This window comes from Streptomyces termitum (assembly GCF_014650175.1).
GTDB classification, from domain to species: Bacteria; Actinomycetota; Actinomycetes; order Streptomycetales; family Streptomycetaceae; genus Streptomyces; species Streptomyces termitum.
Genome location: NZ_BMUL01000017.1, coordinates 57672 through 114700, shown reverse-complemented (window position 1 = coordinate 114700; position 57029 = coordinate 57672). Strand labels below are relative to the sequence as shown.

Annotated in this window: 47 protein-coding genes and 2 pseudogenes (2 of these 49 cut by a window edge); 23 read left to right on the top strand and 26 right to left on the bottom strand. The window is 72.3% G+C overall.

Going from position 1 to position 57029, the window contains the following annotated elements; all coding sequences use genetic code 11:
- From IE219_RS26385 to IE219_RS26365, 5 genes are all read right to left on the bottom strand, one after another.
- A protein-coding gene (locus IE219_RS26385; RefSeq protein WP_189981897.1) for an RsmA family anti-sigma factor crosses the window boundary here: on the bottom strand, nt 1-506 show its 5' portion. It extends 487 nt beyond the left edge of the window; 506 of the gene's 993 nt are visible here — the first part of the coding sequence; its start codon is at nt 504-506; its stop codon lies beyond the left edge, outside the window.
- Nucleotides 503-1204 carry an RNA polymerase sigma factor SigM gene (gene sigM, locus IE219_RS26380; RefSeq protein WP_189981895.1) on the bottom strand — a complete coding sequence of 234 codons (702 nt, stop codon included), beginning with the start codon at nt 1202-1204 and terminating at the stop codon, nt 503-505. The genes IE219_RS26385 and sigM overlap by 4 nt, the downstream gene beginning before the upstream one ends.
- A 26-nt stretch (nt 1205-1230) precedes the next feature.
- On the bottom strand, nt 1231-2922 hold the full coding sequence (locus IE219_RS26375) for a protein kinase family protein (RefSeq protein ID WP_189981893.1): 1692 nt from the start codon (nt 2920-2922) through the stop codon (nt 1231-1233).
- A 117-nt stretch (nt 2923-3039) separates the two neighbouring features.
- Nucleotides 3040-5511, bottom strand: a complete 2472-nt coding sequence (gene murJ, locus IE219_RS26370; protein WP_189981891.1) for a murein biosynthesis integral membrane protein MurJ — start codon at nt 5509-5511, stop codon at nt 3040-3042.
- Between the two features lie 45 nt (nt 5512-5556).
- Complete coding sequence (locus IE219_RS26365) at nt 5557-8118, bottom strand: DUF6049 family protein (protein ID WP_189981889.1); 2562 nt, start codon at nt 8116-8118, stop codon at nt 5557-5559.
- A gap of 236 nt (nt 8119-8354) precedes the next feature.
- On the opposite strand from IE219_RS26365, the gene IE219_RS26360 reads away from it, so the two are divergent.
- Nucleotides 8355-9797, top strand: coding sequence for a CCA tRNA nucleotidyltransferase (locus tag IE219_RS26360; RefSeq protein ID WP_189981888.1), 1443 nt, complete (start codon nt 8355-8357; stop codon nt 9795-9797).
- A gap of 83 nt (nt 9798-9880) precedes the next feature.
- Here IE219_RS26360 and IE219_RS26355 read toward each other — a convergent pair whose 3' ends face one another.
- From IE219_RS26355 to IE219_RS26345, 3 genes are all read right to left on the bottom strand, one after another.
- On the bottom strand, nt 9881-11149 hold the full coding sequence (locus IE219_RS26355; RefSeq protein ID WP_189981886.1) for an MFS transporter: 1269 nt from the start codon (nt 11147-11149) through the stop codon (nt 9881-9883).
- Between the two features lie 75 nt (nt 11150-11224).
- The gene (locus tag IE219_RS26350) at nt 11225-12307 is read right to left on the bottom strand and encodes an inositol-3-phosphate synthase (RefSeq protein WP_189981885.1); all 1083 of its coding nucleotides are present in this window, start codon (nt 12305-12307) and stop codon (nt 11225-11227) included.
- 48 nt (nt 12308-12355) lie between these two features.
- A complete protein-coding gene (locus IE219_RS26345; protein ID WP_189981883.1) occupies nt 12356-13036 on the bottom strand; it encodes a PadR family transcriptional regulator in 681 nt (226 codons plus the stop codon).
- Between the two features lie 382 nt (nt 13037-13418).
- On the opposite strand from IE219_RS26345, the gene IE219_RS26340 reads away from it, so the two are divergent.
- Entirely contained in the window at nt 13419-16217 is a 2799-nt protein-coding gene (locus IE219_RS26340; RefSeq protein ID WP_189981881.1) for a transglycosylase domain-containing protein, read from the top strand.
- A 172-nt stretch (nt 16218-16389) separates the two neighbouring features.
- On the top strand, nt 16390-17961 hold the full coding sequence (locus tag IE219_RS26335; RefSeq protein WP_189981880.1) for a glycosyltransferase family 87 protein: 1572 nt from the start codon (nt 16390-16392) through the stop codon (nt 17959-17961).
- A 72-nt stretch (nt 17962-18033) separates the two neighbouring features.
- Here IE219_RS26335 and IE219_RS26330 read toward each other — a convergent pair whose 3' ends face one another.
- From IE219_RS26330 to IE219_RS26320, 3 genes are all read right to left on the bottom strand, one after another.
- Nucleotides 18034-19065: an alanine racemase gene (locus IE219_RS26330; RefSeq protein ID WP_189981878.1), complete on the bottom strand. Its 1032-nt coding sequence runs from the start codon at nt 19063-19065 to the stop codon at nt 18034-18036.
- A gap of 99 nt (nt 19066-19164) precedes the next feature.
- Nucleotides 19165-20283 (bottom strand): lipid II:glycine glycyltransferase FemX, encoded by a 1119-nt coding sequence (locus IE219_RS26325; RefSeq protein ID WP_189981877.1) that lies wholly within the window; start codon nt 20281-20283, stop codon nt 19165-19167.
- 183 nt (nt 20284-20466) lie between these two features.
- Entirely contained in the window at nt 20467-20781 is a 315-nt protein-coding gene (locus tag IE219_RS26320) for a hypothetical protein (protein WP_189981875.1), read from the bottom strand.
- A 285-nt stretch (nt 20782-21066) separates the two neighbouring features.
- Here IE219_RS26320 and rpsF point away from each other — a divergent pair, with 285 nt between their 5' ends.
- The 4 genes from rpsF to rplI all read left to right on the top strand — a co-directional run bounded on the left by rpsF (nt 21067) and on the right by rplI (nt 22797).
- A complete protein-coding gene (gene rpsF, locus IE219_RS26315; protein ID WP_005482942.1) occupies nt 21067-21357 on the top strand; it encodes a 30S ribosomal protein S6 in 291 nt (96 codons plus the stop codon).
- 66 nt (nt 21358-21423) lie between these two features.
- A complete protein-coding gene (locus IE219_RS26310; RefSeq protein ID WP_189981873.1) occupies nt 21424-22017 on the top strand; it encodes a single-stranded DNA-binding protein in 594 nt (197 codons plus the stop codon).
- Between the two features lie 78 nt (nt 22018-22095).
- A complete protein-coding gene (rpsR, locus tag IE219_RS26305; RefSeq protein ID WP_005315025.1) occupies nt 22096-22332 on the top strand; it encodes a 30S ribosomal protein S18 in 237 nt (78 codons plus the stop codon).
- Between the two features lie 18 nt (nt 22333-22350).
- Complete coding sequence (gene rplI / locus IE219_RS26300; protein WP_189981871.1) at nt 22351-22797, top strand: 50S ribosomal protein L9; 447 nt, start codon at nt 22351-22353, stop codon at nt 22795-22797.
- A 163-nt stretch (nt 22798-22960) separates the two neighbouring features.
- On the opposite strand, the gene IE219_RS26295 is transcribed toward rplI, so the two are convergent.
- Nucleotides 22961-24298 (bottom strand): MATE family efflux transporter, encoded by a 1338-nt coding sequence (locus IE219_RS26295; RefSeq protein ID WP_189981869.1) that lies wholly within the window; start codon nt 24296-24298, stop codon nt 22961-22963.
- Between the two features lie 424 nt (nt 24299-24722).
- On the opposite strand from IE219_RS26295, the gene dnaB reads away from it, so the two are divergent.
- Nucleotides 24723-26225 (top strand): replicative DNA helicase, encoded by a 1503-nt coding sequence (dnaB, locus tag IE219_RS26290; protein WP_189981867.1) that lies wholly within the window; start codon nt 24723-24725, stop codon nt 26223-26225.
- A gap of 21 nt (nt 26226-26246) precedes the next feature.
- Here dnaB and IE219_RS26285 read toward each other — a convergent pair whose 3' ends face one another.
- Nucleotides 26247-26708, bottom strand: a complete 462-nt coding sequence (locus tag IE219_RS26285) for a winged helix-turn-helix transcriptional regulator (RefSeq protein ID WP_189981864.1) — start codon at nt 26706-26708, stop codon at nt 26247-26249.
- Between the two features lie 86 nt (nt 26709-26794).
- Here IE219_RS26285 and IE219_RS26280 point away from each other — a divergent pair, with 86 nt between their 5' ends.
- Together IE219_RS26280 and IE219_RS26275 are read left to right on the top strand one after the other, a co-directional pair.
- Nucleotides 26795-28030, top strand: coding sequence for an MFS transporter (locus tag IE219_RS26280; RefSeq protein WP_189981862.1), 1236 nt, complete (start codon nt 26795-26797; stop codon nt 28028-28030).
- Nucleotides 28027-29409: a serine hydrolase domain-containing protein gene (locus IE219_RS26275; protein WP_189981859.1), complete on the top strand. Its 1383-nt coding sequence runs from the start codon at nt 28027-28029 to the stop codon at nt 29407-29409. The genes IE219_RS26280 and IE219_RS26275 overlap by 4 nt, the downstream gene beginning before the upstream one ends.
- 99 nt (nt 29410-29508) lie before the next feature.
- On the opposite strand, the gene IE219_RS26270 is transcribed toward IE219_RS26275, so the two are convergent.
- From IE219_RS26270 to IE219_RS26260, 3 genes are all read right to left on the bottom strand, one after another.
- Complete coding sequence (locus IE219_RS26270) at nt 29509-29961, bottom strand: GNAT family N-acetyltransferase (RefSeq protein ID WP_189981857.1); 453 nt, start codon at nt 29959-29961, stop codon at nt 29509-29511.
- 29 nt (nt 29962-29990) lie between these two features.
- Nucleotides 29991-30449 carry a MarR family winged helix-turn-helix transcriptional regulator gene (locus tag IE219_RS26265; protein WP_189981856.1) on the bottom strand — a complete coding sequence of 153 codons (459 nt, stop codon included), beginning with the start codon at nt 30447-30449 and terminating at the stop codon, nt 29991-29993.
- Nucleotides 30450-30572: 123 nt separating this feature from the next.
- Entirely contained in the window at nt 30573-31436 is an 864-nt protein-coding gene (locus IE219_RS26260; protein WP_189981854.1) for a GNAT family N-acetyltransferase, read from the bottom strand.
- A gap of 227 nt (nt 31437-31663) precedes the next feature.
- Between IE219_RS26260 and IE219_RS26255 the strand changes: the two genes are divergently transcribed.
- Nucleotides 31664-32893 (top strand): globin domain-containing protein, encoded by a 1230-nt coding sequence (locus IE219_RS26255; protein ID WP_189981852.1) that lies wholly within the window; start codon nt 31664-31666, stop codon nt 32891-32893.
- Here IE219_RS26255 and IE219_RS26250 read toward each other — a convergent pair.
- The 5 genes and pseudogenes from IE219_RS26250 to IE219_RS26230 form a co-directional block, all read right to left on the bottom strand.
- Nucleotides 32825-33304, bottom strand: a complete 480-nt coding sequence (locus IE219_RS26250; RefSeq protein ID WP_189981851.1) for an NUDIX domain-containing protein — start codon at nt 33302-33304, stop codon at nt 32825-32827. The two genes, IE219_RS26255 and IE219_RS26250, sit on opposite strands and share 69 nt — an antisense overlap.
- 35 nt (nt 33305-33339) lie before the next feature.
- Nucleotides 33340-34242 carry a LysR family transcriptional regulator gene (locus IE219_RS26245; RefSeq protein ID WP_189981849.1) on the bottom strand — a complete coding sequence of 301 codons (903 nt, stop codon included), beginning with the start codon at nt 34240-34242 and terminating at the stop codon, nt 33340-33342.
- 194 nt (nt 34243-34436) lie between these two features.
- Entirely contained in the window at nt 34437-35585 is a 1149-nt protein-coding gene (locus IE219_RS26240) for a cystathionine gamma-lyase (RefSeq protein WP_189981847.1), read from the bottom strand.
- 57 nt (nt 35586-35642) lie between these two features.
- Nucleotides 35643-35846, bottom strand: a pseudogene (locus IE219_RS26235) (arsenate reductase/protein-tyrosine-phosphatase family protein); the annotation flags it as partial.
- An 11-nt stretch (nt 35847-35857) separates the two neighbouring features.
- Entirely contained in the window at nt 35858-36235 is a 378-nt protein-coding gene (locus IE219_RS26230) for a phage holin family protein (RefSeq protein WP_189981845.1), read from the bottom strand.
- Between the two features lie 50 nt (nt 36236-36285).
- Here IE219_RS26230 and IE219_RS26225 point away from each other — a divergent pair, with 50 nt between their 5' ends.
- The 4 genes from IE219_RS26225 (at nt 36286) to IE219_RS26210 (ending at nt 38744) form a co-directional block, all read left to right on the top strand.
- Nucleotides 36286-36603, top strand: coding sequence for a cupin domain-containing protein (locus IE219_RS26225; RefSeq protein ID WP_189981843.1), 318 nt, complete (start codon nt 36286-36288; stop codon nt 36601-36603).
- Nucleotides 36604-36889: 286 nt separating this feature from the next.
- Nucleotides 36890-37108 carry a DUF5326 family protein gene (locus tag IE219_RS26220; RefSeq protein ID WP_189981841.1) on the top strand — a complete coding sequence of 73 codons (219 nt, stop codon included), beginning with the start codon at nt 36890-36892 and terminating at the stop codon, nt 37106-37108.
- A 281-nt stretch (nt 37109-37389) separates the two neighbouring features.
- Nucleotides 37390-38163 (top strand): IclR family transcriptional regulator, encoded by a 774-nt coding sequence (locus IE219_RS26215; protein ID WP_308434046.1) that lies wholly within the window; start codon nt 37390-37392, stop codon nt 38161-38163.
- Between the two features lie 140 nt (nt 38164-38303).
- Nucleotides 38304-38744, top strand: coding sequence for an SsgA family sporulation/cell division regulator (locus IE219_RS26210; protein WP_189981839.1), 441 nt, complete (start codon nt 38304-38306; stop codon nt 38742-38744).
- Between the two features lie 248 nt (nt 38745-38992).
- On the opposite strand, the gene IE219_RS26205 is transcribed toward IE219_RS26210, so the two are convergent.
- A complete protein-coding gene (locus IE219_RS26205; RefSeq protein ID WP_189981836.1) occupies nt 38993-40477 on the bottom strand; it encodes a YibE/F family protein in 1485 nt (494 codons plus the stop codon).
- Between the two features lie 215 nt (nt 40478-40692).
- Here IE219_RS26205 and thiC point away from each other — a divergent pair, with 215 nt between their 5' ends.
- The gene (gene thiC / locus IE219_RS26200; protein ID WP_189981834.1) at nt 40693-42525 is read left to right on the top strand and encodes a phosphomethylpyrimidine synthase ThiC; all 1833 of its coding nucleotides are present in this window, start codon (nt 40693-40695) and stop codon (nt 42523-42525) included.
- Between the two features lie 10 nt (nt 42526-42535).
- Here the strand turns inward: thiC and IE219_RS26195 are convergent, their stop codons facing one another.
- Entirely contained in the window at nt 42536-43648 is a 1113-nt protein-coding gene (locus tag IE219_RS26195) for a hypothetical protein (protein ID WP_189981832.1), read from the bottom strand.
- 54 nt (nt 43649-43702) lie between these two features.
- Between IE219_RS26195 and IE219_RS32340 the strand changes: the two are divergent.
- A pseudogene (locus IE219_RS32340) lies at nt 43703-43906 on the top strand (phosphomethylpyrimidine synthase ThiC); the annotation flags it as partial.
- Between the two features lie 89 nt (nt 43907-43995).
- Nucleotides 43996-44496, top strand: a complete 501-nt coding sequence (locus tag IE219_RS26190; RefSeq protein WP_189981831.1) for a hypothetical protein — start codon at nt 43996-43998, stop codon at nt 44494-44496.
- Between the two features lie 35 nt (nt 44497-44531).
- Here IE219_RS26190 and IE219_RS26185 read toward each other — a convergent pair whose 3' ends face one another.
- The 3 genes from IE219_RS26185 to IE219_RS26175 form a co-directional block, all read right to left on the bottom strand.
- Nucleotides 44532-45185 (bottom strand): hypothetical protein, encoded by a 654-nt coding sequence (locus IE219_RS26185; protein WP_189981828.1) that lies wholly within the window; start codon nt 45183-45185, stop codon nt 44532-44534.
- Between the two features lie 160 nt (nt 45186-45345).
- Nucleotides 45346-46818 carry a metallophosphoesterase gene (locus tag IE219_RS26180; RefSeq protein WP_189981826.1) on the bottom strand — a complete coding sequence of 491 codons (1473 nt, stop codon included), beginning with the start codon at nt 46816-46818 and terminating at the stop codon, nt 45346-45348.
- A 338-nt stretch (nt 46819-47156) separates the two neighbouring features.
- Entirely contained in the window at nt 47157-48263 is a 1107-nt protein-coding gene (locus tag IE219_RS26175) for a LacI family DNA-binding transcriptional regulator (protein WP_189981823.1), read from the bottom strand.
- A 406-nt stretch (nt 48264-48669) separates the two neighbouring features.
- Between IE219_RS26175 and hisC the strand changes: the two genes are divergently transcribed.
- The 5 genes from hisC to IE219_RS26145 form a co-directional block, all read left to right on the top strand.
- Nucleotides 48670-49767, top strand: coding sequence for a histidinol-phosphate transaminase (hisC, locus tag IE219_RS26170; RefSeq protein WP_189981821.1), 1098 nt, complete (start codon nt 48670-48672; stop codon nt 49765-49767).
- A 442-nt stretch (nt 49768-50209) separates the two neighbouring features.
- Nucleotides 50210-51727 (top strand): cytochrome ubiquinol oxidase subunit I, encoded by a 1518-nt coding sequence (locus tag IE219_RS26160; protein WP_189981819.1) that lies wholly within the window; start codon nt 50210-50212, stop codon nt 51725-51727.
- Between the two features lie 18 nt (nt 51728-51745).
- Nucleotides 51746-52747, top strand: coding sequence for a cytochrome d ubiquinol oxidase subunit II (gene cydB, locus IE219_RS26155; RefSeq protein WP_189981817.1), 1002 nt, complete (start codon nt 51746-51748; stop codon nt 52745-52747).
- A gap of 48 nt (nt 52748-52795) precedes the next feature.
- Complete coding sequence (cydD, locus tag IE219_RS26150) at nt 52796-56461, top strand: thiol reductant ABC exporter subunit CydD (RefSeq protein ID WP_229850015.1); 3666 nt, start codon at nt 52796-52798, stop codon at nt 56459-56461.
- A gap of 20 nt (nt 56462-56481) precedes the next feature.
- Nucleotides 56482-57029 carry the start of a sensor histidine kinase gene (locus IE219_RS26145; protein WP_189981813.1) on the top strand. Its footprint extends 1162 nt past the window's final position, so only the first 548 of its 1710 coding nucleotides appear in the window; it begins with the start codon at nt 56482-56484; its stop codon lies off the right edge, out of view.

The following is a 57029-nucleotide window of genomic DNA, read 5'->3' as shown; positions in this document are numbered from 1 at the left end:
GAGAGCAGGGCGATCCGGTTCCGGCGGCGGGCGCGGTCCCGTCCGGGGCCGGCCGTGGCGGCCGGACGGCCCGCCGGGCGGTCGGTGGCGGGGCGGGCGGAGGAGCGCGGTGTTTCACGTGAAACGGTGCGGCTCGGAGTCGTACCGCTGGGAGGGGTGTCGGCGGGGGACGCGGCGCGGGGGACGGCGGGTGCGGGTCCGGCGGTGGTTTCACGTGGAACGGGGCGGGCGGCGTCCGGGGCGGTGGCGTCGAGGAGGGCCTCGGCGGCGAGGGCGGCGTCGATCCGGCCCGCGATGTCGGAGGGCATGCGCGGGGGGCCGGGGAGGGTGCCCAGGAGCCCCCGGATCTCCTCCAGGGAGGTGCGTACGTCGGCACAGAGGAGGCAGCCGTCGAGGTGGCGGCGCACGGTGACGGAGCGGCTCGGGGGGAGCAGTCCCTCGGTCAGGTCGGAGATCTCCGAGACGTCCGGGTGCTGTACGGCGTCGGTCTTGCCGGTCGTGGTCACGCGCGCCCACCTCCGCCCTTCACAGCAGTTGGATCGGTCGGTCCGGGGTCCGCCGGTTCCGACACCGGTGGGACGGATGCCCCCGGCGTCCGGTTCCTTCCCCCGTCGGAGGGGTCGCTACCCACGGTGTCGGCGCGCAGATGAGTGAGGAGCGGGAGCAGTCGGGCCCGGCCGCGTGCGCAGCGGCTCTTGACGGTGCCTGCGGGGACGCCGAGGACGAGGGCGGCCTCCGCGACCGGGTAGCCCTGCATGTCGACGAGGACGAGGGCGGCGCGCTGTTCGGGGGCGAGGGTGGCGAGGGCGGCGAGCAGTTGCCGGTGGAGGTCCTGGCGTTCGGCGGGGGCCTCGGCGGACTCGTGCGGTTCGAGGAGCTGTTCGAAGCGGTCGGTGTCGTCGACGGGCGAGGAGCGCCGGACGGCGCTCTTGCGGAGGCGGTCCAGGCAGGCGTTCACGGTGATGCGGTGGAGCCACGTCGTGACGGCCGAGCGGCCCTGGAAGGTGTGGGCGGCCCGGAAGGCCGACAGGAGGGCGTCCTGGACGGCGTCCGCGGCCTCCTCGCGGTCGCCCAGGGTGCGCAGCGCCACCGCCCACAATCGGTCGCGGTGGCGCCGCACGAGCTCACCGAAGGCGTCCGGGTCCCCGGCGACGTGACGGGCCAGGAGGTCCTGGTCGCTCGCGGTTGCTGTCGGACGGTCCAACGGTGAAAGCCCCTCCCCTGCGGCCGTCAGCCCATGATCTTGACTTCGGCCAGTTGGCCGCGGAACTGGCCCTGGTTCATGGGCAGCTTCGTCATCCAGACCAGAACGTAGCGGGTGGTGACCGGCTTGGGCAGGGCCAGTTTCAGGTCGGTGCCGCCGCCGGACGCCTGGGTGGTGAACCCGGAGGCCGTGGAGGGCGCCGACGAGGCGTCCGCCGGGGCGGTCCGCACCTGGACGTCGGTGCTCCCGTTGAACAGCAGGTCGACCGAGCGGATCTCCTGGGCCGTGCCCAGGTCCAGGACGATGCCCACGCCGGACTTCAGGTTGCCGAACTTCGCGGTGGTGTAGTTCAGGGTGTGCCAGAAGGTGCTCGGGTCGCCGTCGTAGGCGTTCTTTATGGCCGCTCCGTTCTCCTCGCCGTTCCCGTCGGGGAAGGGGTCGAAGTCCGAGGCGGACGCGATCGCGAGCGGCTTCGGCGGTTCGGGCTTCTCGTCGGCCGTCGGCTGGACCACCGGCGTCTCGGGCGGGGGGTCCTTGGGGAGGAGCCGGTCCGCGATCTGCCAGCTGGCGAGGCCGAGGGCGGCGATGAGGAGGGCCGAGACGGCCCACTTCAGCGCGCGGCCGGTGCGGCTCTCCAGCGGGGCCGGCGGCACCGGGACGGGCGGGGCGACCGGAGGCCGCGGCTGCGGACGCCCGTACGTGCCCTGCTGGTACGTGGTGCGCTGGTACTCGGCGGGGGCGGGGAACTCCGGCTCCGGCGGCTTGACGCGGGGCATCGCGGCCACGGCCTTGGCGAGTTCGTCCGGGGTGGTGCAGGGCGGCTCCTGGCGCGAGGCGGTGGCCCCGTCGTTGGCGAGGGCGCGCATGGCGATCTCGGAGAGACCCCGGTGGACGCCGGCGCGGACCTGGTCGGGCGGGAGCAGGCCGACGCCCTTGGGGAGCCCGGTGAGGCCGTAGGCGTCGCTCTCGTACGGCCAGCGCTGGGTGAGCGCCGCGTAGAGGAGGGCGCCGATCGCCTCGGTGTCGGCGCGCTGCGGGCGGTCGGCGGTGATGCCGCGCAGGGCGGCGTTCACGGCGAGGCCGCGGATCCGGTACTGGCCGGTGGAGCTGCGCAGGACGGCGCTCGGGGTGAGCCGCAGGTGGGCCAGTCCCTCGCGGTGGGCGGCGGTCATCGCCTGGGAGACCTGGGAGACGAGCTGGTAGGCGTCGTGGGCGGCCAGCGGGCCGTCCGCGAGGAGCACGGTCAGCTCGGTGGCGTCGGGCAGCCACTCGTGGACGACGTAGACGAGGTCGTTCTCCTCGACCGCGTCGAGGACCTGGACGAACCGGGGGTCGCCGAGCAGGGCCGCCGAGCGGGCGGCGGCCAGGACGGAGCGGGCGCGCGGGTGGTCGGCCGGCAGGAGGTGCACGCCGACGGCTCTGCGGAGCTTCTCGTCGACGGCCCGCCAGCTGCTGAAGCCGTCCAGGCGGGTGACGCACTCCTCCAGCCGGTAGCGCCGTGCCAGTTTGTGGCCGCTGTGCAGCTCGGGTGCCGTGATGGAGGGCTGTTCGCCGTTCTTGCGCTCGACCGCCTTCTGCTCGGGGGCCCCGGTGGGCTCCTCTGCCGTCTTCCGTTCTTCCGCCACCCCGTCGGTCGCGGCCGTGTCCGCCTGCGCGGTCAGCGGGTCGTCACCGCTGTTGTCGGCCACGTCGACGGCGGCCGTGCTACGTTCCGCCACCGTCGTTCCTGCCTCCCCATCCGTTGCGCCACATCCAACAGCCAAGCCAATTGTGCCCACAGTCGGACGCTATGCACGACACACGGTGTCCCCCGATGGTTGTCCGGAACCCCCGGTTCAGCGTCCGAGACGGCCCCGGACCATGCCGACGAGGGTGTTCAGCTCCGCGATCCGCATGCGCCGGGCGGCGACGAAGAAGACTCCGAGGAGCACCGCTCCGCCGACGACGATCGCGGCCAGCGAGCCGAGGGCGCTCTCCCCGAGCAGCTTCAGCAGGCCGAAGCCGACCGCGCCGGCCAGGACGGCGGCGGGCAGGGAGGCCATGCAGAGGCGGGCGTAGGTGCGGAGCACCTGGGAGCCGTCCAGGTCGCCGCCGAGGCGGTTGCGCAGCCGGCGCCAGGCGACGCCGACGCCGACGGCGTACGCGAGGCCGTAGGAGGCGGCCATGCCGACCACGGCCCACTGGGCGGGCAGGATCACGTAGCAGAGCGCGGAGGCCGCCGCGTTGACGGCGGCGACGATGACCGTGTTGTAGAAGGGCGTCCGGGTGTCCTCGTAGGCGTAGAAGCCGCGGAGGACGACGTACTGCACGGAGTAGGGGATCAGGCCGAGGCCGAAGGCCATCAGGATGAAGCCCATGCCCTGGGCGGCCTCGACGCCGCTGGAGGCGTACAGCAGGGTGCACATCGGGACGCCGAGGGCCAGGAAGGCGAAGGCGACCGGGACGATGGCGACGGCGGAGTTCCGCAGGCCCTGGGAGATGTCGTCGCGGACGGCGCCCGGGTCGTCGTCGCTGGCGGCGCGGGAGATGCGGGGCAGCAGGGCGGCCATGACGGAGACGGTGATGATGGCCTGCGGCATGCCCCAGATCAGCTGGGCGTTGGAGTAGGCCAGGAAGCCGGCGCCGTTCTTGCCGGACTCCTCGCCGGCGGCGGTGGCGAGCTGGGTGACGACCAGGACGCCCGCCTGGTTGGCGAGGACGAAGAGGACGGTCCACTTGGCGAGCTTGACCGTCTTGCCGAGGCCGTGGCCCTTCCAGTCGAAGCGGGGCCGGAAGCGGAAGCCCGTCTCGCGCAGGTACGGGATCATCGCCAGCGCCTGGACGACGAGGCCGAGCAGGGTGCCCATGCCGAGGAGGCGGATGCCCTCGTCGGGGATGGTCGTCACGCCCATGTGGGACTCGGCGGAGGTGCCGTAGACCCAGATGAAGAGGCCGAAGGTGACGATCATGACGATGTTGTTGAGGACCGGGGTCCACATCATCGCGCCGAACTTGCCGCGGGCGTTGAGGATCTGGCCCATCACCACGTGCACGCCCATGAAGAAGATCGTGGGCAGGCAGTAGCGGGCGAAGGTGACGGCGACGCTGTTGGCCGCGGCGTCGTCGGCGATGGTGTTCGACATCAGCCGGATCAGGATCGGCGCGGCGAAGACGGCGGCGATCACGATCAGGCCGAGCGCCACCATGACGAGGGTGAGCAGGCGGTTGGCGTACGCCTCGCCGCCGTCCTCGTCGTTCTTCATCGAGCGGACCAGCTGCGGCACGAAGACCGAGTTGAGGCCGCCGCCGACGGTGAGGATGTAGATCATCGTCGGCAGGGTGTACGCGACGGTGAAGGTGTCGCCGAGCAGTGCGGCGCCGAGGGCGCCGGTGATGACGAGGGACCGGACGAAGCCGGTGAGCCGGGAGACCAGGGTGCCGGCGGCCATCACGGCGCTCGACTTGAGCAGCCCGGAGGCGCGGCCGCCCTTCTTCTGCGCGGGGGCGGGCAGCGGGTCGGGCTCGGCGGTCGGGGCGGGCACCTGGCCCTGGCCCTGCTGGTCCCGGTAGAGGTGGGCGAAGGCGTCCGGCTCGGGCTGCTCCTCCTCGCTCGCCCGGGTCACCAGGTCGTCGACGCCGGTGAACTGGACGGTGCGGGCGTCGTCGCCGTACGGGAGGTGGCGGGACGGGCCGTCGGGCTCGGGCGCCGGGGTCTGGGCCCACACCCGGGGGTCCGGGGCGTGCGCGGGCGCGGACGGCTGCTGGTAGAGCGGCTGCGGCTCCTGGTAGGTGCCCGGCGGGGGCGGAGGGTGCGCGGCGCGGTCGTAGAGCGCCTCGCCGACCGGGTCCTGCGCGGACAGGTCCTGGGCCCGGTAGGGGTCCTGGGCGAAGGCGTCCTGCACGTAGGGGTCCTGGCCGTACGGGTGCTCGGCGGCGGGCGCGGGGGCCTGCGGCGGCTGCGGGGCGTACGGGCGGGGCGCGTACGGCTGCTGCTGTCCGCCGTACCCGTACGGGGGGAACGGGGCCTGCTGCGGGTTCCCGGGCTGCGGCGGGTACGGAGCCTGCGGGCTTCCGGGCTGCTGCGGGTTCCCGGCCTGCGGGAAGTGCTGTCCCGTCTGCGGGAAGTGCTGTCCGGGCCGCCCCTGCGGATGGGCGGGCCGCCCCTGCGGATGGGCGGGCCGCCCCTGCGGGTCCTGGCCGCCCTGCGGGGGCTGCGCGACCGGCGGGACCGGCGGGCCGTCGGGGCCGGAGGCTCCCGGGGGCGTGCCGCCGGACGGTGCGGCGCCGCCCGCACCCTGGCCGCGCTCAGCGTCGTATGGCGCGTTCATGGTTACCCCACCTCATCGTCCCCGGCCGACCGGCCACGACATCGCTCAACGGTCCACTTTCTCACCCGTGCCCGACGGGTCGCCGCTTTCGGAGCCGGTGTCCGCGTCGGGGTCACTCGGCTGCCCGGCGTCGTCCGCCGTGTCGCCCCCGGCCTCGCGGCCCGTGGCGGGGGTCCCGTCACCGGCCGGGGAACGGTCCTCCGGGGCGTCGCCCGTCTGCTCGTCCGGCTCCGGGAGGGATTCCGCTTCCGGCCCCGTCTTCTCGGCGAGGGGCTCGGTCCCGGCCTCGGCCACGGTCTCCGAGTCCGGATCCGAGTCCGACTCGGATCCGGACTCGGCCGTGGGGACGTTCTCGGGCTCGTCGTCGGTCCCGGGCTCCGTCTCGGCCTCGGTCTCGGCGTCCGTCTCCGTCTCCGCCTCCGCGGCGGCGCGGGCGGCGAGGCGCTTGCGCTGGGTGTACATGCGGACCCCGGCGAGGACGAGGAGCAGGACGCCGCCCGCGATGACCAGCATCACCGTCGGGGTCATCTCCGAGACCTTCACCGTGAAGGACATCGGGAGGCCGTAGGGGGTGCCGTCCGCCGTGTAGAGCTGGGCCGTCATCGAGACCTGGCCGTTGGCGTTCGCCGAGGCGGGGAACTTGACCGACTGGCTGTGCCCGGCGCGGACCTTGAGGGGCAGTTCGGCCATGGCCTCGCCGTCCACCTTCAGACGCGTCTTGTTCGCCGAGGTCAGCCGCAGGACGAGGCCGTCCACGTCCTGGAGCAGCTTGTTCTGCACCGTGACGGGGATGGTCGCGCTGCGGCCCGAGAGGGTCAGGTCGGACTTGTCGACGAGCTGGATGCTCTTGGTGAGCCGCTGGAGGACCTCTTCGACGTCGACGCGGTAGATCGCCGCCTCGCTGGTCCGGCCGCGCCAGGAGGTCGACATCTCGCGGTTGATCGCGCTGCCGACCGGCGGCACGACCCGGTCCGGCATGGTGAGGACGACCTTGAAGTCGTCCAGCTCGTCGCGGGTGGTCTTCATGTCCCGGAACGCCTGCACCGGGAGTTCGCCGTCCCGCAGCCGCTTCGGGTACTGCGCGGTGCGCGGCACCGAGGTCGACGCCTCCGGGTCGGGCTTGGCCGCCGCCGCGGTGACCAGGTCGGTCGGCTCGCTCCAGCGCTTGGCGCCGAGACCGCGTACGGCCGCCGCCATCGCCTGGGCCTGGGCCACGCTCGGCTGCCGCTGCGGGGCGACGACGATGCTGCGCTGCTCCTGGGGCTGCTCCAGGGTGACCGCGAGGGTCTGGGAGAGGAACTCCTGGACCGCGAGGGTCGTGTTCTCCGCCCGGACCATCTCGCCCTGGAAGGCGGTCGACAGCTCCGCGTCGCTCACCACCGCCGTGGTGCCGCCGCCGAGCGGCCGGGCCGCCGTCGGGGTGTAGGCCAGCTCGTCGTCGCGGATGCTGTCGCTGCGGGCGATCACCTTGCGGGCGCCGGCCGAGGTCGCGACCGCCATCACCGACGGGTCGACGGCGCCCTCGACGGGCCAGGCGAAGTCGGTGGCCGACTGGACGTGGAGGATCGTCTCGATGGTCGGCCCGGCCAGCTCGGTCGCCGACTGGAGGTTCTCCAGCGCGCCGGGCACGGCCTTGCCCCGGTGGGCGAGGGAGGCGAGGTCGGGGTCGGCGAAGGGCAGCGCCACCACCTTGTGGCCCTGCACCGCCTTCTCCAGCAGGCCGAGCCAGCGGGCGGCCAGTTTGCTGTGGGCGTCGGTGCCGGCGGTGTGCCCGGTGCCGTCCTTGATCCGGTACCCGTTGGCCATGGCGTCGACGGAGGCCAGCAGGTCGGGGTCGATCACCCAGGTGACGGGGAGGTCCTTGCCCAGGGTGACCAGCTCGTCGAGCCGGCCGCCGGGGCGCAGTTCCTCGGCCAGGTCGTCGTCCTGGAAGACGGGGCTCTGCTGGTCGTCGGAGGCGGTGTCGGCCGAGATGTGCGACGAGGAGATCAGCGGCCAGAGGTAGGTGACCTGGGTGCGCTTGGAGGTGGGCTCGGGCTGGTACGGCAGGAAGGTCCGCTCGATGCCGAGCACGTGGTCGTACCGCTGGTCGGAGGTCTGGCCGGTGAGCGAGACGCCCAGCTGGTAGACGCCGCCCTCGTCGTCGAGGCCCAGCTTGGAGACCGGTACGGAGAACTGGAAGTCCCGGCTGACGCCGGCCTCCAGGCGCGGGATCTCGATCTCGGGGCCGGATTCCAGCGGCTGCGGGTCGCTCTCCGCGCGGAAGCCCTTGCGCCGGGCGACCTCGCCGATCTCGCTGCGGCTGTCCATCCGGGGGCCGACCCGCAGGTTCACGGTCGCGTCGGTGATCGGCCGCTTGCCCCGGTTGGTGAGCGTTCCGGTGACGGTGACGGTGTCGCCCTCGACGGGGGCGCTCGGGGCGAGCGTGTCGATCGACACATCGACGGTCCGGCTCCCCGAGCCCTCGGCGGCCTCGGCGGGCGGCGCGGAGGGGCTCTGGAGCAGACCGGCGAGGAGTGGTGCCCCGACGGCGACGGTGAGCGTGCGCCGCAGCCATCGGCGGGCAGGTGAGGGGCCGGTTCCCTGGAAAGCTGCCGCCTCAGCCACGCGTTCGCCCGTCCTCGTCGTTGTCGGTGGTGCCCGTGATGCCAGTGGTTCCCGGTTGCTGTGTCCAGGCATGGTAACGAGGCTCGGAGGGGCCGAGTGCCGGGGAGTCCTCCAGCCGAGGGCGCCCTTGACGCCCCTCTTCACAGGAAGCCCACAGGCGCCTCACGTCCGGCCCCCGTGGGCGGGCGGGAAATGGGGGACGCCGGGGCGGGGCGGGGCACGTACCCTTTTCTGTTGTGCCGAACGCCAACGAAGACACCTCGACCGAACTGAGCCAGGTGCAGCGCCGCGCCGTCAGCGAACTGCTGCGCGTGTCCCCTGTCGCCGACGATCTCGCCCGCCGCTTCCAGGAGGCCGGGTTCCGCCTCGCGCTGGTCGGCGGATCGGTACGGGACGCCCTCCTCGGCCGGCTCGGCAACGACCTGGACTTCACCACGGACGCCCGCCCCGAGGACGTCCTGAAGATCGTCCGTCCGTGGGCCGACGCGGTCTGGGAGGTCGGGATCGCCTTCGGGACCGTCGGGTCGCAGAAGGACGGCTACCAGGTCGAGGTCACGACGTACCGCTCCGAGGCGTACGACCGCACCTCCCGCAAGCCCGAGGTCTCCTACGGAGACTCCATCGAGCAGGACCTCGTCCGGCGCGACTTCACGGTCAACGCGATGGCTGTGGCCCTCCCCGAGAAGACCTTCGTCGACCCGTACGGCGGCCTGGAGGACCTCGCCGCCCAGGTGCTGCGCACTCCGGGCACGCCCGAGGAGTCCTTCTCCGACGACCCGCTGCGCATGATGCGGGCGGCCCGCTTCGCGGCCCAGCTCGACTTCGAGGTCGCCCCCGAGGTCGTCACGGCGATGAAGGAGATGGCCGGCCGCATCGAGATCGTCTCCGCCGAGCGGGTCCGGGAGGAGCTGAACAAGCTCCTGCTCTCCGCCCACCCGCGCAAGGGCCTCGGCCTGCTCGTGGAGACCGGTCTCGCCGCGTACGTCCTGCCCGAGCTGCCCGCGCTGCGGCTGGAGAGCGACGAGCACCACCGGCACAAGGACGTGTACGAGCACTCCCTGACCGTGCTCGACCAGGCGATCGCGCTGGAGGAGGACGGCCCGGACCTGGTGCTGCGGCTGGCCGCGCTGCTCCACGACATCGGCAAGCCGCGCACCCGCCGCTTCGAGAAGGACGGCCGGGTCTCCTTCCACCACCACGAGATGGTGGGCGCGAAGATGACGAAGAAGCGCATGACGGCGCTGAAGTACTCGAACGAGATGGTCAAGGACGTCTCGCGGCTGGTGGAGCTGCACCTGCGCTTCCACGGCTACGGGACGGGCGAGTGGACCGACTCGGCGGTGCGCCGGTACGTGCGCGACGCCGGTCCGCTCCTCTCCCGGCTGCACAAGCTGACCCGCTCGGACTGCACCACACGGAACAAGCGCAAGGCGTCCGCGCTCTCCCGTGCCTACGACGGCCTGGAGGACCGCATCGCGCAGCTCCAGGACCAGGAGGAGCTGGACTCGATCCGTCCGGACCTCGACGGCAACCAGATCCAGCAGCTTCTGGAGATCGGGCCCGGTCCCGCCGTGGGGCAGGCGTACAAGTTCCTGCTGGAGCTGCGGCTGGAGAACGGTCCGATGGAGTACGAGCAGGCCGTGGCCGCGCTCAAGGAGTGGTGGGCCGCGCGGGACTGAGCCGGTCCCGCCGGTGTTTCACGTGAAACACCGGCGGCCGTTCGGCGGAGTGAGGGGCGAGGGGTGGTGTTTCACGTGAAACATCACCCCTTCTTCGTGCTCACCCGCCCTCTGCGGGCGAGGAGGGCGGTCACCGCGTAGAGCGCGGCGACCAGCCCCACCAGGAGCGGGGAGCGGCCGTCGGGCGGCAGCATCAGGGCGGCGAGGCCGGCCGCGCCGACGAAGGCGACGTTGAAGAGGACGTCGTAGAGGGAGAAGACCCGGCCGCGGTAGGCGTCGTCCACATGGGTCTGCACCACGGTGTCGGTGGCGATCTTCGCGCCCTGGGTGATGAGCCCGAGGAGGAAGGCGGCGACGAGGAAGGGCGTCGGGGCGAAGGGCAGGGCCAGGGCCGGGAGGAGGACGGCGGCCGCGGCCGAGCAGAGGGTGATCCAGCCGAAGGGGCCGAACCGGCCGACCGCCCAGGGCGAGAGGACGGCGGCGGCGAAGAACCCGGCGCCGGAGATCGCGACGGCGATCCCCAGGAGGGCCAGCCCCTCGGACTCGGTGGCGGTCCAGGTGTACCGGCAGAGCATGAGCACGGTGACGAGCAGGGCGCCGTAGCAGAAGCGCATCAGCCCGACCGCCGTCAGGGCGCGGGCGGCGGGCCTGCGGGCGGCGAGGTGCCGGAGTCCGGCGGCGAGTCCCCGGGCGGTGGAGACGAGCGCGTCGGCGAGCCGGGGCGGCACCTGGTCCGGGTCGGGGCCGAGCAGCGGGCGGGCGATCCGGAGCGAGGCGAGCGCGCCGCAGAGGTAGAGGAGGGCGCCGAAGGCGACGACGGCCGCGTCGGAGCCGTCGGTGAGGAGCCGGACGCCGAAGGCGAGACCGCCACCGACGGTGGCGGCGAGGGTGCCGGCGGTGGGCGAGAGGGAGTTCGCCACGACGAGCCGCTCCTCGTCGACGACCCGGGGCAGGGCGGCGGAGAGCCCCGCGAGGACGAAGCGGTTGACGGCCGTGACGGAGAGGGCGGAGGCGTAGAACAGCCAGTCCGGGACGGGGGAGAGGAGCAGGACGGCGGTTCCGCCGGCGAGGACGGTGCGGAGCAGGTTGCCGTAGAGGAAGACCTGACGGCGCTGCCAGCGGTCCAGGAGGACGCCGGCGAAGGGGCCGACGAGGGAGTACGGGAGGAGGAGCACGGCCATGGCGGAGGCGATGGCGGCGGGGGAGGTCTGTTTCTCGGGGGAGAAGACGACGTACGTGGCCAGGGCCACCTGGTAGACGCCGTCGGCGCACTGGGAGAGCAGCCGGACGGCGAGGAGGCGGCGGAAGTCGCGCAGGCGCAGCAGTACGCGCAGATCACGTACGACGGACATGGCAGCAAGACTCACATACGAGGAGGGTCCCCGGGCGCGATGCCCGGGGACCCTCCTCGTGAAGCGGGCGCGTTCTTAGCGCTCGACCTCGCCCTTGATGAACTTCTCGACGTTGGCCAGGGCCTCGTCGTCGAAGTACTGCACCGGCGGGGACTTCATGAAGTAGCTCGACGCGGAGAGGATCGGGCCACCGATGCCGCGGTCCTTGGCGATCTTCGCGGCGCGCAGGGCGTCGATGATGACACCGGCGGAGTTCGGGGAGTCCCAGACCTCCAGCTTGTACTCCAGGTTCAGCGGGACATCGCCGAAGGCGCGGCCTTCGAGGCGGACGTAGGCCCACTTGCGGTCGTCGAGCCACGCGACGTAGTCGGACGGGCCGATGTGGACGTTCTTGTCGCCCAGCTCGCGGTCGGGGATCTGCGAGGTGACGGCCTGCGTCTTGGAGATCTTCTTGGACTCCAGGCGCTCGCGCTCGAGCATGTTCTTGAAGTCCATGTTGCCGCCGACGTTGAGCTGCATGGTGCGCTCAAGGCGGACGCCGCGGTCCTCGAAGAGCTTCGCCATCACGCGGTGCGTGATGGTGGCGCCCACCTGGGACTTGATGTCGTCGCCGACGATCGGGACACCGGCCTCGGTGAACTTGTCCGCCCACTCCTTGGTGCCGGCGATGAAGACCGGGAGGGCGTTGACGAAGGCGACCTTGGCGTCGATGGCGCACTGGGCGTAGAACTTCGCCGCGGCCTCGGAACCGACGGGGAGGTAGCAGACGAGTACGTCGACCTGCTTGTCCTTGAGGACCTGGACGATGTCCACGGGGGCCTCGGCGGACTCCTCGATGGTCTGGCGGTAGTACTTGCCGAGACCGTCGAGGGTGTGGCCGCGCTGGACGGTGACGCCGGAGGCGGGCACGTCGCAGATCTTGATGGTGTTGTTCTCGCTGGCGCCGATGGCGTCCGCGAGGTCCAGGCCGACCTTCTTGGCGTCCACGTCGAAGGCGGCGACGAACTCGACGTCACCGACGTGGTACTCGCCGAACTGGACGTGCATCAGGCCGGGCACCTTGGTCGCCGGGTCGGCGTCCTTGTAGTACTCGACGCCCTGCACCAGCGAGGCGGCGCAGTTGCCCACGCCGACGATGGCTACGCGAACCGAACCCATTCCGGTTGCTCCCTGTGTGATCGTGGAAGCCCTGCGGTGCGCAGGGTTTCACTTGGCGGTGTCGTCGGACGGATCCGGCCGGGTACTGCCCCCGTGCCGGGGCAGGCCGCCCGTTTCTCCAGAATCGTGGTCGAGCGGAGCGGGGGTGTCGGGACCGGATCGCTGATCCCGCCCCGCCCGCTCGCTCTCGATGAGCTCGTTCAGCCAGCGCACTTCGCGCTCCACGGATTCCATCCCGTGGCGCTGGAGCTCAAGCGTGTAGTCGTCGAGACGCTCGCGCGTCCGGGCCAGCGAGGCGCGCATCTTCTCCAGGCGCTCCTCCAGCCGGCTGCGGCGGCCTTCGAGGACCCGCATCCGCACGTCGCGTTCGGTCTGGCCGAAGAACGCGAAGCGGGCGGCGAAGTGCTCGTCCTCCCAGGCGTCGGGGCCGGCGTGGGAGAGGAGTACCTCGAAGTGCTCCTTGCCCGCCGTCGTCAGCCGGTAGACGATCTTGGCCCGGCGTCCCGCGAGGGACGAGGCGAGGGCCTCCTCGGAGGCGCTGCCCGGCTCCTCGATCAACCAGCCGTTGGCGACCAGCGTCTTGAGGCAGGGGTACAGCGTCCCGTAGCTGAAGGCCCGGAAGATCCCGAGCGAGGTGTTGAGGCGCTTGCGCAGCTCGTAGCCGTGCATCGGGGACTCGCGGAGCAGGCCGAGAACGGCGAATTCGAGGATGCCGGAGCGTCTGCTCATGTGTCGCCTCCTCCGTCTTCCGGTACGTCCTCGGAAAGCCTTATGCCGTGCTGATGTATCGACTCGATACATCTCGACGATAGAACGGCCCGAGAGGTCCGGCAAGAAGGAGAGCCGTGACCGGCATCACATCGTCAATTCACAGCGTTCGACTTGCCTGATTTGGGGTGAACTTCGGTCCTAGGAGGGTTTTGGCCGTGCGTAGTCTGTGCGGCATGCACACCACCGGGAACCAGGAGCCGCGCTGGGGCGTCAGTGCAGCGGGTGACCGGCTGCGGTACGAAGGGGGCCTCCTATGGGCTCCGGTCGTACGCATTTCGGGGGGACCGGAACTCAACTGCCGCTTCCAGGCGTACGCGCCTGCCCGAGGAGTAGTCGTTCGATGAGCGAGCATCGCCGCAGGATGCCGTCGCAGGAGCCGCCGATGGGCGGCCGGGCGGCGGCGCGACGTGCGGCCCAGCAGCCTGTGGGCCGCCGGCCGGCCCCGTCCCATGACGCCGGTACGGGGGCATCTTCGTACGGATCATCCGGTTCGTACGGATCGTCCGGCGATTATGGCCCCCCCTCCTCCCACGGGGAGGAGGCCCGTCCGTACGGCGGCCGTGCCGAGGCCCGGCGCGCCGCCCAGCGCGGCGGACGCCGGCGCGCGCCCGGCTCCGGAGGCCCGAGCGGTCCCGGCGGCGGCGGAGGCCGTCGCGGCGGGGGCGGGGGCGGCCGGGGCGGGGGTCCGGGCGGCGGTCGTCCGCCGCGCAAGAAGCGGATGATCGACTACCCGCGCCACGACAAGGACGGCTGGCGCCGCTGGATGCCGTCCTGGAAGCTCGTCACGGGCACGTTCCTGCTCGGCGTCGGGCTTCTCCTGGCCGGTTCCGTCGCCGTGTACCTGAAGGTGGGCATCCCCACCGTGGACGCGACCGCGACCTCGCAGAACAACATCTACTACTGGGCCGACGGCAGCCGCATGGTCGCCACCGGCGCGGGCCAGAACCGGCAGATCATCGGCATCTCCGACATCCCGAAGTCGATGCAGGAAGCCGTGATCTCGGCCGAGAACAAGACGTTCTGGGACGACTCGGGCATCGACCCGATGGGCATCGGCCGTGCCGTGTGGAACATGGCGAAGGGCGGCCAGACCCAGGGCGGCTCGACCATCACCCAGCAGTACGTGAAGAACGGCCTGCTCAACGACCAGTCGCAGACGATCTCCCGGAAGGTGAAGGAACTCTTCATCTCCATCAAGGTCGGCAACGAGGTCGACAAGCCGGTCATCATGGCCGGCTACCTCAACACCGCGTACTACGGGCGCGGCGCCTACGGCATCCAGGCCGCCGCCCGCGCCTACTTCAACAAGGACGCCAAGGATCTCGACCCCTCCCAGTCGGCGGTGCTCGCCTCCGTCCTGAAGGGCCCCACCTACTTCGACCCGGCGGGCTACCCCGAGATCGGCCCCGACGCCACGGCCGAGAAGAACCAGGCGCGCCTCACCAAGCGCTGGACGTGGATCCTCAACGAGATGGTCAAGGACGGGAAGCTTCCGGCGGCGGAGCGGGCGAAGTACACCGCGATGCCCCCGATCCAGAAGCGCAAGACGGACGCGCAGCTGACCGGCCAGATCGGTTACCTGGTCGCCACCGCGAAGGCGAACTTCCGCAGCAAGTACGACATCAGCGCCGAGGCCCTCGAACTGGGCGGCTACGAGATCCACACCACCTTCGAGAAGAAGAAGGTGAACGAGATGGAGTCGGCGGTCAAGAAGGTCTACGACGAGTACATCGACGAGAAGAAGCGCCCGAAGACGGACACCTTCGTCCAGTTCGGCGGCGCCTCCGTCGACGTCAAGACCGGTGCCATCGTGGCGCTCTACGGCGGCCAGGACGCGACCAAGCACTACACCAACAACGCCGACACCACCGGCGCCCAGGTCGGTTCGACGTTCAAGCCCTTCGTGCTCGCGGCCGCGATGAAGGACGGCGTCCGCGACCCCAAGGGTCCCGCGACGCAGGACGCCTCGACGCGCACCATCGTCGACCCCGACAAGAGCCGCTACTCCGGCCAGGACGACCTCAAGGTCCGCAAGTACGACGGCAAGATCTGGCACAACGAAGAGGGCAAGGAGTGGCTGCAGAGCAACGAGGGCGACACCAACTACGGCCAGATCAGCCTGCGCCAGGCCATGATCGTCTCCGCGAACTCGCCCTTCGTGCAGCTCGGCATGGACGTCGGCATCGACAAGGTGCGTGAGGCGGCCGTCGACGCCGGTCTGCGCGCCGACTCCCTGGTCAAGGGCGAGGTCCCGTCCTTCTCCCTCGGCATCTCCAGCCCGAGCGCGATCCGGATGGCCGGCTCCTACGCGACCTTCGCCAACAACGGCATGCGCACCGAGCCGTTCTCGGTGCGCAAGGTCATCAGGAACGGCCAGGTCATCTACGAGAACAAGGCCGCGACCGAGCAGGCCTTCTCCACGGCCATCGCCTCCAACGTCACCGACGTGCTCCGCAGCGTCGTCGAGGACCCCAAGGGCACCGGCCGCAAGGCCGCCATCCCGGGCCGCCAGGTGGCCGGCAAGACCGGTACGACCGACAAGAACAACTCGGCCTGGTTCGTCGGCTACACCCCGCAGCTCTCGACCGCGATCGACATGTACCGCTTCCCGGACGACGAGACGCTGAAGGACCGCAAGTTCGAACCCATGTACGGCACGGGTGGCCAGGACACGATCCACGGTTCGTCCTTCCCGTCCCGCATCTGGAACGACTACATGACGGACGCGGTCGCCGACCTGCCGGTCGAGAAGTTCCCCGAGCCGGAGAAGCTGCCGGACGCCGAGGGCGTCTACGGCGGTGGCGCCACGCCCACCCCGACGGCCACGCAGACGCCGACCGAGACGGCCACGCCGTCCGAGACGCCGAGCACGGCCCCGACGACGACCCCGCCGGCGACGCCCACCGACGGCGGCCGTCCGACCACCAAGGACCCGAAGCCGGGCAAGACCACCTGTAGCGTCTGGGACTGGAACTGCGACAATTCGGGCGGCAACACCGGTCAGCCGACCGATCCGACCCCGACAGGGCCCTGGACACCGCCGACGAACCCGACGACGGAACCGGGCGGCGGACCCGGCGGAGGCCGGCCCGGTGGCCCCGGTGGCGGCCAGCAGACCGACAGTTCGCTCTGGGGCTGACCCCGGGGGAACACCGCACGAGGGCCGCCGCGGCCCGTTCCGTACCCACCCGTACGGAACGGCCGCGGCGGCCCTCCGCCGTTTCCCGCGCCGCGCCGCCCGGCGGCCGTCCCCGGCGCTCCGGCGGTTCTCCCTCCGGGGAGCGGCCGGATTCCCGGGGGCGTACGGCAGGATGTCCCCCATGCCGAGCCTGAAGAAGACGAGCGGACCCCTCGACGGGCCCGCGGCGCCGGGCGGGACGCGGGAGGGCACGCCCCCCGACCCGGTCGTCGCCCCCACCCGGCGGGACGAGGTGGCCGCCGCGGGCAGCGAGCTCATCGGCGGCCGGTACGGGCGCCGCGCCCTGCCCGGCAGCGGACCCCTCGCCGGGCAGTTCACGCCGGTGCGGGTGATCGCCCTGGTGGCGATCGGCATGTTCGCCCTCGGGATGGTGCAGAAGCTGCCCTGCTACAACTGGGCCTGGTTCCAGGGCCTCACCTCGCAGTACACCCACGCCTGCTACTCGGACGTCCCCCACCTCTTCGCCGGGCGCGGCTTCGCCGACGGCCTCGTGCCCTACTTCGACCGGATCCCCGGCGACATACCGTTCCTGGAGTACCCGGTGCTGACCGGGCTCTTCATGGAGGTCGCCTCCTGGCTGACGCCCGGCGGCACCCTCCAGGCCCGCGAGCAGGCGTACTGGCTGGTCAACGCGGGCCTGCTGATGGTCTGCGCGGCGGTCCTCGCCGTCTGCGTGGCCCGCACGCACCGGAACCGGCCCTGGGACGGCCTGCTCGTCGCCCTGGCGCCCTCGGTGGCCCTGACCGCCACCATCAACTGGGACCTGCTGGCCGTCGCCCTGACCGCCGCCGCGATCCTGCTGTGGGCGCGGTCCCGGCCGCTCGCCGCCGGCGCCCTGCTGGGCCTCGCCGTCGCCGCCAAGTTCTATCCGCTCCTGCTGCTCTGGCCGCTGCTGCTGCTCTGCTGGCGGGCCGGCCGGTGGCGGGAGTTCGGCACGGCGCTGGCCGGCGGGGTGACGGCCTGGCTGGTGGTGAACCTGCCGGTGATGATCCTCGCGCCGCAGGGCTGGAAGCAGTTCTATCTGTTCAGCCGGGACCGGAACGTGGACTTCGGGTCGGTCTGGCTGCTCGTCAGCCAGCGCACCGGGCAGGCCATCCCGCCCGAGCGGGCCAACCTGTACGCGCTGCTGCTCCTGGTGCTGGCCGCGGGCGGGATCGCCTGGCTGGCCCTCGCCGCCCCGCGCCGGCCCCGGCTGGCCCAGCTGGCGTTCCTGATCGTCGCCGTCTTCGTCGTCACCAACAAGGTGTACTCGCCGCAGTACGTGCTCTGGCTGGTGCCGCTCGCGGTCCTCGCCCGGCCGCGCTGGCGCGACTTCCTGATCTGGCAGGGCTGCGAGGTGCTGTACTTCCTCGCCATCTGGATGCACCTGGCCTTCACCGGCAGCGGCAACAAGCAGGGCCTGCCCACGGACGGCTACCACTTCGCGATCGTGCTGCACCTGGTGGGCACGCTGTACCTGTGCGCCGTGGTCGTCAGGGACGTCCTGGCGCCGGAGAAGGACCCGGTCCGGAAGGACGGCTCGGACGACCCCTCGGGCGGCGTCCTGGACGGGGCGCCGGACGTCTTCGCGATCGGCCGGGAGACCCGGCCGCCGACCCCGCTGCCCTCCCCCGCCGGGCCGGAGGCGCGGGTGACATGGGGAACCCCCGGGGCCGCGGCTCCCGGGGGCGACCGGGCCACCTGACCGGGCCCGGGGGCCCGGCCGTGACCCGGGGGAAGTGACCGTACGACCGGCTCGGCGCCGGGCGCCCAGCGCTCAGCGTTCGACGAGCCGGTCGTACTGCGTCGTGGTGTGCCGCAGGTGCGCCACCAGCTCGTCGCCGACCTTCGGCTCCTGGGCGTCGGCCGGCACGAAGAGGATCGACACCTGCATGTGCGGCGGCTCGGCGAACCAGCGCTGCTTGCCCGCCCAGACGAACGGCGACAGGTTGCGGTTGACGGTGGCCAGACCGGCCCGGGCCACGCCCTTGGCGCGCGGCATCACGCCGTGCATCGCCTTCGGGGCCTCCAGGCCCACACCGTGCGAGGTGCCGCCGGCGACCACGACCAGCCAGCCGTCCGAGGCGGCCTTCTGCTGGCGGTAGCCGAAGCGGTCGCCCTTGGCGACCCGGGTGACGTCCAGGACCGAGCCCCGGTACGCGGTGGCCTCGTGGTCCCCCAGCCAGAGCCGGGTGCCGATCCGGGCCCGGAACCGGGTCTGCGGGAACTGCTGCTGGAGCCGGGCCTGCTCCTCGGCCCGCAGGTGGCTGACGAACATGGTGTGCAGCGGCAGCCGGGCCGCGCGCAGCCGGTCCATCCAGGCGATGACCTCCTCGACGGCGTCCGTGCCGTCCGGGCGGTCCAGCGGCAGGTGCAGGGCGAAGCCCTCCAGCCGCACGTCCTCGATGGCGGTGGCGAGCAGCCCCAGCTCCTCCTCGCGAACGCCGTGCCGCTTCATCGAGCTCATGACCTCGATGACGACGCGGGCGCCGACCAGGGCGTGCACGCCGTCCACGGAGGAGACGGAGCGGACCACCCGGTCGGGCAGCGGCACCGGCTCCTCGCCCCGCCGGAACGGGGTGAGGACCAGCAGGTCGCCGCCGAACCAGTCCTTGATGCGAGCGGCCTCGTAGGTGGTGCCCACCGCGAGCATGTCGGCACCGAAGCGGGCCGCCTCCTCGGCGAGCCGCTCGTGGCCGAAGCCGTAGCCGTTGCCCTTGCAGACCGGGATCAGACCGGGGAACTGGTCGATCACGGTCTTCTGGTGCGCCCGCCAGCGAGCGGTGTCGACGTAGAGGGAGAGCGCCATGGCCGGCCCGGAACCTTTCTGATGGCTGCGGTGGGGGGTTTCGCAGGTGTGTACGGAAGCGCGTGCTTCTACGAGGTTACGCAAGCCCCGCGCGGGGCGTCAGCGGCGCGACATGTAGATGTCGAGCGCCTTGTGCAGGAGCTTGTTCAGCGGGAAGTCCCACTCGCCGACGTACTCGACGGCCTCGCCGCCGGTGCCGACCTTGAACTGGATCAGGCCGAAGAGGTGGTCGGTCTCGTCCAGCGAGTCGGAGATGCCCCGCAGGTCGTAGACGGTCGCGCCCATCGCGTAGGCGTCGCGGAGCATCCGCCACTGCATGGCGTTGGACGGGCGGACCTCGCGGCCGATGTTGTCGGAGGCGCCGTACGAGTACCAGACGTGGCCGCCGACGACGAGCATGGTCGCCGCCGAGAGGTTCACGCCGTTGTGGCGGGCGAAGTAGAGCCGCATCCGGTTGGGGTCCTCGTTGTTGAGGACGGTCCACATGCGCTGGAAGTACGAGAGCGGGCGCGGCCGGAACTTGTCGCGGACGGCGGTGATCTCGTACAGGCGCTGCCACTCGGCCAGGTCCTCGTAGCCGCCCTGGACGACCTCGACGCCGGCCTTCTCGGCCTTCTTGATGTTGCGGCGCCACAGCTGGTTGAAGCCCTTGAGGACGTCGTCCAGGGAGCGGTTGGCCAGCGGGACCTGGAAGACGTAGCGGGGCTGCACGTCGCCGAAGCCGGCGCCGCCGTCCTCGCCCTGCTGCCAGCCCATCCGGCGCAGCCGGTCCGCGACCTCGAAGGCCTGCGGCACGACCTCGGTGGCCTGGACGTCGCGCAGGCGCTTGACGTCCGGGTCCTGGATGCCGGACTTGATCGCGGTGGCGTCCCAGCGGCGGATGACGACCGGCGGGCCCATCTTCACGGAGAAGGCGCCCTGCTGCTTGAGGTGGGCCAGCATCGGCTGGAGCCACTCGTCGAGGTTGGGGGCGTACCAGTTGATCACCGGGCCCTCGGGGAGGTAGGCCAGGTAGCGCTTGAGCTTGGGCAGCTGGCGGTAGAGCACCAGGCCCGCGCCGACGAGCTCGCCGGCCTTGTCGAACCAGCCGAGGCTCTCCGAGCGCCACTCGGTCTTCACGTCCGCCCACGCCGGGACCTGGCAGTGGCTCGCACCGGGCAGGCTCTGGATGTAGGCCAGATGCTGCTCACGGCTGATGGTCCTCAGGGTCAGGCTCATGCGGGGCGCTCCTCGGCAGGTGTGTCCCCATCGGTCAGGGGCTCCGGCTCTCGCGCCGAAGCCTACTGCGACCGGGGCGCGCCCCGAATGGGTGTGTGGGCCCGTGACGTGCGTGTCAGCCGGTCACGGAGGCGCGGGCCGGCCGGTCGCGGGGGTGCGGACCGGCCGGTCGCGGCGCCTCCGTCAGCCGATCACGCCGCCGAAGAGGCCGCCGTGCGCCATGCCGAGGAAGAAGCCCACGGCGGACAGGCCGAGCCCCAGGATCGTGAAGAAGCGCTCGCGGGTCGTCACCGAGATGAACTGGGCGTATCCCCCGGTCAGGATGCCGATCAGGCCCGCCCAGGAGCTGAGCAGGTGCAGGTTGTGGAACTGCGCGGTGACGAAGGAGAGGATGCCGAGGACCAGCGTCACGGCGAGCAGCGTGTCCTGGAGGGGGTGCGGTTTGCCGTCGGTGGCGAAGAGGGAGTGGCCGGGGTCGGGTCGCATTGCCTGTGCCATGGGGCACCTCCTGGCGTGCCGTCCGGGAGGCGGCGCATCTTAGCGCCGCCGACGTCCGTTGTGTACAGATTGCGTCCCCTGCCCACCGGATTTCAACCGCAGGGCGATGTGCGGGTACTCTGTACGGTCTGCGCCGGTGTCTGCCCTGGTCCTTCCGGGGGACCGCCTGCCCGTCCCGTTCGCCGGGGCCGGTTGTCGGTGGTCGCCGATACCGTCGCTCACGCATCACGACCCTCCTGCCACGGAACGACCGTGGCCGCTGAGTCCAAAGGAGGTGGGTTCCACATGCGTCACTACGAGGTGATGGTCATCCTCGACCCCGATCTGGAGGAGCGCGCTGTCGCCCCCCTGATCGAGAACTTCCTCTCCGTCGTCCGTGAGGGCAACGGAAAGGTCGAGAAGGTCGACACCTGGGGCCGTCGTCGTCTCTCGTACGAGATCAAGAAGAAGCCCGAGGGCATCTACTCGGTCATCGACCTGCAGGCCGAGCCTGCGGTCGTCAAGGAGCTCGACCGCCAGATGAACCTGAACGAGTCGGTCCTCCGGACCAAGGTCCTCCGCCCCGAGACCCACTGAGCTTCCGCTCAGAGGTAATCGGGTCCGAGTAGCAAGCAGCCAGAAGCAACGCCGAGAGGTTCACCCATGGCAGGCGAGACCGTCATCACGGTCGTCGGCAATCTCGTCGACGACCCCGAGCTGCGCTTCACCCCGTCCGGTGCGGCGGTCGCGAAGTTCCGCGTCGCGTCCACTCCCCGCACCTTCGACCGCCAGACGAACGAGTGGAAGGACGGCGAGAGCCTCTTCCTGACCTGCTCGGTCTGGCGTCAGGCGGCGGAGAACGTCGCCGAGTCCCTTCAGCGGGGCATGCGCGTCGTCGTGCAGGGCCGGCTGAAGCAGCGGTCCTACGAGGACCGCGAGGGCGTCAAGCGCACGGTCTTCGAGCTGGACGTCGAGGAAGTCGGCCCCAGCCTCAAGAACGCCACGGCCAAGGTCACCAAGACCACCGGTCGCGGTGGCCAGGGCGGTTACGGCGGCGGTGGCGGCGGCCAGCAGGGTGGCGGCGGCGGTGGCTGGGGTGGAAACTCCGGCGGCGGCCAGCAGCAGGGCGGCGGCGCTCCCGCCGACGACCCCTGGGCGACCGGCGGCTCCTCCGGCGGCGGCCAGCAGGGCGGCGGCGGAGGCGGCTGGGGTGGAAACTCCGGCGGCGGCGGCTACTCGGACGAGCCCCCCTTCTAGGACCCCTTCCGGTACTCCCGGAAGCGGCCCGGAAGAGGGCTCGTATCCCCCACTTCTTGATCACACAGGAGAAACACCATGGCGAAGCCGCCTGTGCGCAAGCCTAAGAAGAAGGTCTGCGCGTTCTGCAAGGACAAGACCGCGTACGTGGACTACAAGGACACGAACATGCTGCGGAAGTTCATTTCCGACCGTGGCAAGATCCGTGCCCGCCGCGTGACCGGCAACTGCACTCAGCACCAGCGTGACGTCGCCACGGCCGTGAAGAACAGCCGTGAGATGGCGCTGCTGCCCTACACGTCCACCGCGCGATAAGGGAAGGGTGACCGACTAATGAAGATCATCCTCACCCAGGAAGTCTCCGGCCTCGGTGCGGCCGGCGACGTCGTCGAGGTCAAGGACGGCTACGCTCGCAACTACCTGGTCCCGCGCGGTTTCGCGATCCGCTGGACCAAGGGTGGCGAGAAGGACGTGGCGCAGATCCGCCGCGCCCGCAAGATCCACGAGATCGCGACCATCGAGCAGGCCAACGAGATCAAGGCCAAGCTCGAGGGCACGAAGGTGCGCCTGGCCGTTCGCTCCGGCGACGCCGGTCGTCTCTTCGGCTCTGTGACCCCGGCCGACGTCGCCACGGCGATCAAGACCGCCGGTGGTCCCGAGGTCGACAAGCGTCGTGTCGAGCTCGGTTCGCCGATCAAGACCCTGGGCTCGCACCAGGTGCTCGTGCGTCTGCACCCCGAGGTCGCCGCGAAGCTCGGCGTCGAGGTCGTCGCCGCGTAACGCCGTTCTCGGTGCTTCTGCGCTCAGCAGAGAGGAAGGGCCGCATCCCGCGAGGGGTGCGGCCCTTCCGCCGTTTCACGTGAAACGCCGCTTTGGGGATCATGACGAGTCTTGTGCGTGTTTCACGTGAAACGACGGTCCGTCCGTCGGCACGACGGCTCCGTCAGCGGGTGGCGCCCGTCACGATCCAGCGGCCGGAGCGCATCCGGAACCAGAGCGTGCCCATGCGGACCGTCATCATCAGCGTCATCGCCCACCACAGCGCGGTCAGACCGCCGCCGAGCACGGGCACCAGCAGGGCGACCGGGGCGAAGACGAGCAGGGTGAGCAGCATCGCCCAGGCGAGGTAGGGGCCGTCGCCCGCGCCCATGAGGACGCCGTCGAGGACGAAGACGACGCCGGAGACCGGCTGGGAGAGGGCCATGACCAGCAGGGCGGGCAGCAGGGTGTCCTGGACGGCCGCGTCACTGGTGAACAGCGGCACGAAGAGGGGGCGGGCCAGGACGAGGAGGAGGCCCAGGACCACTCCGGAGACCACGCCCCACTGGACCATCCGGCGGCAGACCTGGCGGGCGCCCTCCGCGTCGTCGGCGCCGAGGTAGCGGCCGATGATGGCCTGGCCGGCGATGGCGATGGCGTCCAGGGCGAAGGCCATCAGGCTCCACAGGGAGAGGATGATCTGGTGGGCGGCGACGTCCGTGTCGCCGAGCCGGGCCGCGACGGCGGTGGCGATCATCAGGACGGCGCGGAGCGAGAGCGTACGGACCAGCAGCGGGGCGCCGGCCTGGGCGGAGGCCCGGATGCCGGCGGCGTCCGGCCGGAGCGAGGTGCCGTGGCGGCGGGCGCCCCGGACGACCACGACGAGGTACGCGACGGCCATGCCGCACTGGGCGATGACGGTGCCCCAGGCGGAGCCCGCGATGCCGAGTCCGGCGCCGTAGACCAGGCCGAGGTTGAGGGCGCCGTTGACCGCGAAGCCGCCGACCGCCACATAGAGCGGGGTCCGGGTGTCCTGGAGGCCGCGCAGCACGCCGGTGGCGGCCAGCACGATCAGCATGGCGGGGATGCCGAGCAGGGAGATCCGCAGGTAGGTGGTGGCGTAGGGGGCCGCGGTCGGGGAGGCGCCGAAGACCTCGACCAGCCACCGGGCGGCGGGCAGGGTGACGGCGACGACGCCGGCGCCGAGGAGGAGGGCGAGCCAGATGCCGTCGATGCCCTGCCGGAGGGCGGCGGGCAGGTCGCCCGAGCCGACCCGTCGGGCGACGGCCGCGGTGGTGGCGTAGGCGAGGAAGACGAAGACGCTGACGGCGGTGGAGAGCAGGGCGCCGGCGATGGCGAGGCCCGCGAGCTGGGGGGTGCCGAGGTGCCCGATGATGGCACTGTCCACCATGAGGAAGAGCGGCTCGGCGACGAGCGCGCCGAAGGCCGGGAGGGCGAGCGAGAGGATCTCGCGGTCGTGCCGGCGCAGAGCGGCCTTGGAGCGCGCGGGGGCCTGGGTCATGAGGTCAATCTAATCGTCCACAGGTAAGCCATGCAATGGGCTACTGATCCTTACTTCCGAGCGGGATGCGGCTCCGGGTGTGGGTTGTTTGTTCTGATCGTGGCTCAGGCGGAAAAGTTTTTCTCCCCCACAGCCCGTGGATGGAAAAACCGCAGGTCAGCATGGTGGTGTGGAGAGTCGTATGAGTTTGTCCACAGGGCTGTCCCCCGGTCCGTGCACAGGATGCGGGGAGTTCTCCACAGCATCTGGGCCTTCACCCACAGGGCCTGTGGATAACCGGATTGGCTGGAGGCCCCGACGCGCCTACCGTGGACCGGCGCCCGACGCGCCAAAAGAGGTCCCCCAGCCCTTCTTTGAACAACGCAGTCGTGTGAGAAAGAGTGGCACGGCGAGGTCCGCGGAGCGGACGGGAGGAGGTGGCTTGGTGAGCGTTCCCGAGCCCATGGACGACCCCTGGGCCGACGGCGGACCGAGCGACAGGCTGCCCGTGCGCACGCGCGGCGAGGGCCGTGGTGAGGGTCGGGGCGAGGGACGCGGGCGCGGGCGGGGCCGCGACGAACAGCACGAGCGCGGCAGCGACGGCCCCTGGGACGGCGGCCTCTCCGGCTTCGAGCGGGTCCCTCCGCAGGACCTCGACGCCGAGCAGTCCGTCCTCGGCGGCATGCTCCTCTCCAAGGACGCCATCGCGGACGTCGTGGAGATCATCAAGGGGCACGACTTCTACAAGCCCGCCCACGAGACCGTCTACGGGGCGATCCTCGACCTCTACGCCAAGGGCGAGCCCGCCGACCCGATCACGGTCGGCGCCGAGCTCACCAAGCGCGGCGAGATCAACCGCGTCGGCGGCGCCTCCTACCTGCACACCCTCGTCCAGTCGGTGCCGACCGCGGCGAACGCCTCGTACTACGCCGAGATCGTCCACGAGCGGGCCGTGCTGCGCCGGCTCGTCGAGGCCGGCACCAAGATCACGCAGATGGGGTACGCCGCCGACGGCGACGTCGACGAGATCGTGAACTCGGCCCAGGCGGAGATCTACAAGGTCACCGAGCAGCGGACCACCGAGGACTACCTGCCGCTCGGCGACATCATGGAGGGCGCGCTCGACGAGATCGAGGCGATCGGCTCGCGCAGCGGCGAGATGACCGGTGTGCCCACCGGCTTCACCGACCTCGACGCGCTCACCAACGGCCTGCACCCGGGCCAGATGATCATCATCGCGGCCCGTCCCGCCATGGGTAAGTCCACCCTCGCGCTGGACTTCGCCCGCGCCGCGTCGATCAAGCACAACCTCCCCAGCGTCATCTTCTCCCTCGAAATGGGCCGCAACGAGATCGCGATGCGCCTGCTCTCGGCGGAGGCCCGGGTGGCGCTGCACCACATGCGCTCGGGCACCATGACGGACGAGGACTGGACCCGGCTCGCCCGCCGGATGCCCGACGTCTCCCAGGCGCCGCTCTACATCGACGACTCGCCCAACCTGTCGATGATGGAGATCCGGGCCAAGTGCCGCCGTCTCAAGCAGCGCAACGGCCTCAAGCTCGTGATCATCGACTACCTCCAGCTGATGCAGTCCGGCGGCAAGCGCTCCGAGAGCCGCCAGCAGGAGGTCTCCGACATGTCGCGAAACCTCAAGCTCCTCGCCAAGGAGCTGGAGCTCCCGGTGATCGCGCTCTCCCAGCTGAACCGTGGCCCCGAGCAGCGCACCGACAAGAAGCCGATGGTCTCCGACCTGCGTGAGTCCGGCTCGATCGAGCAGGACGCCGACATGGTCATCCTGCTCCACCGCGAGGACGCCTACGAGAAGGAGTCCCCGCGCGCGGGCGAGGCCGACATCATCGTCGGCAAGCACCGAAACGGCCCCACCGCGACCATCACCGTCGCCTTCCAGGGCCACTACTCCCGCTTCGTGGACATGGCCCAGACCTGACCGGACCTCCGGCCCGGCGGCTCACGGAGTGCGTTTCACGACGTGGGTGGTGTCGGGGCCCAGGGGGGTTCCGTCGGGGGCGGACGGGGTGAGTTCCGGGACCGGGGCGCCGTGCGCGTCGACGAGGACGGAGTGCTCCTCGCCGGGGGCGAAGGCGTGGCGCTCGCCCCACTGCCGCAGGGTGAGGACGACCGAGAAGAGGTCGCGGCCGGCGTCGGTGAGCACGTACTCCTGACGGCGGCCGGAGGGCGCGGTGCGCTGGGTGAGGACGCCGTGGGCGGTGAGCCGGCGGAGGCGCTCGGTGAGGATGTTGCGGGCGATGCCGGTGCGCCGCTGGAACTCGGTGAAGGCGCGGGCGCCGTCCATCGCGTCGCGGACGACGAGCAGGCTCCACCGGTCGCCGACGAGGTCGAGCGCGCGGGCGACGGGACAGTCGGGGTCGGTCCAGTCCGGCTGCGCGGCGGGCGCGGTGGCGCGCGGCATGACACCTCCGATGAGTTGCGAAGTGAAACCAGCATGCCCTACCGTCAAAACGGTTGCAATCTGCTACCGATTGGGGTTGGGGTGCGATGGACGGAACACGGAGGGTCCTGCTCGCCGTGGTGTGCGGCGTCGCCGTGGCGGGGGTCTACGCCGCGCAGCCGGTCCTGGAGCCGATGGGGCGGGAGCTCGGCCTCCCGGCGGCGCGGGCCGGGTGGATCGTCGCGACCGGCCAGGTCGGCTACCTGGTGGGGCTGGTGCTGCTGGTCCCGCTGGGCGACGTGGTCGCCGACCGGCGCCGGCTCCTGGCCGTCCACCTCGCGGCCGGTGCGGTCGCCCTGGGCGTGACGGCCGCGGCCGCCACCGTGTGGACGGCGCTCGCGGGGCTCGCCGTCACCGGACTGCTCGCGGTCGTCGTGCAGACTGCGGTGGCCTACGCCGCCTCGGTCTCGCCGCCCGCCGAGCGCGGCCGGGCCATCGGGGTCGTGACCTCGGGCGTCGTCGTCGGCATTCTGGGCGCGCGGGTCGTCGCCGGGGCGCTCGCCGAGGCGTGGGGCTGGCGGAGCGTGTACGCGGTGCTGGCGGCGCTGTCGCTCGGACTCGCCGCCCTCGTCCTCACCGTCCTCCCGCCGGAGGGGCGCAGGAGGACCGGGGGGTACGGGCGGGTCCTCGCCTCGTTCGGCGGGCTGTTCCGCGGGCGCCTCCTGCTGACGCACGGGCTCGTCGCGTTCTTCCTCTTCGCCTCGTTCGGGACGCTGTGGAGCGGGCTCTCACTGCCGCTGGCGGACGCGCCCTGGGAGCTGAACGAGAGCCAGATCGGCCTGTTCGGCGTCGCCGGGCTCGCCGGTGCCCTCGGGGCGGCCCGCGCGGGCCGGTGGGCGGACGCGGGGCGGGCCGCCCCGGTCACCGGTCTCGCGCTCGTCCTGCTGGTCGTCTCCTGGGTGGCGATCGCCCGGCTGTCCTGGGCGCTCTGGCTCCTCGCGGCAGGCATCGTGCTCCTCGACTTCGCGGTCCAGGCCGTCCACGTCGGCAACCAGCACCGGCTCACCGCCGCCCGTCCGGAGCGCACGAGCGGTGTCATCGGCGGCTACATGCTCTTCTACTCGCTCGGCTCCGCCCTCGGGGCGGCCGCGACCACCGCCGTCTTCGCCTCCTGGGGCTGGGCGGGCTCCAGCCTCCTTGGCGCGGGCTTCGCGCTGTGCGCGCTGGCCGTGTGGGCGCTGGACCGGTACGTCCCGCGGGGCCCCGGCCGCGCGCCGGGCGGGGCCGGGGCGGCGGATATTCGGCGGGACCGGAGCGGCCCGCGCGGCATGATCGGGGCATGACCTCAGACTTCGAAGCCCTGCTGCCCAGCACCGAGCGTTCCCTGCTGCACCGTGTGGCCCGCGCCCAGAGCGAGGGCCGCGCGCCCTCGTTCGTCGGGGCCGTGGCGCGCGGGGGAGCCATGGTCTGGAGCGGTTCCCGCAGTTGCGTCGAGGGGCACGTCCCGGACGCCGACACGCAGTACCGGATCGGATCCATCACCAAGGTGTTCACCGCCGTCCTCGTCCTGCGGCTGCGGGACGAGGGGCTGCTCGGTCTCGACGATCCGCTGGAGAAGCACCTGCCGGGCACGGGGGTGGGCGAGGTGACGATCGCTCAGCTCCTCGGCCACACCACGGGCCTGGCGGCGGAGACGCCCTCGCCCTGGTGGGAGCGGACGCCGGGGAGCACGCGCCCCGGGCTGCCCGAGGTCCTGGGGGAGAAGCCGGTGGTCCATCCGGCGGGCCGGAGCTTCCACTACTCCAACCCCGGCTACACCCTGCTCGGTTCGCTGGTCGAGGCGGTGCGCGGGACCTCCTGGGAGGAGGCGCTGCGCGGCGAGATCCTGGAGCCGCTGGGGATGGGCCGTACGACGGTGGACCCGGTGGCCCCGCACGCCTCGGGCTGGGCGGTGCACCCGTGGGCCGACGTCCTCCTCCCGGAGCCCTCCGAGCACCTGGGGGTGATGGCCCCGGCCGGGCAGCTCTGGTCGACGGCGGCCGATCTCTGCCGCTTCGGGCTGTTCCTGGCCGCCGGTGACGACCGGGTGCTGAGCGCCGCGTCCGTCGCCGAGATGCGGGTCCCGGCCGGTCCGCCGGCCGTGGGCGACCCGCAGATGGGGTACGGGCTCGGCCTCCAGATCGCGTACGGGGAGGGCGGCTCCCTCATCGGGCACGGCGGTTCGCTGCCGGGCTTCGTGGCCGGACTCTGGGTGGACGTCGAGCAGGGCGTGGCGGGCGTCGCCCTGGCCAACGCGACGAGCGGCCCGCTGACCGGTGTCGTCGCCGCCGATCTCGTACGGACCGTGGTGGAGGCCGAGCCGCGGTTCCCCGAGCCGTGGCGCCCGCTGCCGGCGGGCGAGGTCGACCGGGAGCTGCTGGAGCTGACCGGCCCCTGGTACTGGGGGACGTACGCGTACGGCCTGCGGGTGGGCCCGGAGCGCGGGGTGGTCCTGGAGCCGCTGCGGGGCACCGGCCGCAGGGCCCGCTTCCGGGCGCTGCCCGAGGGCGGATGGGTCGGGCTGGACGGCTACTACGCGGGGGAGGCGCTGACGGTCGTCCGGCGTCCGGACGGCGGCGTCAGCCACCTCGACCTCGGCTCCTTCGTCTTCACCCGGGAGCCGTACGAGCCCGGGGACGCGGTCCCGGGCGGGGTGGACGAGGCGGGCTGGCGCGGGCTGTGAGCCGGACCTGACGTCGTGAACGTCCGTGTCTCCGTCGTGAACGTCCGTGTTTCACGTGAAACACGGACGTTCACGACGTGTGGTCGTCCAGGCGGGGCGTCAGAGCGCCCGCTTGAAGCCCAGGTGGCTCGCCTCGAAGCCGAGGCGCTCGTAGAAGCGGTGGGCGTCGGTGCGGGTGGCGTCGGAGGTCAGCTGGACCAGCACGCACTCCAGGCGGCGGGACTCCTCGACGGCCCACTCGACGAGCAGGGTGCCCAGGCCGCTGCCGCGCTCCTCGGAGTGGATGCGCACCCCCTCGATGATCGAGCGGGTGGCGCCGCGCCGGGAGAGGCCGGGGACGATCGTGAGCTGGAGTGTGCCGACGACCTTGCCGCCGCGCTCGGCGACCACGAGCCGCTGGTTCGGGTCGTCGGCGAGCCGGGCGAAGGCGGCGCGGTACGGCGCCAGGTCGTCGGGGGACTCGCGCAGGGCGCCGAGCGGGTCGTCGGCGAGCATCGCGACGATGGCGGGGAGGTCGGCCGGGGCCGCGGGGCGGATCTGAAGATCGCTCATGCCCCGCAGCGTACGGGCCGGGCGGGCCGTCAGACGGCGGCGGTCTCGCCTTCGAGGACCTGGACCAGGGGGGCCAGTTCCGGGTTGAGCGCGGCGGCGTCGAGGGCCTCGCGCAGGGCGCCGTCGTTGGTGGGGCGGGCCTCCGCGAGGAGCTTCTGGCCGGCCTCGGTGACGTCGGTGTAGATGCCCCGCCGGTCGGTGGCGCAGAGGTAGCGGGTGAGCAGGCCGCGGTCCTCCAGGCGCGTGACGAGCCGGGTGGTGGCGCTCTGGCTGAGCACCACGGCGTCGGCTACCTGCTTCATCTGGAGGTGGCCGCCGGGGCCGTCGTGCTGGCGGCTGAGGACGTCGAGGAGCGAGTACTCGCGGGCGCTCAGGCCGTGACGGGACTCCAGGGCGCGCTCGATGTGGGACTCGATCCGGCCGTGCAGGAGGGAGAGGGCGCACCAGCGCTGGGCGAGTGCGGTGAGGGCGGGGTCCGTCGCGGTCATGGCTCTCCTCGGTCTCTCTCCTCGGTGGAGGGGTCGCTCGGAATCCAGAGTAGACGATGCACCGCAATAGTGCGCGTGTGCAAGTATTGCGGCGCTCGTCACCGGGCCCGGGAGCGGCCGGGGTCAGCCCGCCGCGACGGTCAGGGGGGCGAAGCGCCGGTCGGCGTCCCCGGGGAGGTCCGGGATCGAGCGGACCATCACCGCGTTGGTGATGATCGTGTTCAGCCCGTTCTCCTTGAGCCAGCCCAGCAGCGCGGTGTGGCGGAGTTCGATGTCGGTGCGCAGCGGGCGGTCCGAGGCTTCCGCCAGGGAGGCGACCAGGGCCTGGGCGGTGGCCGTGTCGCGGGCGATCAGCGGGCCGATGACATGGGTGTCCATGTTGGGCCAGGCGGCGGCGAAGCCGGTGATCACGCCGCCGTCGACGGCGACCCGCAGGTGGTCGGCGAAGGCCGGGAGCCGGGTGATGAGCGGGGTGCGATCGAGGCCGAAGATCTCCCGGTCGAGCCGGAGGACGTCCTGGAGGTCCTCGGCGGTGGCCGGCCGGACCGTGACGTCCGGGGCGGGCGCGGAGAAGGAGAAGCGGCCCTTCACCATCTCGGCCCGGGCGATCTCGGTGAAGCCGAGGCCCTCGTAGAGCGGCTGGCCGTTGGCGGTGGCGTAGAGCGTCAGCGGGGTCTCGCCGGTCTCCTCCAGCACGTACCGCATCAGCCGCCGGCCCACGCCCCGGCGGGCGTACCGCTCGGCGACCAGCACCATGCCGATGGCGGCGAGCCCGGGGCCGTAGGAGGTGACCACGGAGCAGGCGAGCAGTCCCTCGCCCTCCGGGTCGTCGATGCCGTACCCGGTGCCGGCGGTGAGCAGCAGTTCCCACTTGTGTTCCTCACGGAGCCAGCCGCGGTTCTCGGAGAGGTCGGCGCAGGCGAGGAGGTCGGCCGGACCGAGGCGGCGTACGGGGAGCTGGGCGAGCGCGGCGGGGGAGATCGGCATGACGACCAGGCTCGCCCACGCGGTGATCTTCCGTCCAGGGGTTTTCCGTCGATGTTTCACGTGAAACGGGTCCTGCACCGGACCACCGGGAGGTACGTCCGCCGTAAAGACGGGAGCCTAGCCCGCGCGCCCGGGGTTCGGGCCGGGAACGCCGCTTTCCGCCCGGAGCGGGCCCCCCGGGCGCCATGCTGCGAGCACGGAAGCCGGCTGGGTGAGGCGAGGCAGACATGGACGGTCCGACCGGTGCGGGCGACGGGACGGTGGCCCGGTGGACGGCGGAGCCCCCGCCCGACGCGGTGCTCGTCCGGCGCACGCTCGACGAGGTCGCCCCGATCTCCGACACGGTGACCTCGTACTTCTACGCCCTCCTCTTCGTCCGGAACCCCGACCTGCGCGCCCTCTTCCCGGCCGCGATGGACGTCCAGCGGGACCTGCTGTTCGCGTCGCTGCTCACCGTCGCCGAGCGGCTGGACGACGGCCCGTTCCTCACCGGGTACCTGGGCCGGCTCGGCCGGGGCCACCGGAAGTACGGGGTGGAGGCGGCCCACTACCCGGCGGTCGGCGAGGCCCTCCTGGGCGCGCTCGCGCGGTACGCGGGGCGGGTCTGGGACGGGAAGACCGAGGCGGCCTGGGTCCGCGCGTACACGACGATCTCGCAGACCATGATCGACGCCGCGGCCGAGGAGGGGCGGAACTCCCCCGCCCGGTGGCTGGCCGAGGTGGTCGCGCACGAGCCGCGGACCCCGGACGTCGCCGTGCTCACGCTCCGGACCGACGCGCCCTACCCCTTCCTCGCCGGGCAGTACACCACCCTGGAGACGCCCTGGTGGCCGCGGATCTGGCGGCACTACTCCTTGGCCTCGGCGCCCCGCCCGGACGGCCTGCTCACCCTGCACGTGAAGGCGGTCCCGGCCGGCTGGGTGTCCCGGGCGCTGGTCCACCGGGCCCGGCCCGGGGACGTGCTCCGGCTCGGTCCCCCGGCCGGTTCGATGACGGTCGACCACGCCACCGACGCCGGGCTGCTCTGCCTGGGCGGGGGCACCGGCATCGCGCCGATCCGGGCCCTGGTGGAGGACGTCGCCGAGCACGGCGACCGGCGCCGGGTCGACGTCTTCTACGGGGCCCGGGGCGAGCCGGACCTCTACGACCTGGACGCCCTGCTGCGGCTCCAGCGGACCTTCCCGTGGCTCTCCGTCCACCCGGTCACCGGGGCCCGGGGGCTGCCTGCGGCGGCGGGGGCGGCCGGCCCGTGGACCGGGCGGGACGCCTACCTCTCGGGCCCGCCGGGCATGGTCCGGCAGGGCGTCGGCGTGCTGCGCGGCGCCGGGGTCAGCCCGGAGCGGATCCGCCACGACCTCCCGGCGGAGCGGGCCGGGGCGGAGGGCCCGTCAGCCGAGGTCGGGGGCGTGCATGGCGCGGACGCCCTCGATGTTCCCGTCGAGATAGTGGCGCAGTGAGAGCGGCACCAGGTGGACGGCGGCGATGCCCACCCGGCTGAAGGGCACCCGGACGATCTCGTACTCGCCCACCGGCTCGTCGATCTCGGGTCCGTGCCGCAGCTCGGGGTCCATCGACTCCAGGCGGCAGACGAAGAAGTGCTGGACCTTCACGCCGGAGACCCCGCCGTCGACGATGTGCTCGACGGTGTCGACGAAGCAAGGCACCACGTCGACGACCTTGGCGCCGAGTTCCTCGTGCACCTCGCGGTGGAGGGCCTCGACGACGGTGGAGTCGGAGGGTTCGACGCCGCCTCCGGGCGTCAGCCAGTAAGGATCCACCCCCGGTTTGGTGCGCTTGATGAGGATGAGGTCGTCTCCGTCGAGCAGGATGGCGCGTGCGGTGCGCTTGACCACGGGCCTTTCGGTCATGGGAAGAAAATGGCCCGTTCCCGCCGGGATGAAACTCACCACTCCCCCGCGGCCCGTACGAGTTCCTCGTGGGCCCGCGCGATGTGGGCCAGGGCGAGGCTTCCCGCCCGCACCACCAGGAAGTAGGTCCGCAGCGGGGGCACCGGCGGATCGAGCAGGGCCACGAGCCGTCCCCGCGCCAGGTCCTCCTCGCACAGGTGGCGCGGCAGCACGGCCAGCCCCGCGCCGGCCGCCGCGGCCTCCCGGACGGCCCGCAGGTCGGGGGCGATGACGGTGGCCGCCGCCGCGGGCCCGGTGTCGAAGACGGCCGTCCAGTAGCGGGTGGCGAAGGGCAGTGACTCGTGGACCTCGACCACCGGGAGCTGATCCAGGACCACGGCGTCGGTCCCGGAGCCGAGCAGGGCCTCGGGGGAGAGCCGGGACGCCCAGCGCGGGGCGGCGACCAGGACGAGTTCCTCGTCGCAGAGCGGGGTGGCGGTGAGCGGGCCGCCGCGCGGGCGGGCGGTGGTGAGGACCAGGTCGTGGCGGCCGGCGGCGAGCCCGTCGAGCAGCTCTTCGGTGTCGCCGGTGAAGGAGGCGCGCAGCCGGATGCCCCGGGCGGTGAGCGGGGCGAGCGCGGGCAGGGCGCGCAGGGAGACGAACTCCGGCGGCCCGGCGATGTGCAGGGTGCGGGTCCCGCGCCCGGCGTCGGGGCCGGTCTCGGCGATCTCGACCAGGGCGTCCAGGTGCGGGGCGGCGCGGTGGGCGAGTTCGTCGCCGATGGTCGTCGGGGTGACGCCGCGGGCCCGGCGCAGGAAGAGGGGCCGCCCGAGCTGGCGCTCCAGGGTGCGGATCTGGCTGGTGACGGCGGGCTGGGAGAGGCCGAGGAGCGCGGCGGCGCGGGTGAACGAGCCGGCCCGGTGCACCGTGACGAACGTGCGGAGCAGGGCCAGGTCCATGTCCGCCCCTCTCCGGCCGGCCGTCCGTCGTTCCAGGAGCGTCCCACTATAAATATGCCGATAGGCGGCTGTCGCTAGCGTGATTGGACACTGACGGACAGTCAACTAGCCTTGTCCGAGCGGAATCCGCGCGGTGCCGGGGGCGTTCCGAGCCACGAGGGGGGAGGCTCGGAGCGCCCCGGTCCGCCCCGCCCTCAGGCGGCCTTGCCCGCCGCGTCCAGGGCGCGCAGCACGTCGGCGATCAGGTCCTCCGGGTCCTCCGCGCCGACGGAGAAGCGGATGAAGCCCTCCGCGACGGCGTCGCCGCCCCACCGTCCGCGCCGCTCCGCCGAGGAGCGCACCCCGCCGAAGCTGGTGGCGTCGTCGACCAGGCGCAGTTCCTCCAGGAACCGCTCGGCCCGCGCGCGGTCGGCGAGTTCGAAGGAGACGACGGAGCCGAAGCGGCGCATCTGCCGGGCGGCGACCTCGTGCGAGGGGTCGTCCGGGAGGCCGGGGTGGCGCAGTCCGGTCACGTCGGGCCGGCCGGCCAGCACCCGGGCCAGTTCCAGGGCGGTGGCGCACTGGCGGTCGATCCGGAGCTGGAGCGTGGCCAGCGAGCGGTGGGCGAGCCATGCCTCCATGGGGCCCGGGATGGCGCCGACGATCTTGCGCCAGCGCCGTACCTCCGCGGCCCGGCGGGGGTCGCGGCAGCTGACGTGGCCGAGCAGGACGTCGCCGTGCCCGGTCATGCCCTTGGTGTCGCTGGCGACCGAGAAGTCGGCGCCGAGTTCCAGCGGGCGCTGGCCGAGCGGGGTGGCGAGGGTGTTGTCGACGGCGACGAGCGCGCCGCCGGCGTGCGCCGCCCCGACCAGCCGGCGGATGTCGCAGACGTCGAGGCCGGGGTTGGACGGGGTCTCGATCCACAGCAGCCTGGCGCCGTCGAGGACGTCGAGCTGGGCGTCGCCGCCGGTCGGGGCGGTGCGGACCTCGATGCCGTACGCGCGCAGCTGCTCGTGGAGGAGCGGCAGGGCCTGGTAGCCGTCGGTGGGCAGGACGACGGCGTCACCGGCGGAGAGCTGGGAGAGGAGCACGGCGGAGATCGCGGCCATGCCGGAGGCGAAGACGACGGTCTCGACGCCGGTCCCGCCCGGCGCCTCCAGGGTGCCGATGGCCCGCTCCAGGTGGGTCCAGGTGGGGTTCTCGTCGCGGCCGTAGGTGTACGGGCCGGTGGGGTCGCCGGGCAGGTGGAAGTGGGCGGCGAAGACCGGGCCGGGGAGGGTCGGTTCGTGTTTCACGGGCTCGGGCAGCCCGGCGCGTACGGCGAGGGTGCCGTCGCCGGGAGTGCGCTGTTCCTGGGGGTTCACGGGTCAGGGAGTCCTTTCCATCGGTTCGTCGTCCCCTCGCAGGGCGTCGCTGATCGCGGCGACGCGGGCGGAGGTGTGGCCGTGCTCCTCCGGGACGGCGACGGTGCGGGGGTCCGCGCCGTCGCCCTCGTACCGGCCGCCGGTGCCCGCGCTGTCCGCCTCGACCGCCCCGCCGAGGCCGGTCTCCTCCACCCGGCGGCGGAAGACGTGCTCGGCCATCGGGGAGCGGCAGATGTTCCCGGTGCGGACGCGATAGGCCATGGGGGGAGTGGTCAGTCCCCGTCCGGGAGCATGACGTTGAGCGCCCACGAGACGACGGAGATGATCAGGCCGCCGATGACGGCGGTCCAGAAGCCCTCCACGTGGAAGCTGAGGTCGAGCTGGTCGGCCAGCCACGAGGTGAGCAGCAGCATCAGGGCGTTGACCAGCAGGGTGATCAGGCCGAGCGTCAGGATGAAGAGGGGCAGCGTCAGGAGCTTCACGATCGGCTTGACCAGGAAGTTGACGAGCCCGAAGACGAGGGCGACGAGCAGCAGGGTGACGACCTTCTTGCTCGTGCTGTCGCCGGTCAGTGTGATGTCCTGGAGGAGCCAGATGGCGACCGCCAGGGCGCCCGCGTTGGCCAGCGTCTTGACTACGAAATTCTTCATGTGTCTGATCGTGGCAGAGACGATCGGGCCTAGGGCAGGGGCGAACGGCAGTGAAGGCATTCCGGCTGGACGAACTGGAGGCGGAGCGCGCCGCGAACCAGGGGGCGTACCTCCAGTTCCTGCGGGAGCGGAACATGTCGGTCGGGCTGTACGCGCTCGACGCGGGCGCGCTGGACCCGCAGTCGCCGCACGGCCAGGACGAGGTGTACTTCGTGGTGTCGGGGCGGGCCTCGATCACGGTCGGGGACGAGACGACGCAGGTGGCGCGGGGCAGCGTGGTCTACGTGCCGGCCGGTGAGCCGCACCGCTTCCACCACATCAGCGAGGACCTGCGGGTGCTCGTGGTCTTCTCGCCGCCCGAGGGCTGAGACCGGTACCGGGATCCGGTACGGCTCCGGTGCCCGGGCCCGGACCGCTTTGGTACGCGCGCCCGGGTGGGTTAGCCGGTGCCCGCGCCCGGGTGGGCCCCGGTGTCCGTGCCCGGGGTCCGGGGCGGGACCGGGGTTCTCGGGGGTGAATCCCCGGTTCCCCTAGGGGTCGGATCAGGGGAGAGCCCGGGCCCCGGAGGTCCCACGGGCACCCGGATCCGTCCTAGCCTGGAGGTGTCCGGCACGGAGGGTTCCGGACGGGGATCCGAGACAGAGGGAGAGAACCATGGCCGTACAGGAGATTCTCGCGGGACTGCCGTGGTGGGTGAAGTGGGTCGCCATACCCGTTCTGGTCCTGCTCGTCTTCGGCGGGATCATCACCAGCCTCCTCACCTTCGTCGTCGGCCTCCTGTTCAAGGTGCTGCTGTTCGTCGCGCTCGTCGCCGGACTGATCTACGTCGTACGGAAGTTCACCTCGTCGTCGAGGTCCGGCGGCGACTGGTAGTCCCGGCGGCTCCTCGGTGCGAAGCCGCCGCCGGGCGTTAGCCCGGCAGGGGGAACGCGCTGGTGGAAACGGGGGGAGGGGGAGGGCGAGCCACTAGAGTGGCAGCTCTCCGCCGAGTTTCGGGGACTACGGGTGTAGATCTCCGGCAGACCAGCGGCTTCCCGCTCGTCCCTGAGGGGTCCGTCCATCGGACCCCCTCGGTGTTTAAGGCCCGGCGGATGCGCGGGGGCGGCCCCCGCGCACGGATGCGTACGCGTCCGTGTCACGCCTGGGGGTGACCTTTGGCCATCGCTTCGCAGACAGCGGCTGCACCGACGCTGATCGGCTCGGTGCAGCGGGCGCTGAGACTCCTGGAGGCTGTGGCCTCCCACCCGGACGGCGCCCCCGCCAAGCAGCTCGCCCGGGAGACGGGCCTCCCGCTGCCCACGACGTACCACCTTCTCCGCACCCTGACGCACGAGGGCTATCTGCTCCGCGACAAGGGTGCGTTCCATCTTGGGGAGGCCGCCGCACGGCTGGCCCGCGGCGGAGCCGTGCAGAATCGTCGCACCAAGATCGAGGACTCGTTGGCGCGCTGGCGCGACGAGATCGGTGTACCCGTCTACTTCGCCCTCTACCGCGACGGCGAGATCGAACTGATCGCCGTCGCGGACACCGCGAACGCCCCCGCCGTGGAGGAGTGGGCCGACTTCCGCGAGACCGGTCACGCTCACGCGATCGGGCAGTGTCTTCTCGGCCAACTTGATCAGAGAAGCCGTCAAGACCACCTGGACCGTCACCGGGTCGAAGCCCTCACTCCATATACGGTGCGTAACCGCCGGATGCTTCTGGACCGTTTGGACGGTTTGGGGCGAATGGAACCCCTGGTGGAGCGTCAGGAGTACGCGCTGGGCACCGTATGTGCCGCGATTCCCCTCACCGTGGGCTCCACGGCGGCCACTCTGGCCATCTCGCTCCCGCTCCACCAGCAAGAACGGTTGCTCCCGGCGATCGAGCGACTACGCAGTGAGATCGGGGGGCTCTTCAGCTCCTTCGCGCTCTCTATCAGTATCTGAAAAATCACTCCTTGTGATCTGCTAGCGCGTACAGCACGATTGCGTCAAGAGGGCCACGAGGGATCATTCCTGGCCGTTTCGGTCACAGCTTTCAGCAGCTGTGTTTACACAACTGCTCCACCTACTGTGCGGGGTACATGATGCGAGAGTCGGTTCAGGCCGAGGTCCTGATGAGCTTCCTCGTCTCGGAGGAGCTCTCCTTCAAGATCCCTGTCGAACTGCGATACGAGACCCGGGATCCCTACGCGGTGCGGATGACCTTCCACCTCCCCGGGGACGCGCCCGTCACCTGGGCGTTCGGCCGGGAGCTGCTGCTCGACGGGATCAACCGCCCGAGCGGGGACGGCGACGTGCACATCGCCCCGACCGAACCCGAGGGGCTCTCGGACGTCTCCATCCGCCTCCAGGTCGGCGGCGACCGCGCGCTGTTCCGCGCCAGCGCCCCGCCGCTCGTCGCCTTCCTCGACCGCACGGACAAGCTCGTCCCGCTCGGCCAGGAGCAGACGCTGGGCGACTTCGAGGACAGCCTGGAGGCCGCGCTCGGCCGCATCCTGGCCGAGGAGAGCGCCGGCCCCGCCTGAGCGCGCGGCGCCGGCCGTCCCGCCCGGCGCCCACGTGTGACCGTCCACTGCACACGTCCGACCGGTCACCGCCCACGGTTGACCGCGCACCGCGCACCGCCCACCGCCCACCGCCCACCGCCCACTGCCCACTGCCCACGGCTCACCGAGCATCGCGCATCGTGCACCGGCCACGGCCCACCGGCCACCGCCCACGGCCGACCGCCCCTGGTCGGCTCACCCCTCTCCCGAGGGCTCCCCGGACGGGGTCACTTCGCCCGGCGGCGGCGTCCGCCCCGGGCCGCGCCCGCCCGGCCGCCCGTGCCCGCCCGGCCGCCGGTCCCCGGCGCGGAGCGGTCGGCCGACACCACCAGGGCCGCGAGGACCGTCGTGACCGGCACCGAGGCGACCAGCCCGATCGACCCGACCAGGGTCCGGACGATCTCCTCCGCCACCAGTTCGCTGTTGGCCACCGTCCCCACGCTGCTCTGCGCGACCGTGAAGAGGAGCAGCAGCGGCAGGGCCGCACCGGCGTAGGCCAGGACCAGGGTGTTGACCACCGAGGCGATGTGGTCGCGGCCGATCCGGATCCCGGCCCGGTAGAGCGCGCGCGGACCCATGGTCGGGTCGGCCTGGCGCAGCTCCCAGACCGCCGAGGTCTGGGTGACGGTGACGTCGTCCAGCACACCGAGCGAACCGATGATCACACTGGCCAGGAGCAGGCCGGACATGTCGATCTCGGGGTAGAGGCCGTGGATGAGCCCGGTGTTGTCGTCGGTGTTGCCGCTGAGCGAGGCCCAGCCGATGAAGACGGAACCGAGCAGCCCGATCAGCAGCAGCGAGATCAGGGTGCCCAGCACGGCCACCGAGGTGCGCGCCGAGAGCCCGTGGCACATGTAGAGCGCGATCAGCATGATCGTGCTGGACCCGACCACCGCGACGACCAGCGGGTTCGAGCCCTCCAGGATCGCGGGCAGGATGAAGAGGGTGAGCACCAGGAAGCTCACCGCCAGCGCGATCAGCGCCATCAGGCCGCGCAGCCGTCCGACGGCCACGACCGCCACCGCGAAGAGGGCGGCGAGCACCGCCATCGGCACCTTCCGGTTGACGTCGGTCACCGAGTACTGGAGGTCGTGCGGGGCGTCGGGGGCGTACGCGACCACCACGCCCTGCCCCTCCTCCAGTCGGCGCGGGGCGTCCGGCTGCACGATCTCGGTGAACCGGCGGCCCGCGTCCGGGCCGCTGGTGACCTCGATGGTCGCCTTCTCGCACTGCCCCTGCTGCGCGTTGACCGCCTCGCGGCCCTGCGGGGTGGAGGTGTCGCCGGTGGGCGGCACCTGACCGGCGTTCACGGCCTTGCAGTCCACCCGCTCGACCGCCACGACCTCGCCCTGCTCGGTCTGCCGGTCGAAACCGACCCCGGTCCGCTCGTGGGGCGGCGCGCCACCGGGCCAGAGCACCACCAGGCCGACGGCCACGGCGGTCGCGAACGGGATGAGGATGGCCGCGATGACCCGGCGCAGATGCCGGGAGACGGGGGCGGCGGGCCCATGGCTGTGGCTGTGCCCGTGCCCGCCGTGACCGCCGTGTTGTCCGTGTCCGTGCCCGCCGTGTCCGTGACCGCCGTGGTCGTCCTCCCCGCCTCCGCTCCCGCCTCCGCGCCCGCCTCCGTGTCCGCCGGACGGGCCGTGGTCGGGACCGCCGCCGGCGGGTCCGTGAGCGTGCGGATCGGGGGTCTGCTGCGTCGACGTCACCGGGGGATCATCGCAAGAACGCCGGGGGCCCACTGTTCAGCACGCCCGGGAGGGCGCTAGCGTGGTGGCACCTTTGCACACGCGGGAGCTCGGAGCACCGGGCTGAGAGGGCGCTGATCACCGTACGCGGGCACGACCGCCGTACGTACGGGAAGAGGCTGCGCCGACCGCCGAACCTGTTACCGGGTAATGCCGGCGTAGGGAGATCAGGTCTCATGACCCTTCAGGATGCACGCACGCCTGCCTCCGAGCAGAACGACCCGACCGGTCCGAACGACCCGACCGGCCAGGGAGCGCGCACGCCGGGCTGGCACAAGGGGTACGTCGAGGGCTCCCGCCCCGACCTCCGGGTGCCGGTCCGTCAGGTGCACCTCACCAACGGCAAGGACGTCACGCTCTACGACACGTCCGGTCCGTACACCGACCCCGCCGTCGACACCGACGTGCGGCGGGGCCTGCCGCCGCTGCGCGAGAACTGGATCATCGCGCGCGGCGACACCGAGGAGTACGCGGGCCGCCCGGTCCGCCCCGAGGACGACGGCATCAAGCACACCTCGCCGCGCGGCGGCGGGCTCAAGAACCTCGACGCGGTCTTCCCCGGCCGCCCGCGCCTGCCGCGCCGGAGCCGTACCGGCGAGGCCGTCACCCAGCTCGCGTACGCCCGCCGGGGGGAGATCACCCCGGAGATGGAGTACGTGGCGATCCGGGAGAACGTCTCCCCCGAGGTCGTGCGGGAGGAGATCGCGGCGGGCCGCGCCGTGCTCCCGGCCAACGTCAACCACCCGGAGATCGAGCCGATGATCATCGGCAAGCGGTTCCTGGTGAAGGTCAACGCCAACATCGGCAACTCCGCGGTCACCTCCTCCATCGAGGAGGAGGTGGAGAAGATGACCTGGGCGACCCGCTGGGGCGCCGACACGGTCATGGACCTCTCCACCGGCCGCAACATCCACACCACCCGCGAGTGGGTGCTGCGCAACTCCCCCGTGCCGATCGGCACCGTGCCGCTCTACCAGGCGCTGGAGAAGGTCGACGGCCGTGCCGAGGAGCTGACCTGGGAGGTCTACAAGGACACGGTCATCGAGCAGGCCGAGCAGGGCGTCGACTACATGACCGTCCACGCGGGCGTTCTCCTGCCGTACGTGCCGCTCACCGCCCGCCGCAAGACCGGCATCGTCTCGCGCGGCGGCTCGATCATGGCAGCCTGGTGCCTGGCGCACCACGAGGAGAACTTCCTCTACACGCACTTCGAGGAGCTCTGCGAGATCCTCGCCGCGTACGACGTCACGTACTCGCTCGGCGACGGGCTGCGGCCCGGCTCGATCGCCGACGCCAACGACGAGGCGCAGTTCGCGGAGCTGCGCACGCTCGGCGAGCTGAACACCATCGCCAAGCGGCACGGCGTGCAGACGATGATCGAGGGCCCGGGGCACGTCCCCATGCACAAGATCAAGGAGAACATCGACCTTCAGCAGGAGATCTGCGAGGAGGCGCCGTTCTACACGCTCGGCCCGCTGACCACGGACGTCGCGCCCGCGTACGACCACATCACCTCCGGCATCGGCGCGGCGATGATCGCCTGGTGGGGCACGGCGATGCTCTGCTACGTGACGCCCAAGGAGCACCTGGGCCTGCCCAACCGCGACGACGTGAAGACCGGCGTCATCACCTACAAGATCGCGGCGCACGCGGCGGACCTGGCCAAGGGACACCCGGGCGCCCAGGAGTGGGACGACGCCCTCTCCGACGCGCGCTTCGAGTTCCGCTGGGAGGACCAGTTCAACCTGGCCCTCGACCCGGACACCGCCCGCGAGTTCCACGACGAGACCCTCCCGGCCGAACCCGCCAAGACCGCCCACTTCTGTTCGATGTGCGGTCCGAAGTTCTGCTCGATGAAGATCTCGCAGGACATCCGGCGCGAGCACGGCGGCGACCTGAAGGCGTCCGAGATCGAGGCCGGAATGGCGGAGAAGTCCAAGGAGTTCGCGGCAGCGGGCAACCGCGTCTACCTGCCGCTCGCGGAGACGGGCGGCAGCTCGGCCGGCTGACCCGGCCGCCTCAGCGGAGGGGGGCTCGCCAGGTCACCAGTCCCGGCCGGCCCGCCTCCGCGAAGCCCACCGCGAACGGCTTGTCGCCGTTGTCCGTCACGAGGTGGATGCTGCACTCCGTCACACTGTCGCCCGGCGGGATCATCCGGGCGACCCAGTCGGACGGGCAGCCGGGGATCTTCGTGTCGAGGACGAAGGAGGTCTTCCCCCGTATCTGCCGGCCGCCTTCGGTGAGCAGGCGGACGTGGTCGGCCTGGTCGGCGTAGAGGTCTTTCGTCCCGGTGTTGGTGTAGCTGACCGACACGTAGTACGGGACGCCGCGCCGCTCGTTCTCGTTGAGGTCGAGGTCCAGGCCCGCGAGGTCGGCCGCGCTGCCCCGGCGTACGGAGACCAGCTTGGCGGGCAGTTCGAGGACGTCCTTGCCGGTGAGAACGCCATTCTCGCCGGCGTCCCACCGGACGCGGACGACGTCGTCCGGCTCCGCCAGCCCGGCGGATGCCGCCTTGAGGCCGCCCTCGACGGGCCAGGTGGCGACCGGGCCGCCCTCGTCGAGGTAGCCGTCGGCGTTGTGCGTCAGTGACAGCACGCCGACACCCCCGGGCAGCGCGTAGGCCACGCAGGTGTCGTACGAGTCGCCGGGCGCCAGCGTCTTCGGCGCGGTGTCCGCGCAGGGCAGGTCGACCCCGCCCGGCCTGCCGCCGCTGACGTAGACCTTCTCCCCGCGCGTCCAGTCGGTGCCGTTCAGGGCGAGGTCACTGTCCACCATGTAGGCGTCGGGGATCTCCTTCCGGCCGGTGTTGGTGACCTCGAAGGTGAGGTAGTGGGGGACCATGCCCTTCAGCTCCCCGTCCACGCGCGCGCCCCGCATGTCCTCCTCCGAACCCCGGACCAGGCTCTTGACCGTGATCCTGACCTCGTACGACCGGTGGACGACGTCCCGTGCGCCGGTCCGCACCGGCAGGTCCGTCCAGGAGGCAGGCCTCTTTACGGCTTGCTCCGAGGCGGGATTCTCCGCGACCCGCTCCACGGCCCCGCCCGCGCCCTGTTCCCCGGCGCACCCGGCGAGGAGGGGTATCGCGGCCACGCCCATGGCGGCCTTCCTGACGTAGCTGGACAGGCGCATGGAATCCCTTGCCGCACGATGATCCGGATCCACCGGAGGACCGATGCATCGTAGGACGTCACAGCGGATGCGGAGGCGGCGGGTGGGGCCCGGTGCGGCTCGTACTGTCCACGCTTCCGCTCGATGAAGATCTCGCAGGACATCCGGCGCGAGCACGGCGGCGGCCTGAAGGCGTCCGAGATCGAGGCCGGAATGGCGGAGAAGTCCAAGGAGTTCGCCGCGGCGGGCAACCGGGTGTACCTGCCGCTGGCGGAGTGACCCGGCATCCGGTCCCACAGCCGGGCTCGCGCCCCTGTCCGGGGTGCGGGCCCGGCCCGCAGGGGCGGTGGTTCCACCAAGATGGGGGCATGACGTACAGCCGTGCCGAGCTGATCGCCCTTCTGCGCCGCCTTGACGATCCGGTGTTCCTGGAGCGCCCGCGCGGCTACGACCACGCCGCGACGCGGGCGCTCTTCGAACGGCTCGTGGCCAGGCTGGACGCCGATTTCGGCACCCGCTGCGAGGCCGACCGCGGGGTGCAGGACGCGAGTCTGCACGCCACGGTCGCGGTGCCGGCGGAGGCCGCGGCGGGCGGGGAGCGGATCACCGTCTCGGTGAGCAACTGCGGCTCCATGGCGGTCGTGGCCGCCGAGCGGCCGGGCGTCTACGACGACACCGGTGAGGCGGTGGAGGCGGGTGCGCTCGACGCCGCCGACCTGCGAAAGGTCGAACGCGCCCTCGCGGAGCTGGGCTACGTGCCGGTGCCCGAGAGCCTGCTCACCCGCCCGTACGACGGACCGGGCCCCCTGGCCGCGTACCGCCCCGGGGACCGGGCCAACTGGTGGATCCGGTACTTCGACCACCTCTAGGGGCCGCCGGATCCGGCGGGGTCCGACCGGGGCCGTCAGGGCAGGGCCGGGTCCGGTGGGGGTTCCGCCGGGTCGGGGGCGGTGGCGGCGAGGGCGGCGTGCAGGAAGGGCACGACGCCCTGCTCCAGGAGGGCGTGCCGCCAGGCCGCGCGGGCGAGGGCCAGCTCGTCCTCGGGCGCCGGGGCGCCGCTGACCTCGGCGGGGCTGTTGCGCAGCGCGGTCAGCAGCAGTCCCGCGCCCGCGCAGAGCAGCCCGGCGGCGGCCAGCGCGCCGAAGGCCAGTCCGGCGGTCAGCAGGGTGGTGCCCAGCGCGGCGCGCGGCGCGATCACGTGGACCAGCGCCCCGACCAGCAGGAAGATCGCGGCGGCCGTCCCGGCGAGCACCGGGACGAGGACGGTCAGCACCGCGACCGCGCCCGGCGACTCGTCGGGCCCGGCGGCCCGGGGCCGGTTGGAGGCGGCCCGGTTCTCCTCCCGGACCTTGACGAAGTGCTCGTACTCGGCCGCCGCCGCCGTGGTGATCAGCGCCGTCGCGTTCAGGGCCATGGCGCGGAGCTGGGCGGGCGTCAGCCGCCCGCCGGTTCCGGCGAGTTCCGGCCGTTCCCGGGCGGAGCCGAGTGCTTCGTCGAGGACCCGTTCGTACTCGGCGCGGTCCTCGGTCAGCAGATGCGGAGCCACGTTCATGTGCATCCCCCGATGCTCGTCAGGCCGGGACCGGGCGCGGAAGGGCGCCGGTCCGGGCGGAAGCGGAGGAGAAGCCTGCCTAGGGGGAACCGATGGTAGGGCCGTGACCGGGCGTGCTGACAGGGGGTTTCGGGAAATCGCCTCCGCCGGATGCGCAGGGTGAGGCTCAGGCCCCCAGTGGGAGGCGGACCACGAGCAGTTTCCCGGCCATGGTCACGCCGCCGTCCATGGCGATGGCGAGCCCGTCGGCGTAGACGTGGGGGCCGTCGACGACCGGGCGGGAGTCCTCCTCGCCGTCCTCCGTGCCGACCTGGCCGAGGAGGTACGGGATCGGGCTGTGGCCGTGCACGATCCGCGAGCCGCCGTAGGTGCCGAGCAGCTCCTGGACGGCCTGCGGGCCGGCCTCGTCGCGGAAGGCGAAGCGCTTGGTGAACTTCCGGAAGAGGTCCCAGACCTCGTCGGCGTCGTTGCGGGTGAGGACCTCGTGGACGGTGTCGTTGACGTCCTCGATGGTCTCGCCGTACTCCAGGTACGCGGTGGTGTCGGAGTGCAGCAGCAGGTGGTCGTCCTCGCGGACGACGGCGTCGAGCCGGGACATCCACTGGAGGTGGACGTCCTGGAGGCGGTCCATGTCGTGCTTCTGCCCGCCGTTGAGCAGCCAGGCGGCCTGGAAGGTGGCGGTGCCGGCGCCGGAGTTGACCGGGGTGTCGCCGAAGCGCTTGGCGCCGATGAGGAGCAGCTCGTGGTTGCCCATGAGCGCCTTGCAGTAGCCGCCGGCGGCGGCGGCCTCGGCGGAGAGGCGCATGACGAGGTCGATGACGCCGATGCCGTCGGGGCCCCGGTCGGTGAAGTCGCCGAGGAACCACAGCCGGGCGTTGCCCGCGGCCCAGCCGCCGTTCTCGTCGATGAGGCCCTGCGCGCGCAGGGCGGCGACGAGTTCGTCGAGGTAGCCGTGGACGTCGCCGACGACGTAGAGCGGGCCGGGGCCGTCGCCCGGGGCGGCGGGCGCCGGGGCGGCGGTCGGTACCACGGGCACCTGGACGGTGTCGCCGCGCTGGATGACCGGGAGGTCGCGCTCGGTCGGCGTGTAGCCGTCCGGGAAGCCGTCGGAGTGCCCGTCCGCCGGATAGCCGGCCCCGGGGTGCCCGGAGTCACCCGCGACGGCCCGCACGGGAGTCTGTACGGGGGCGGGCGCGGGCGCGTGCACGGGGGCGGCCGGGGGTACGGGCGCGGCGGCGGCCGGCTCGGCCCGGGGCGCCGGCTCGTGCGGGGCGGCCGGCGCGGGGTGCGCCGGGGCCTCGGCGTAGGCGGCCCGCTCCCGGTACGCGGCGGGCTCGGGGCGCGCCGCGGGCTCCGGGTGGGCGGCCGGCGCGTGACCGGCCGGGAACTCCGGAGGGGCGGCCGGTGCGGGGCCCGCCGGGGGTTCCGGGTGCGCGGCGTGTGCCGCGGGCTCCGGGTGGGCGGCGGCCGGCGCGGGGAACGCGGCCGGGCGGGTGCCCAGGTGGAGCGTGGGATCGGAGGGCGCGGAGGGCGGCTCCGCGGCATGGCCCTGTACGGGCACGCGGGCGTACGGCGGCACGCGGAAGTCACGCAATGTCGCCGTTCGTTCCACGGGCTCCTGCCCGGCCCCCTGAGTCATCGACCCCTCCACCACCGTCGCGATGCCCTGCACATCGCGGACCGGCCTGGTCGGGGGGTCCGCGGTGTCGTGCGCCCATCATAGGAATGAGGGTCCGCCTGTGTGACGCACCAGGGGTGGTGAATCCGGGTTCGCTCCGGGTTCACCGGTTGTTTCGCCCGAATTGAGAAGGTCCGGTCCAGGGTCGGGTCCGGTGTGGCGGCCGGTTTCGCCCTCCTCGCCCACGGGCAGGGACGAGGACGGCGTTCCGTTCCCGGGCGCGGCCGGGCCCCGGAAGGGGTTCTTCCGGGGCCCGGCCACGCCCGGTGCCGCATCCCGCTCGGTGCGGCCCGGTGCCGTCAGTCCTGGGTGGGCGTGCGGGGCGGGCTGACCGTCGTCCGCGGCGAGCGGCGCTGCGAGGAGGTGCGGACGATGAGCTCGGTCGGTATCACCTGCTCGACCGGTCCGTCGTTCTCGATCCCCTCGATGGCGTCGATGAGGAGCTGGACGACGGCGGTGCCGATGCGGCGCGGTTTGAGCGAGAGCGTGGTGATGGGCGGTTCGGTGGTGGCGTAGACGGTCGACTCGCTGCAGCAGACCAGCAGCAGGTCGTCCGGGACGCGCAGCCCGTAGCGGCGGGCGGCGGCGAGGAGGTCGGTTCCGTTGGGGTCGAAGAGGCCGTAGACCGCGTCGGGCCGGTCGGGGCGGGCGAGCAGCCGGTCGGCCGCGACGGCGCCCGCGCACGGGTCGTGGGCCGGGTACGCCTCGTAGACGGGGTCCTGGCCGACCCGCTCGCACCAGTTGAGGTACGCGGTGGTGGAGAGGCGGGTGTAGGTGTCGGTGGTGGTGCCGGTGAGCAGGCCGATGCGGCGCGCCCCGGCGGCGGCGAGGTGGTCGAGGAGGTCGAGGACGGCCGCCTCGTGGTCGTTGTCGACCCAGGCGGTCACCGGCAGCGTGCCGGCTGGGCGCCCGTCGGAGACGACGGGGAGGCCCTGGCGGACGAGCTCGGTGACGACCGGGTCGTGGTCGGAGGGGTCGATGACGACGGTGCCGTCGAGGGCGACGTTCGACCAGACGTCATGGCGTGAGGTCGCGGGGAGGATCACGAGGGCGTAGCCGCGCGCCAGCGCGGCCGAGGTGGCCGCTCTCGCCATCTCCGCGAAGTAGGCGAACTCCGTGAAGGTGAAAGGTTCATCCCCGTACGTGGTCACGGTCAGGCCGATGAGCCCCGACTTGCCGGTGCGGAGCGTGCGGGCGGCGGCGGACGGGCGGTAGCCCAGCCGGTCGGCGACCTCGCGCACGTGCCGCCGGGTGGCGTCCGGGAGTCGTCCCTTGCCGTTGAGCGCGTCGGAGACAGTCGTGATGGATACCCCGGCGGCGGCGGCGACGTCCCGGATGCCCGCCCGGCCCTGCCGGCTTCCCCGGGTCTGTGCCCGGCTCACCTGGTGCTTCCCTGCTGCTGTCATGGCGAGCCGATAGTAGGGCGATGAGGGGTGGGCCGGGCGGCCGCATATGCAGAGACAGACAGGTACGTTTCTGCATGATCGAAGTGAGGTAAAAGCCTTTCTTTCAAAGGCCGTTGCTGGGTTCCTCGTATGATGTTGCGGCTCAGGGAGGGATGGGCCCGGAGAGGCGCAGAGGTCTCGAAGAGGTCTCAACTCACCTCTACGGGGGACGCGCGCCACGGCGCTCGCCACCGGCGCGCGCCACCCGGTCGCGCGCCCCCCTGTTCTTCCGAGGGGGTCGGACGGGGTCGCGCGGGACCGTCGTCCACAGTGTTGCGGGCCTGTTGTCCACAGCCCATTCGCACCGGGCCGGAATCCTCATAAGGTGAGGAGCATTGGCGGTACGGACGGTCGAGGAGGCCACACTGTGAGCGAGACCAGCGGGACGAGCACCGGCAGCCCCAAGCTGCGCGCCGAGCTGGACGGCGTCCCCACCTACAAGCCGGGCAAGCCGGCCGCCGCGGGCGGTCCGGTCGCCTTCAAGCTGTCCTCGAACGAGAACCCCTACCCGCCGCTCCCCGGCGTCCTGGAGAGCGCGCTGGCCGCCGCCGGCAGCTTCAACCGCTACCCGGACATGGCCTGCACGGGGCTGACGGCGGAGCTGGCCGAGCGCTTCGGCGTGCCGGTCTCCCACATCGCCACCGGCACCGGTTCGGTCGGCGTGGCCCAGCAGCTGCTCCAGGCCACGGCCGGGCCGGGCGACGAGGTGATCTACGCCTGGCGCTCCTTCGAGGCGTACCCGATCATCACCCAGATCAGCGGCGCCACCTCGGTGCGGGTCCCGCTGACCGACGGCGAGGTGCACGACCTCGACGCGATGGCCGAGGCGATCACCGACCGGACCCGGCTGATCTTCGTCTGCAACCCCAACAACCCCACGGGCACCGCGGTGCGCCGGGCGGAGCTGGAGCGCTTCCTCGACCGGGTCCCCTCCGACGTGCTGGTGGTCCTCGACGAGGCGTACAAGGAGTTCGTGCGCGACGTCGAGGTGCCGGACGGCGTGGAGCTCTACCGGGACCGGCCGAACGTGGCGGTGCTGCGCACCTTCTCCAAGGCGTACGGCCTGGCGGGGCTGCGGGTCGGCTTCGCCATCGCCCACGAGCCGGTGGCGGCGGCGCTGCGCAAGACGGCGGTGCCGTTCGGCGTGAGCCAGCTGGCGCAGGACGCGGCGGTGGCCTCGCTGCGGGCCGAGGACGAGCTGCTCGGGCGCGTCGGTTCGCTGGTGGCGGAGCGCAAGCGGGTCCACGCGGGGCTCGTGGCCCAGGGCTGGACCGTGCCGGACACCCAGGCGAACTTCGTCTGGCTGCGGCTCGGCGAGCGGACCGCGGACTTCGCGGCGGAGTGCGAGCGGCACGGCGTGGTGGTGCGGCCGTTCGCGGGCGAGGGCGTGCGCGTCACGATCGGCGAGACCGAGGCGAACGACCTGTTCCTGAAGGCGGCGGAGGGTTTCCGTCAGAGCCTCTGACCCGGCGCGGGTCACGCGGCGCGCCCGGCCCCGCGCGGGGCCGGGCGGGTTGCACGGGCTTGCCGGCCGGCAAGCCCCGCCCCGGGGGACCGGGGTGTCGAAGTGGACCTCCCCGCCCCGGGTGCGGGCGGTGGAGGCGATCGGCAGGGCGTCCCGGAGGGCGCCGGCGGTGGGGGTCTCGTCGAGGGTGGCCGTGGTGTGTCCAGCCGGCCGTGTCAGGCGTATCCGAAGGAGCATGCCGCGAGTTCAACGATGCGTTGAAGTCGCGGGGAAGAGTGTGACCGGCGGTACAGGCCCCCCCCTCTCCAGTACGCATTTCGTATGAGTCATAATGCTTGTGAATGTGAACGCGTTCACAAGCGTGTCCCCGTTCATCCCGAGATGGGTGGGATCAAAGGGGCAGACTGCCGATGTGACCACGGCGATGTAAGGAGAAGACGACGTGGACCTCGCTTTGGCGCCGGAGACGTTGGCGCGCTGGCAGTTCGGCATCACCACCGTCTACCACTTTCTTTTCGTCCCCCTGACGATCTCCCTCGCCGCACTCACCGCCGGTCTCCAGACCGCCTGGGTCCGGACCGAGAAGGAGAAGTACCTCAGGGCGACGAAGTTCTGGGGGAAGCTCTTCCTCATCAACATCGCGATGGGCGTCGTCACCGGCATCGTGCAGGAGTTCCAGTTCGGCATGAACTGGTCGGACTACTCCCGCTTCGTCGGCGACATCTTCGGCGCCCCGCTCGCCTTCGAGGCGCTCATCGCCTTCTTCTTCGAGTCCACCTTCATCGGCCTGTGGATCTTCGGCTGGGACAAGCTCCCCAAGAAGATCCACCTGGCCTGCATCTGGATGGTCTCGATCGGCACGGTCCTCTCCGCGTACTTCATCCTGGCGGCGAACTCCTGGATGCAGCACCCGGTCGGCTACCGCATCAACGAGGACCGGGGCCAGGGCGCCCGCGCCGAACTCACAGACTTCTGGGCGGTGCTCACCCAGAACACCGCGCTGACCCAGTTCTTCCACACCATGACGGCCGCCTTCCTCGTCGGCGGCGCCTTCATGGTCGGCATCTCCGCCTTCCACCTGGCGCGCAAGCGGCACATCCCGGTGATGCGGACCTCGCTGCGGGTCGGCCTGGTCACCCTGATCATCGCCGGTCTCGGCACCGCCATCAGCGGTGACATGCTCGGCAAGGTCATGTTCAAGCAGCAGCCGATGAAGATGGCCGCCGCCGAGGCGCTGTGGGACGGAGAGGCGCCCGCGCCCTTCTCGATCTTCGCCATCGGCGACGTGGACAAGGGCCACAACGAGGTCGCCATCGAGATCCCCGGGATACTGTCCTACCTCGCCAACGGCGACTTCCACTCGTACGTCCCCGGCATCAACGACGTCAACAAGGCCGAGCAGGAGAAGTACGGCCCCGGCGACTACCGGCCCAACATCCCGGTCGCCTACTGGGGCTTCCGCTGGATGATCGGCTTCGGCATGGCCTCGCTGGCGGTCGGCGTGGTCGGCCTCTGGCTGACCCGCAGGAAGTTCCTGCTCTCCCCCGGCCTGAGGACCGGTGAGGACGAGGTGCCGAACCTGGTCCTCTTCAAGAACAAGGCACTCAGCCCGAAGCTCGGCAAGTGGTACTGGATCGTGGCCCTCTGGACCATGCTCTTCCCGCTGATCGCCAACTCCTGGGGCTGGATCTTCACCGAGATGGGCCGTCAGCCGTGGGTCGTCTACGGCGTGATGCGCACCAGTGCCGCCGTCTCCCCCGGGGTCTCCCAGGGCGAGGTGCTCACCTCGATGATCGTCTTCACCTCGCTCTACGCGATCCTCGCGGTCGTCGAGGTCAAGCTCCTCGTCAAGTACGTCAAGGCCGGTCCGCCCGAGCTCACCGACGACGACCTCAACCCGCCCACCCGGATCGGCGGGGACAGCCGCGACCCCGACCGGCCCATGGCCTTCTCGTACTGAGGCTCAGGAGATCGAGGCATGGAACTCCACGACGTCTGGTTCGTACTCATCGCCGTCCTCTGGACCGGCTACTTCTTCCTGGAGGGCTTCGACTTCGGGGTCGGCATCCTCACCAAGCTGCTGGCCCGCGACCGGACCGAGAAGCGGGTCCTGATCAACACGATCGGACCCGTCTGGGACGGCAACGAGGTGTGGCTGCTCACGGCCGGCGGCGCGACCTTCGCCGCCTTCCCCGAGTGGTACGCCACCCTCTTCTCCGGCTTCTACCTGCCGCTGCTGATCATCCTGGTCTGCCTCATCGTCCGGGGCGTCGCCTTCGAGTACCGCGCGAAGCGGCCCGAGGAGGCGTGGCAGCGCAACTGGGAGCAGGCGATCTTCTGGACCTCGCTGATCCCCGCGATCCTGTGGGGCGTGGCCTTCGGCAACATCGTCCGGGGCGTGAAGATCGACGGGAACATGGAGTACGTCGGCAACTTCTGGGACCTGCTCAACCCGTACGCGCTCCTTGGCGGTCTGGTCACGCTCACCCTCTTCACCTTCCACGGCACGGTCTTCGCCGCCCTCAAGACGGTCGGTGACATCCGGGTCCGGGCCCGGGCGCTCGCGCTCCGGCTGGGCCTGGTCACGGCGGTGCTCGCGGTCGCCTTCCTGATCTGGACCCAGGTCCACACGGGCGACGCCTGGAGCCTCGCGGCGATGCTGGTCGCCGCGGTGGCGCTGGTCGGCGCGATCGGCGCCATCAAGGCGGGGCGCGAGGGCTGGTCGTTCGCGCTCTCGGGCGTCACGATCGCCGCCGCGGTGGCGATGCTCTTCCTGGCGCTCTTCCCGGACGTCATGCCGTCCTCGCTCGACCCGGCGTGGAGCCTGACGGTGGAGAACGCGTCGTCGAGCCCGTACACGCTGAAGATCATGATGTGGTGCGCGGCCATCGCGACTCCGCTGGTGCTGCTCTACCAGAGCTGGACCTACTGGGTGTTCCGCAAGCGGATCGGCACCCAGCACATCGCCGACGCCCACTAGGGCTCCGGAGCCCGGGTCCGCGAGGACCCGGGCGCTCTTCAGAGGGGCATGTTTCACGTGAAACCGATCGACCCGCGTCTGCTCCGGTACGCCCGGGCGACCCGTTTCTTCCTCGTCGCGGTCGTCGTCCTCGGCCTGGTCGGGGCGGCGCTGGTCATCGCCCAGGCGATGCTCATCGCCGAGATCGTGGTCGGCGCCTTCCAGAAGGGGCTGGCGGTCTCCGATCTGGCCACCCCGCTGCTGCTCCTCGCGGGGGTCGCGGTGGCGCGCGGCGGGGTCTCCTGGCTGACCGAGCTGGCCGCGCACCGGGCCAGTGCGGCGGTCAAGTCCGAACTCCGCGGCCGGCTCCTCGAACGGGCCGCCGCCCTCGGGCCGGGGTGGCTCGCCGGTCAGCGCACCGGCTCCCTCGTCACGCTCGCCACCCGGGGCGTGGACGCGCTCGACGACTACTTCGCCCGCTACCTCCCGCAGCTCGGCCTCGCCGTCGCCGTCCCGGTCGCGGTCCTCGCCCGGATCGTCACCGAGGACTGGGTCTCGGCCGCGATCATCGTCGTCACCCTGCCGCTCATCCCGGTCTTCATGATCCTGATCGGCTGGTACACCCAGGCCCGGACGGACCGGCAGTGGAAGCTGCTCTCCCGGCTCTCCGGCCACTTCCTCGACATCGTCGCCGGACTGCCCACCCTCAAGGTCTTCGGCCGGGCCAAGGCCCAGGCGGCGTCGATCCGCGCCATCACCGCCGACTACCGGCGGGCCACCATGCGCACGCTGCGGATCGCCTTCCTCTCCTCCTTCGCCCTCGAACTGCTCTCCACGCTCTCGGTCGCCCTCGTCGCCGTCACCATCGGCATGCGGCTCGTCCACGGCACCCTCGACCTCTACACCGGGCTCGTCATCCTGGTCCTCGCGCCCGAGGCGTACCTGCCGCTGCGGCAGGTCGGGGCGCAGTTCCACGCGGCGGCGGAGGGGCTCGCGGCGGCCGAGGAGATCTTCGAGGTCCTGGAGACCCCGGTGCGGGACGGCGGGACGCGGGCGGTGCCGGAGCCGTACCGGATCGAGCTGGAGGGGGTGACGGTCCGCCACCCGGGCCGGGCCGAGCCCTCGCTCGACGCGGCGACGCTCACGGTCGAACCCGGCGAGACGGTGGCCCTCGTCGGCCCGAGCGGGGTGGGCAAGTCGACCCTGCTCGACGTCGTCCTCGGCTTCACGGAGCCGGAGGAGGGCGGGACGGTACGGATCGGCGGCGCCGATCTGGCGGGGCTCGACCTGGAGCGGTGGCGGTCGCGGATCGCCTGGGTGCCGCAGCGGCCGCACCTCTTCGCCGGGACGATCGCCGAGAACGTGCGGCTGGCCCGGCCCGGGGCGGACGACGCCGAGGTGGGGGCGGCGCTGCGGGACGCGGGGGCGGACGGCTTCGTCGACGGGCTGCCCGACGGGGCCGCGACCGTGCTCGGCGAGGACGGCGCCGGGCTGTCGGCCGGCCAGCGGCAGCGGCTCGCGCTGGCGCGGGCCTTCCTCGCGGACCGGCCGGTGCTGCTGCTCGACGAGCCGACGGCGGCCCTCGACGGCGAGACGGAGGCGGGGGTGGTGGACGCGGTGCGCCGGCTCGCCGCCGGGCGGACCGTGCTGCTGGTCGTGCACCGGCCGGCGCTGCTGGCGGTCGCCGACCGGGTGGTCGCGCTCGGCCGGACCGCTCCGGAGCCTTCCGGCGGGGGAGGGGGCGGCCGGGGCGGGGGCGCCGCGGTGCCTGCCATCGAGGCCCTGCCGAGTGCGCCGGTGGCGGACGCGGAGCGCGTACCGGAGGGTGGGCGGGGGACGCTGGGGCAGGTGCGGGCCATGGCCGGGGGGCTGAAGGGCCGGATGGGGCTCGCGCTGCTGCTCGGCAGTCTGGCGCTGGGCGCCGCCGTCGGGCTCATGGCCGTCTCCGGCTGGCTCATCTCGCGGGCCTCGGAGCAGCCGCCGGTGCTGCACCTGATGGTCGCGGTGACCGCCACCCGGGCCTTCGGCATCGGGCGGGCCGTCTTCCGGTACGCCGAGCGCCTCGTCTCGCACGACGCGGTGCTGCGGATGCTCGCCGAACTGCGGGTCTCGGTCTACTCCGGCCTGGAGCGGATCGCGCCCGCCGGGCTGCGCCGGGCCCGCCGCGGCGACCTGCTGGCCCGGCTCGTCCACGACGTCGACTCCCTCCAGGACTACTGGCTGCGCTGGCTGCTGCCGGCCGGGGCCGCGCTCGTCGTCGGCCTCGGCTCCGTCGGCTTCACCGCCTGGCTGCTGCCCGAGGCGGGCGCCGTCCTCGCGGTCGGCCTGCTCACCGCCGGGGTCCTCGTGCCGCCGCTCGGCGCGGCCCTCGCCCGCCGGGCCGAGCGCCGTCTCGCCCCCACGCGCGGGGCGCTCGCCACCGCCGTCGCCGACCCGCTGCGCGGCTGCGCCGAGCTGACCGTGGCCGGGGCGCTGCCCGAGCGCCTCGACCGGGCCCGCGCCGCCGACCGGGTCCTCACCGCCATCGCCTCCCGGCAGTCCGCCGCCGCCGCGCTCGGTGCCGGACTGTCCGCCCTGGTCTGCGGCCTGACCGTGGTGGCCGCCGCCCTCGTCGGCGTGCAGGCCGTCCGGGACGGGCGGCTCGACGGGGTGGCGCTCGCCGTCGTCGTCCTCACCCCGCTGGCCGCCTTCGAGGCCGTCACCGGGCTCCCCCTGGCGGTCCAGTACCGGCAGCGGGTCCGGCACGGTGCCGAGCGGGTCTTCGAGGTGCTGGACGCGCCCGTGCCCGTACGGGAGCCGGCCGTGCCCGCCGCTCCCCCGGCCGGGCCGTTCCCGCTGGAGCTGGCCGGGATCTCGGCCCGGTACGCCGGGCAGGAGCGGCCCGCGCTCGACGGCTTCGCGCTCACCCTGGAGGCCGGGCGGCGGGTCGCCGTCGTCGGCGCCTCCGGCTCCGGCAAGACCACCCTCGCCCAGGTCCTGCTGCGCTTCCTCGACGCCGAGCGGGGCTCGTACCGGCTCGGCGGGACGGCCGCGGCCGACCTCGACGGCGACGACGTGCGCCGCTTCGTCGGGCTCTGCGCGCAGGACGCCCACCTCTTCGACAGCTCGGTCCGGGAGAACCTGCGGCTCGCCCGGCCGGACGCCGACGACGGGGCGCTGCGGGAGGCGCTGCGCCGCGCCCGGCTCCTCGACTGGGCCGAGGGCCTGCCCGACGGGCTCGACACCCTGGTGGGCGAGCACGGCGCGAAGCTCTCCGGCGGCCAGCGGCAGCGCCTCGCGCTGGCCCGCGCGCTCCTCGCCGACTTCCCGGTCCTCGTCCTCGACGAGCCGGCCGAGCACCTGGACCTGGCCACCGCCGACGCGCTCACCGACGACCTGCTGCGCGCCACCGAGGGCCGTACCACCCTGCTCATCACCCACCGGCTGCATGGGCTCGACGCGGTGGACGAGGTGGTGGTGCTCGACGGCGGCCGGACCGTGCAGCGCGGCGCGTACGCCGAACTGGCCGCGGTGGACGGGCCGCTGCGCCGGATGCTGGAGCGGGAGCGGGCCACCGACCGGCTGCTCGCGGCGACCGTGTCCCCGCCCGGGGAAGGCGGGCCTCTGTCCGGGGCGACCGTGTCCCTGCCCAGGGAAGGCGGGGCGCTGTCCGGGGAGGGCGGGCCGCTGTCCGGGAGCACCGATCCGCTCTCCGCGTCCGCCGGTGCGCGTCCGCCGACTTTTCTCGCCAAATAGGACTAACTAGGCTCACCCCCATGACCGCCGAGTCCGTATCGCCCGATCCGCTGGCCGCCGCCACCGAAGCCACCCGCAGCCTCCAGGGGCTGTCCACGGAGCTGACCGCCCGCGTGCCGCAGCTCCTGGAGGCGATGCGGTCGGTGGGTACCGGCCTCGAACTGCACTCCACGCTGGACCGGATCTGCGAGACCGCCGCCGAGCTGGCGGGGGCCCGGTACGCGGCGATCGGCGTCGTCGACGAGAAGGGCGCGGGCCTCTCCGACTTCGTCACGTACGGCGTCTCCGACGAGGTGGCCCGGCGCATCGGCCGCCGTCCGGACGGGCACGCCGGGCTGCTCGGCGCGCTCATCCGCGACCCGCACACCATCCGGCTCGCCGACCTCACCGCCGACCCGCGCTCGGCCGGCTTCCCGCCCGGCCATCCGGTGATGCGGACCTTCCTCGGCGTCCCCATCCGCGTCCAGGGCGAGATCTTCGGCAATCTGTACCTCTCCGAGAAGCGGGACGGCGGCGAGTTCAACGACTACGACGAGCACATGGTCCGGGTGCTCGCCACCGAGGCCGG

Bases quoted from the DNA above. Each gene is read 5' to 3' on its own strand.
- murJ (WP_189981891.1), bottom strand. From the start codon at position 5,511: ATGAACGCGCCATACGACGCTGAGCGCGGCCAGGGTGCGGGCGGCGCC.
- IE219_RS26355 (WP_189981886.1), bottom strand. From the start codon at position 11,149: ATGTCCGTCGTACGTGATCTGCGCGTACTGCTGCGCCTGCGCGACTTC.
- IE219_RS26350 (WP_189981885.1), bottom strand. From the start codon at position 12,307: ATGGGTTCGGTTCGCGTAGCCATCGTCGGCGTGGGCAACTGCGCCGCC.
- IE219_RS26345 (WP_189981883.1), bottom strand. From the start codon at position 13,036: ATGAGCAGACGCTCCGGCATCCTCGAATTCGCCGTTCTCGGCCTGCTC.
- IE219_RS26340 (WP_189981881.1), top strand. From the start codon at position 13,419: ATGAGCGAGCATCGCCGCAGGATGCCGTCGCAGGAGCCGCCGATGGGC.
- IE219_RS26335 (WP_189981880.1), top strand. From the start codon at position 16,390: ATGTCCCCCATGCCGAGCCTGAAGAAGACGAGCGGACCCCTCGACGGG.
- IE219_RS26330 (WP_189981878.1), bottom strand. From the start codon at position 19,065: ATGGCGCTCTCCCTCTACGTCGACACCGCTCGCTGGCGGGCGCACCAG.
- IE219_RS26325 (WP_189981877.1), bottom strand. From the start codon at position 20,283: ATGAGCCTGACCCTGAGGACCATCAGCCGTGAGCAGCATCTGGCCTAC.
- IE219_RS26320 (WP_189981875.1), bottom strand. From the start codon at position 20,781: ATGGCACAGGCAATGCGACCCGACCCCGGCCACTCCCTCTTCGCCACC.
- rpsF (WP_005482942.1), top strand. From the start codon at position 21,067: ATGCGTCACTACGAGGTGATGGTCATCCTCGACCCCGATCTGGAGGAG.
- IE219_RS26310 (WP_189981873.1), top strand. From the start codon at position 21,424: ATGGCAGGCGAGACCGTCATCACGGTCGTCGGCAATCTCGTCGACGAC.
- rpsR (WP_005315025.1), top strand. From the start codon at position 22,096: ATGGCGAAGCCGCCTGTGCGCAAGCCTAAGAAGAAGGTCTGCGCGTTC.
- rplI (WP_189981871.1), top strand. From the start codon at position 22,351: ATGAAGATCATCCTCACCCAGGAAGTCTCCGGCCTCGGTGCGGCCGGC.
- IE219_RS26295 (WP_189981869.1), bottom strand. From the start codon at position 24,298: ATGACCCAGGCCCCCGCGCGCTCCAAGGCCGCTCTGCGCCGGCACGAC.
- IE219_RS26285 (WP_189981864.1), bottom strand. From the start codon at position 26,708: ATGCCGCGCGCCACCGCGCCCGCCGCGCAGCCGGACTGGACCGACCCC.
- IE219_RS26280 (WP_189981862.1), top strand. From the start codon at position 26,795: ATGGACGGAACACGGAGGGTCCTGCTCGCCGTGGTGTGCGGCGTCGCC.
- IE219_RS26275 (WP_189981859.1), top strand. From the start codon at position 28,027: ATGACCTCAGACTTCGAAGCCCTGCTGCCCAGCACCGAGCGTTCCCTG.
- IE219_RS26270 (WP_189981857.1), bottom strand. From the start codon at position 29,961: ATGAGCGATCTTCAGATCCGCCCCGCGGCCCCGGCCGACCTCCCCGCC.
- IE219_RS26265 (WP_189981856.1), bottom strand. From the start codon at position 30,449: ATGACCGCGACGGACCCCGCCCTCACCGCACTCGCCCAGCGCTGGTGC.
- IE219_RS26260 (WP_189981854.1), bottom strand. From the start codon at position 31,436: ATGCCGATCTCCCCCGCCGCGCTCGCCCAGCTCCCCGTACGCCGCCTC.
- IE219_RS26255 (WP_189981852.1), top strand. From the start codon at position 31,664: ATGGACGGTCCGACCGGTGCGGGCGACGGGACGGTGGCCCGGTGGACG.
- IE219_RS26250 (WP_189981851.1), bottom strand. From the start codon at position 33,304: ATGACCGAAAGGCCCGTGGTCAAGCGCACCGCACGCGCCATCCTGCTC.
- IE219_RS26245 (WP_189981849.1), bottom strand. From the start codon at position 34,242: ATGGACCTGGCCCTGCTCCGCACGTTCGTCACGGTGCACCGGGCCGGC.
- IE219_RS26230 (WP_189981845.1), bottom strand. From the start codon at position 36,235: ATGAAGAATTTCGTAGTCAAGACGCTGGCCAACGCGGGCGCCCTGGCG.
- IE219_RS26220 (WP_189981841.1), top strand. From the start codon at position 36,890: ATGGCCGTACAGGAGATTCTCGCGGGACTGCCGTGGTGGGTGAAGTGG.
- IE219_RS26210 (WP_189981839.1), top strand. From the start codon at position 38,304: ATGCGAGAGTCGGTTCAGGCCGAGGTCCTGATGAGCTTCCTCGTCTCG.
- thiC (WP_189981834.1), top strand. From the start codon at position 40,693: ATGACCCTTCAGGATGCACGCACGCCTGCCTCCGAGCAGAACGACCCG.
- IE219_RS26195 (WP_189981832.1), bottom strand. From the start codon at position 43,648: ATGCGCCTGTCCAGCTACGTCAGGAAGGCCGCCATGGGCGTGGCCGCG.
- IE219_RS26190 (WP_189981831.1), top strand. From the start codon at position 43,996: ATGACGTACAGCCGTGCCGAGCTGATCGCCCTTCTGCGCCGCCTTGAC.
- IE219_RS26185 (WP_189981828.1), bottom strand. From the start codon at position 45,185: ATGCACATGAACGTGGCTCCGCATCTGCTGACCGAGGACCGCGCCGAG.
- IE219_RS26180 (WP_189981826.1), bottom strand. From the start codon at position 46,818: ATGACTCAGGGGGCCGGGCAGGAGCCCGTGGAACGAACGGCGACATTG.
- IE219_RS26175 (WP_189981823.1), bottom strand. From the start codon at position 48,263: ATGACAGCAGCAGGGAAGCACCAGGTGAGCCGGGCACAGACCCGGGGA.
- cydB (WP_189981817.1), top strand. From the start codon at position 51,746: ATGGAACTCCACGACGTCTGGTTCGTACTCATCGCCGTCCTCTGGACC.
- cydD (WP_229850015.1), top strand. From the start codon at position 52,796: ATGTTTCACGTGAAACCGATCGACCCGCGTCTGCTCCGGTACGCCCGG.